The 56,485-nt window shown below is 63.8% G+C and carries 50 protein-coding genes (2 of these 50 running past the window's edge); 14 read left to right on the top strand and 36 right to left on the bottom strand.

Annotation, left to right across the window (positions count from 1 at the left end):
* On the bottom strand, window positions 1-3,995 hold the 5' portion of the coding sequence (locus NKH93_RS15895; RefSeq protein WP_352919503.1) for an AsmA family protein. The gene continues 127 nt to the left of window position 1, outside the view; 3,995 of the gene's 4,122 nt are visible here — the first part of the coding sequence; the start codon lies at window positions 3,993-3,995; its stop codon lies off the left edge, out of view.
* A gap of 93 nt (window positions 3,996-4,088) precedes the next feature.
* Complete coding sequence (locus NKH93_RS15890) at window positions 4,089-5,504, bottom strand: FAD-binding oxidoreductase (RefSeq protein WP_352919506.1); 1,416 nt, start codon at window positions 5,502-5,504, stop codon at window positions 4,089-4,091.
* Between the two features lie 119 nt (window positions 5,505-5,623).
* Between NKH93_RS15890 and NKH93_RS15885 the strand changes: the two genes are divergently transcribed.
* Together NKH93_RS15885 and NKH93_RS15880 are read left to right on the top strand one after the other, a co-directional pair.
* Complete coding sequence (locus tag NKH93_RS15885; RefSeq protein ID WP_352820427.1) at window positions 5,624-6,109, top strand: thioesterase family protein; 486 nt, start codon at window positions 5,624-5,626, stop codon at window positions 6,107-6,109.
* 147 nt (window positions 6,110-6,256) lie between these two features.
* Complete coding sequence (locus NKH93_RS15880; protein WP_023676715.1) at window positions 6,257-6,454, top strand: hypothetical protein; 198 nt, start codon at window positions 6,257-6,259, stop codon at window positions 6,452-6,454.
* A 72-nt stretch (window positions 6,455-6,526) separates the two neighbouring features.
* Here the strand turns inward: NKH93_RS15880 and NKH93_RS15875 are convergent, their stop codons facing one another.
* The gene (locus NKH93_RS15875; RefSeq protein ID WP_352919608.1) at window positions 6,527-7,006 is read right to left on the bottom strand and encodes an Lrp/AsnC family transcriptional regulator; all 480 of its coding nucleotides are present in this window, start codon (window positions 7,004-7,006) and stop codon (window positions 6,527-6,529) included.
* A gap of 90 nt (window positions 7,007-7,096) precedes the next feature.
* Here NKH93_RS15875 and NKH93_RS15870 point away from each other — a divergent pair, with 90 nt between their 5' ends.
* Complete coding sequence (locus NKH93_RS15870) at window positions 7,097-7,999, top strand: EamA family transporter (RefSeq protein WP_352820425.1); 903 nt, start codon at window positions 7,097-7,099, stop codon at window positions 7,997-7,999.
* Here NKH93_RS15870 and NKH93_RS15865 read toward each other — a convergent pair whose 3' ends face one another.
* Window positions 8,000-8,899, bottom strand: a complete 900-nt coding sequence (locus NKH93_RS15865; protein WP_352820423.1) for a dienelactone hydrolase family protein — start codon at window positions 8,897-8,899, stop codon at window positions 8,000-8,002.
* A gap of 246 nt (window positions 8,900-9,145) precedes the next feature.
* Here NKH93_RS15865 and NKH93_RS15860 point away from each other — a divergent pair, with 246 nt between their 5' ends.
* A complete protein-coding gene (locus NKH93_RS15860) occupies window positions 9,146-9,316 on the top strand; it encodes a hypothetical protein (RefSeq protein WP_352471599.1) in 171 nt (56 codons plus the stop codon).
* 9 nt (window positions 9,317-9,325) lie between these two features.
* Window positions 9,326-9,757 carry a hypothetical protein gene (locus tag NKH93_RS15855; RefSeq protein ID WP_352471597.1) on the top strand — a complete coding sequence of 144 codons (432 nt, stop codon included), beginning with the start codon at window positions 9,326-9,328 and terminating at the stop codon, window positions 9,755-9,757.
* A 10-nt stretch (window positions 9,758-9,767) separates the two neighbouring features.
* On the opposite strand, the gene NKH93_RS15850 is transcribed toward NKH93_RS15855, so the two are convergent.
* Window positions 9,768-12,080, bottom strand: a complete 2,313-nt coding sequence (locus NKH93_RS15850) for a glucose/quinate/shikimate family membrane-bound PQQ-dependent dehydrogenase (protein WP_352767781.1) — start codon at window positions 12,078-12,080, stop codon at window positions 9,768-9,770.
* Between the two features lie 252 nt (window positions 12,081-12,332).
* Here NKH93_RS15850 and NKH93_RS15845 point away from each other — a divergent pair, with 252 nt between their 5' ends.
* The gene (locus NKH93_RS15845) at window positions 12,333-15,056 is read left to right on the top strand and encodes an ATP-dependent helicase (RefSeq protein ID WP_352919512.1); all 2,724 of its coding nucleotides are present in this window, start codon (window positions 12,333-12,335) and stop codon (window positions 15,054-15,056) included.
* A 12-nt stretch (window positions 15,057-15,068) separates the two neighbouring features.
* On the opposite strand, the gene NKH93_RS15840 is transcribed toward NKH93_RS15845, so the two are convergent.
* From NKH93_RS15840 to NKH93_RS15820, 5 genes are all read right to left on the bottom strand, one after another.
* Window positions 15,069-16,118: an ABC transporter permease gene (locus tag NKH93_RS15840; RefSeq protein WP_352450091.1), complete on the bottom strand. Its 1,050-nt coding sequence runs from the start codon at window positions 16,116-16,118 to the stop codon at window positions 15,069-15,071.
* Complete coding sequence (locus tag NKH93_RS15835; protein WP_352539545.1) at window positions 16,115-16,912, bottom strand: ATP-binding cassette domain-containing protein; 798 nt, start codon at window positions 16,910-16,912, stop codon at window positions 16,115-16,117. Before NKH93_RS15835 ends, NKH93_RS15840 begins: the two co-directional genes overlap by 4 nt.
* Window positions 16,913-16,998: 86 nt before the next feature.
* Window positions 16,999-18,012 (bottom strand): substrate-binding domain-containing protein, encoded by a 1,014-nt coding sequence (locus tag NKH93_RS15830; protein WP_352919516.1) that lies wholly within the window; start codon window positions 18,010-18,012, stop codon window positions 16,999-17,001.
* A 165-nt stretch (window positions 18,013-18,177) separates the two neighbouring features.
* Entirely contained in the window at window positions 18,178-19,083 is a 906-nt protein-coding gene (locus NKH93_RS15825; protein WP_352919610.1) for a sugar phosphate isomerase/epimerase family protein, read from the bottom strand.
* Entirely contained in the window at window positions 19,083-20,117 is a 1,035-nt protein-coding gene (locus NKH93_RS15820; protein WP_352919518.1) for a Gfo/Idh/MocA family protein, read from the bottom strand. The genes NKH93_RS15825 and NKH93_RS15820 overlap by 1 nt, the downstream gene beginning before the upstream one ends.
* A gap of 196 nt (window positions 20,118-20,313) precedes the next feature.
* Here NKH93_RS15820 and NKH93_RS15815 point away from each other — a divergent pair, with 196 nt between their 5' ends.
* Window positions 20,314-21,339, top strand: a complete 1,026-nt coding sequence (locus NKH93_RS15815) for a LacI family DNA-binding transcriptional regulator (RefSeq protein WP_352501039.1) — start codon at window positions 20,314-20,316, stop codon at window positions 21,337-21,339.
* Between the two features lie 10 nt (window positions 21,340-21,349).
* Here NKH93_RS15815 and NKH93_RS15810 read toward each other — a convergent pair whose 3' ends face one another.
* Genes NKH93_RS15810 through NKH93_RS15785 form a run of 6 tightly spaced genes read right to left on the bottom strand, consistent with a single transcriptional unit; the run spans window position 21,350 to window position 27,802 of the window.
* A complete protein-coding gene (locus tag NKH93_RS15810; protein WP_352970836.1) occupies window positions 21,350-22,267 on the bottom strand; it encodes a ribokinase in 918 nt (305 codons plus the stop codon).
* Window positions 22,264-23,139 (bottom strand): MurR/RpiR family transcriptional regulator, encoded by an 876-nt coding sequence (locus tag NKH93_RS15805; protein ID WP_352919526.1) that lies wholly within the window; start codon window positions 23,137-23,139, stop codon window positions 22,264-22,266. The genes NKH93_RS15810 and NKH93_RS15805 overlap by 4 nt, the downstream gene beginning before the upstream one ends.
* Complete coding sequence (locus tag NKH93_RS15800) at window positions 23,136-24,113, bottom strand: ABC transporter permease (RefSeq protein WP_352456543.1); 978 nt, start codon at window positions 24,111-24,113, stop codon at window positions 23,136-23,138. Before NKH93_RS15800 ends, NKH93_RS15805 begins: the two co-directional genes overlap by 4 nt.
* Before the next feature lie 16 nt (window positions 24,114-24,129).
* Window positions 24,130-25,656: a sugar ABC transporter ATP-binding protein gene (locus NKH93_RS15795; RefSeq protein WP_352970833.1), complete on the bottom strand. Its 1,527-nt coding sequence runs from the start codon at window positions 25,654-25,656 to the stop codon at window positions 24,130-24,132.
* Between the two features lie 56 nt (window positions 25,657-25,712).
* Complete coding sequence (locus NKH93_RS15790) at window positions 25,713-26,771, bottom strand: sugar ABC transporter substrate-binding protein (protein WP_352831192.1); 1,059 nt, start codon at window positions 26,769-26,771, stop codon at window positions 25,713-25,715.
* A gap of 41 nt (window positions 26,772-26,812) precedes the next feature.
* The gene (locus NKH93_RS15785; RefSeq protein WP_352919530.1) at window positions 26,813-27,802 is read right to left on the bottom strand and encodes a TIM barrel protein; all 990 of its coding nucleotides are present in this window, start codon (window positions 27,800-27,802) and stop codon (window positions 26,813-26,815) included.
* A 248-nt stretch (window positions 27,803-28,050) separates the two neighbouring features.
* Between NKH93_RS15785 and NKH93_RS15780 the strand changes: the two genes are divergently transcribed.
* Entirely contained in the window at window positions 28,051-29,529 is a 1,479-nt protein-coding gene (locus NKH93_RS15780) for an esterase-like activity of phytase family protein (RefSeq protein WP_352919533.1), read from the top strand.
* 146 nt (window positions 29,530-29,675) lie between these two features.
* On the opposite strand, the gene NKH93_RS15775 is transcribed toward NKH93_RS15780, so the two are convergent.
* The gene (locus NKH93_RS15775) at window positions 29,676-30,461 is read right to left on the bottom strand and encodes a L,D-transpeptidase (protein WP_352501044.1); all 786 of its coding nucleotides are present in this window, start codon (window positions 30,459-30,461) and stop codon (window positions 29,676-29,678) included.
* Between the two features lie 191 nt (window positions 30,462-30,652).
* Here NKH93_RS15775 and NKH93_RS15770 point away from each other — a divergent pair, with 191 nt between their 5' ends.
* Window positions 30,653-32,125, top strand: coding sequence for an MATE family efflux transporter (locus NKH93_RS15770; protein ID WP_352820397.1), 1,473 nt, complete (start codon window positions 30,653-30,655; stop codon window positions 32,123-32,125).
* 9 nt (window positions 32,126-32,134) lie between these two features.
* Here NKH93_RS15770 and NKH93_RS15765 read toward each other — a convergent pair whose 3' ends face one another.
* On the bottom strand, window positions 32,135-33,343 hold the full coding sequence (locus NKH93_RS15765; protein WP_352501046.1) for an MFS transporter: 1,209 nt from the start codon (window positions 33,341-33,343) through the stop codon (window positions 32,135-32,137).
* A 156-nt stretch (window positions 33,344-33,499) separates the two neighbouring features.
* Between NKH93_RS15765 and NKH93_RS15760 the strand changes: the two genes are divergently transcribed.
* Window positions 33,500-34,087, top strand: coding sequence for a TMEM175 family protein (locus NKH93_RS15760; protein WP_352919536.1), 588 nt, complete (start codon window positions 33,500-33,502; stop codon window positions 34,085-34,087).
* On the opposite strand, the gene NKH93_RS15755 is transcribed toward NKH93_RS15760, so the two are convergent.
* Entirely contained in the window at window positions 34,084-34,365 is a 282-nt protein-coding gene (locus NKH93_RS15755; RefSeq protein WP_023676741.1) for a hypothetical protein, read from the bottom strand. The two genes, NKH93_RS15760 and NKH93_RS15755, sit on opposite strands and share 4 nt — an antisense overlap.
* A 130-nt stretch (window positions 34,366-34,495) precedes the next feature.
* Here NKH93_RS15755 and NKH93_RS15750 point away from each other — a divergent pair, with 130 nt between their 5' ends.
* The gene (locus NKH93_RS15750; RefSeq protein ID WP_352815434.1) at window positions 34,496-35,368 is read left to right on the top strand and encodes an SDR family NAD(P)-dependent oxidoreductase; all 873 of its coding nucleotides are present in this window, start codon (window positions 34,496-34,498) and stop codon (window positions 35,366-35,368) included.
* Between the two features lie 69 nt (window positions 35,369-35,437).
* Here the strand turns inward: NKH93_RS15750 and NKH93_RS15745 are convergent, their stop codons facing one another.
* The 3 genes from NKH93_RS15745 to NKH93_RS15735 all read right to left on the bottom strand — a co-directional run bounded on the left by NKH93_RS15745 (window position 35,438) and on the right by NKH93_RS15735 (window position 37,266).
* Entirely contained in the window at window positions 35,438-35,869 is a 432-nt protein-coding gene (locus tag NKH93_RS15745) for a low affinity iron permease family protein (protein ID WP_031211766.1), read from the bottom strand.
* 170 nt (window positions 35,870-36,039) lie between these two features.
* Complete coding sequence (locus tag NKH93_RS15740; RefSeq protein ID WP_352471576.1) at window positions 36,040-36,681, bottom strand: DapH/DapD/GlmU-related protein; 642 nt, start codon at window positions 36,679-36,681, stop codon at window positions 36,040-36,042.
* A gap of 96 nt (window positions 36,682-36,777) precedes the next feature.
* The gene (locus NKH93_RS15735; RefSeq protein WP_352919540.1) at window positions 36,778-37,266 is read right to left on the bottom strand and encodes a CreA family protein; all 489 of its coding nucleotides are present in this window, start codon (window positions 37,264-37,266) and stop codon (window positions 36,778-36,780) included.
* A gap of 205 nt (window positions 37,267-37,471) precedes the next feature.
* On the opposite strand from NKH93_RS15735, the gene NKH93_RS15730 reads away from it, so the two are divergent.
* Window positions 37,472-38,050, top strand: a complete 579-nt coding sequence (locus NKH93_RS15730) for an SCO family protein (protein WP_352450110.1) — start codon at window positions 37,472-37,474, stop codon at window positions 38,048-38,050.
* A gap of 11 nt (window positions 38,051-38,061) precedes the next feature.
* On the top strand, window positions 38,062-38,934 hold the full coding sequence (locus tag NKH93_RS15725; RefSeq protein WP_352919543.1) for a 50S ribosomal protein L11 methyltransferase: 873 nt from the start codon (window positions 38,062-38,064) through the stop codon (window positions 38,932-38,934).
* A 39-nt stretch (window positions 38,935-38,973) separates the two neighbouring features.
* Here NKH93_RS15725 and NKH93_RS15720 read toward each other — a convergent pair whose 3' ends face one another.
* Window positions 38,974-39,153: a hypothetical protein gene (locus tag NKH93_RS15720; protein ID WP_352450114.1), complete on the bottom strand. Its 180-nt coding sequence runs from the start codon at window positions 39,151-39,153 to the stop codon at window positions 38,974-38,976.
* Between the two features lie 200 nt (window positions 39,154-39,353).
* Between NKH93_RS15720 and NKH93_RS15715 the strand changes: the two genes are divergently transcribed.
* Window positions 39,354-41,198 carry an aminopeptidase P family protein gene (locus NKH93_RS15715; protein WP_352919545.1) on the top strand — a complete coding sequence of 615 codons (1,845 nt, stop codon included), beginning with the start codon at window positions 39,354-39,356 and terminating at the stop codon, window positions 41,196-41,198.
* Here NKH93_RS15715 and NKH93_RS15710 read toward each other — a convergent pair.
* The 13 genes from NKH93_RS15710 to murB all read right to left on the bottom strand — a co-directional run.
* Window positions 41,188-42,078, bottom strand: coding sequence for a LysR family transcriptional regulator (locus NKH93_RS15710; protein WP_352450117.1), 891 nt, complete (start codon window positions 42,076-42,078; stop codon window positions 41,188-41,190). The two genes, NKH93_RS15715 and NKH93_RS15710, sit on opposite strands and share 11 nt — an antisense overlap.
* Before the next feature lie 316 nt (window positions 42,079-42,394).
* Window positions 42,395-42,691: an AzlD family protein gene (locus NKH93_RS15705; protein WP_023676751.1), complete on the bottom strand. Its 297-nt coding sequence runs from the start codon at window positions 42,689-42,691 to the stop codon at window positions 42,395-42,397.
* Window positions 42,688-43,416: an AzlC family ABC transporter permease gene (locus NKH93_RS15700; protein WP_352919549.1), complete on the bottom strand. Its 729-nt coding sequence runs from the start codon at window positions 43,414-43,416 to the stop codon at window positions 42,688-42,690. Before NKH93_RS15700 ends, NKH93_RS15705 begins: the two co-directional genes overlap by 4 nt.
* A 122-nt stretch (window positions 43,417-43,538) precedes the next feature.
* Window positions 43,539-44,231: a DUF2461 domain-containing protein gene (locus NKH93_RS15695; RefSeq protein ID WP_352815445.1), complete on the bottom strand. Its 693-nt coding sequence runs from the start codon at window positions 44,229-44,231 to the stop codon at window positions 43,539-43,541.
* The gene (gene ligA / locus NKH93_RS15690) at window positions 44,231-46,438 is read right to left on the bottom strand and encodes an NAD-dependent DNA ligase LigA (RefSeq protein WP_352919552.1); all 2,208 of its coding nucleotides are present in this window, start codon (window positions 46,436-46,438) and stop codon (window positions 44,231-44,233) included. The genes NKH93_RS15695 and ligA overlap by 1 nt, the downstream gene beginning before the upstream one ends.
* A gap of 242 nt (window positions 46,439-46,680) precedes the next feature.
* Window positions 46,681-48,354, bottom strand: a complete 1,674-nt coding sequence (gene recN / locus NKH93_RS15685) for a DNA repair protein RecN (RefSeq protein ID WP_352501056.1) — start codon at window positions 48,352-48,354, stop codon at window positions 46,681-46,683.
* Between the two features lie 13 nt (window positions 48,355-48,367).
* Entirely contained in the window at window positions 48,368-49,237 is an 870-nt protein-coding gene (locus NKH93_RS15680; RefSeq protein ID WP_352501057.1) for an outer membrane protein assembly factor BamD, read from the bottom strand.
* Between the two features lie 204 nt (window positions 49,238-49,441).
* On the bottom strand, window positions 49,442-50,389 hold the full coding sequence (gene lpxC, locus NKH93_RS15675) for a UDP-3-O-acyl-N-acetylglucosamine deacetylase (RefSeq protein ID WP_352471566.1): 948 nt from the start codon (window positions 50,387-50,389) through the stop codon (window positions 49,442-49,444).
* A 275-nt stretch (window positions 50,390-50,664) separates the two neighbouring features.
* Window positions 50,665-52,335, bottom strand: a complete 1,671-nt coding sequence (gene ftsZ / locus NKH93_RS15670; protein ID WP_254818983.1) for a cell division protein FtsZ — start codon at window positions 52,333-52,335, stop codon at window positions 50,665-50,667.
* Between the two features lie 68 nt (window positions 52,336-52,403).
* Entirely contained in the window at window positions 52,404-53,711 is a 1,308-nt protein-coding gene (ftsA, locus tag NKH93_RS15665) for a cell division protein FtsA (RefSeq protein ID WP_352471565.1), read from the bottom strand.
* Window positions 53,708-54,649, bottom strand: a complete 942-nt coding sequence (locus tag NKH93_RS15660) for a cell division protein FtsQ/DivIB (RefSeq protein ID WP_352501059.1) — start codon at window positions 54,647-54,649, stop codon at window positions 53,708-53,710. Before NKH93_RS15660 ends, ftsA begins: the two co-directional genes overlap by 4 nt.
* A complete protein-coding gene (locus NKH93_RS15655; protein WP_352471563.1) occupies window positions 54,637-55,563 on the bottom strand; it encodes a D-alanine--D-alanine ligase in 927 nt (308 codons plus the stop codon). Before NKH93_RS15655 ends, NKH93_RS15660 begins: the two co-directional genes overlap by 13 nt.
* 314 nt (window positions 55,564-55,877) lie before the next feature.
* Window positions 55,878-56,485, bottom strand: the 3' portion of a protein-coding gene (murB, locus tag NKH93_RS15650) for a UDP-N-acetylmuramate dehydrogenase (protein WP_352471562.1). The gene runs 358 nt beyond the window's last position; 608 of the gene's 966 nt are visible here — the last part of the coding sequence; its start codon lies off the right edge, out of view; it ends in the stop codon at window positions 55,878-55,880.

The following is a 56,485-nucleotide window of genomic DNA, read 5'->3' as shown; positions in this document are numbered from 1 at the left end:
GCGGCCTTGCGTTCGGCGTCGAGCCTTGCCTTCTCTTCCGAGGCGATCCGCAACGCCTCTTCCGCCCTCTGGCGTTGCTGTTCTTCGGCCTGCGCTGCTTCCTCGGCAGCCTGTTGCGCCGCCTTGGCTTTGGCTTCGGCATCCGCTGCGGCCTTTGCAGCCGCCTCGGCTTTCGCCCTGGCCTCGGCTTCGGCTTTCGCCGCTGCATCCGCCTTTGCCTTGGCTTCAGCCTGCGCCCTGGCCTCCGCTTCGGCTTGGGCCTGCGCCTCAGCTTCGGCCTTTGCCTTGGCGTCCGCTTCAGCTTTCGCTTTGGCCTCAGCCTGCGCCCTCGCCTCCGCATCCGCCTGTGCCTTGGCGTCCGCTTCAGCCTTCGCCTTGGCTTCAGCCTGCGCCCTCGCCTCGGCTTCGGCCTGGGCCTGAGCCTCGGCTTCGGCCTTTGCCTTGGCGTCGGCCTCGGCCTTCAGCCGCGCTGCTTCCTGTTGCCTGCGCAGTTCCTCCGCCGCTCTTTCACGCTCGGTTTGCAGCGCAGCGTAGTAGCGCACCTCACGCCGCAGCCTTTGTTTCTCGAGCAGTGCGGCTTGCATGGCTTCGACCCGCTGCTGCTCCTTTTCCAGCGCACGCTGGGTCAGGAACTGTGCCAGCGGCTCGCTGTCGAACTGCCGTTTGGTGGCGCCAAACGGCCCGTCGACGCTGAAATTCAAAATCGGTTCGGAGCCGACCAGCGCCTCATCGCCGGGCCGGTAGGCGATCTCGCCCTTGGCATCGACGGTGCTGGTGTTCAGATCGGCGGTGATGTCGGCGGACAGCGTCGCGCCCGGGCTTTCGAATTTGACCGGCGGCGCCCTCAGCGTGCCGCCGGCGATGGTGAAGGCAATATCGGTGTCCTGCGCCGGAAAACTGCCCGCCGCGGCGATCTGCGGCACAAAGCCGGCGGTCTTCGACGCGTCGATATCGCGCCCTATCGCGTCGGCCTTGGCAATGAATGCGCCAAAGGCATCGGGATTGAAGCCGGCAATAGTCATGCCCTTCAGCGTCGCCGTGCCGGAACCGGACAGCGCCGCAACCATCGCGTCGACCGATTTGCCGCTGGTCGAAAGCGCCGTCGAGAACTCGCCGCTTCCGCTGATGCCGGCCTCCGGCAGCACGGCTACCAGATCGGCGCCGGCGAGTTTCATCTGACTGGAGAAAAGCCCGGTGCCGTCATTGTTCTTGAGCTCGAACAGGCCAGTCAACGCGCCGCCGAGGAACTTTGCCTTGAGGTCGGAAACGCGGATGCCCTCCTGGTCGAGCTGCAGCGACAGCGCAGCGTCATAGGCGGTGGCAAGCGGGCCGGCGGCAAGCGACGCCGCCGTCAGATCGAGATCGGCGGTAAATGGCAGACTGGATTTCTGGCTGAACGGTGCTGTCGGCCAGGTCCTGTCATTGACAAGGAAGGCCTGGTCGCCGAACAGCATCACCGCCATCGGATCGAGGTCCAGCTCGTCCAGCGACAGCGCGCCGGCAAGATGCGGCAGCCCCTCTTTGATGTCGATATTTACGTCACCGGAGACCGCCGCTTCGTTGACGGCGCCGCTGAGGCCGCTCAGCACCAGGAGACCATTGCCGTAATCGGCATCGGCTGCAAGCGACGTCGACATGCCGGTGCCCATGCCGGGCAGGCCAACGCCGGTCGTCATCAGCCATGGCTCGATGTCGGCCGTTTCAAGGCTGACCTTGCCCTTGGCGGCCGCGCCTTGAGCCGTGTCGGCAATTGTCCCGTCGAAACCAGCTTTGAAGTCGTTGCCGGCCAGGCTGAATCGTGTCGCCAGGCCACCGCCAAGCGTGCCTTTGGCCGAGACCTCGGTGGTCGCCTCGCCGAGCATGCCGAGTGGCAGCGCCGGCAAACCGTAAAGCGCCAGCAGCGCCGTGGCGTCGGCATTCCTTGCGTTGAAGGTCAGCGTCACCGGCGCTTCGAGAGGCCGGTCGAGCGCCCCTTTGCCGGATAACGACGCCGAAAAGGCCGAGCCACCGGCCTTGCCCTGTGCGCTCATTGCCAGTCCGGTCGTACCATCGCCATTGTCTGCGGCACTCGTGACCGCATCGATACGCGCATCCTGGAACAGCTCGGGATAGGCAGCAGCACGCTCCGCCAGGCCCTTCAGCACTGCATTGCCGGGATAATGCTGGACGGCGACGTCGATCAGCGGCTTGAGGTCGACGGCGACCACCGAGGCGTCGAGCTTGCCGGTCGGGCTCGCCGGGAAATCCTTGATCCGGCCGGTGGCGCTGATCGAGGCGCCGGCAAGTCCGCCGACCGACAGTCGGTCGATCTCAAGCAGCCCCTCGCGCAATCTAAGCGCGGTGTCGACGCTATCGGCGGTCAACCCGCCGGCGCTGACCGGCCCGGCCTTGATCTGGAAATCGAGGTCGCGGTCGGAAAAGCGGTTGGCGCCCTTGTCGCTGACGAAGATCGAGGCGAAGGCGGCGAGCCCGTCGACATCGAGTTCGCCACCTTCCAGTTGCATCAGCACCGATGGCCTTGTGTCGTCGGGCTGGCTGGAATCGATGCGGCCGGAGAACTTCGCCTTGCCGAGGATGAGTTCGAGATCGCTGAAGGCCTGGTGCTTCTCGCTCAAATCCACCTTGGCCTTGAAGCCGGCGGCCGGCAAGCGGCGGATCGCCTCGTCGACGTCCTTCGACAGCCATGCGGCGAAGCCGGAGGGCTGCGCCACCGCCAGAAGCAGCGATCCGGTGAAACCGAAATGGTCCTCGACGCTGACCATGCCGTTGGCTTCCAGCTTGGCGCGGCCGGGCAGCGTGGCGGCCAGCGATTTTACCGCCCAGCCGCCCTCGGCTGGCTCGGCGGACAGGTGCACGTCGCGAACGGTGGTATCGCCTGCCACCACCGCCGGCAGTTTAACCTCGACCGTGCCCGGTATGGTCGGCTTCGGCAGGTCGAGCAGCGCCTGCTCCAGCGCCGCCACCCGCTCGGACAGCGTCAATCCGGCACCGGCCGCCGCCCCCACGGCCTCGTCGAACTGCACCTGCGCGCCATTGGCCTCGATCGAGAAATGCGGCTTCAGCCCAAGGTCGACCGCAGCCTTGCCGTCGGCAGTGTAGGGATTGTCGCGCGGCCCGGTCTCGAAGCGGAATTCGTCGACGCCGAGCTTCTGGTGGTCGAGCGAAAACTTGCCGTTCAGCCTGAAGCCCGGGTCCGGTTTGCCGGCGCTGACTTTCAGCGCCTCGCCGCCGGTGCCCAGCTGCCGCGCCGCAGTCTGGTCTGCGCCCGATATCTTGAACTGGCCCGAATAGACGGCGGCGCCCTCGACGAGGCCCACATTGCCGTCGGTCTCGATGACCAGCGGATAGGCGTCCGGATCGGCCTTGAGCCTGAGCCGCATTTGCCCGTCCGGTTCGGCCTTGCCGGTGGAAGCGGCGATCGTGGTCCGCAACCCGTCCAGCAACAGCGAGCCGTCCAGCCGCCAGGGGCCGGCCAGCGACTTGGCCGAGATCGTCGAGTTGATCTCGGAAATAAGATGGCTGCGCCCGCCGGCGGCGTGGCTGAGCGCGATCTGTCCTTCCGTCACCGTCAGCTTCTCGATGGAGATCTGGCCGGGATCGAAGGGCGAGGACGGCCGTATCGTCCAGTCGACCGTGCCGTCGGCGGCGATGTCAATCGTCGCCTTCGGCCGCACTAGGCGCATGTCGAAGATCAGCACCTCGCCGCGCAGGAATGGCGCGAGTTCTGCATCCATCGAAAAAGTTTCGACGGTCATCGCCGGCTGGCCGTTAGGGCCACCGGCAACGGCGACGTTGGAAAAGGTCACCGAGGGGAACGGCAACAGCCTTGCCGTCGCATCGCCTCGCACGGTCACCTTGCGGCCCAGGACGGCACTGGCCTCGCGCTCGAAATCGGCACGGTAACCTGTCCAGTCGACAAAGTACGGCACCACCAGCGCCGCACACAGCACCAGCACGAGAAGCCCACCGAAGATCACGAACAGGCGTGCGAGCATAAACTCCTGGATAGTTGATTGAAAGTCAGTGGCACTCTACCCGCATCAGCGTGTCGATAAAGAGGCAAATAGGGGCACGGCGGCGACCTGACGTCAGTCCTTTCCCGGCAGTATCTTCCCCGGGTTCATGATATTCAGCGGATCGAGCGCCTGCTTGATCGTGCGCATGATGTCGACGCCATGGCCGAGCTCATGCCGCAGGAAGCCGATCTTGCCTTGCCCTATGCCGTGCTCGCCAGTGCAGGTGCCGTCCATGGCGATGGCGCGCATATTGAGCCGCGCCACGAATTTTTCGGCCAGTGCGATCTCTTTCGGGTCATCCACGTCCATCAGCACCAGCACATGGAAATTGCCGTCGCCGGCATGGCCGACGATCGGGGCGATCAGGCCCATCTCGGCGATATCCGCCTCGGTCTCCGTGACGCATTCGGCAAAGCGCGAGATCGGCACGCAGACATCGGTCGACAGGCCCTTGGCGCCCGGCCGCAGCGTCAGCGACGACCAGTAGGCATCGTGCCGGGCTTTCCACAATTTTGTCCGCTCTTCGGCGACGCTGGTCCACAGGAACGGACCGCCGCCATTTTCCTCGGCGATCATGCCGAAGGTCTCGGCCTGTTCGGCGACGCCGGCATCGCTGCCGTGGAACTCGACGAACAGGCAGGGGCTCTCCGGATAGTCGACCTTCGAATAGGTCTTCATCGCCCGCATCTGCAGCGCGTTGACCAATTCTATGCGCGCCACCGGAATGCCCATCTGGATGGTCGCGATCACCGCGTTGCACGCCGCCTCGAGGCTGGGAAACGGGCAGACGCCGCCTGAAATCGCCTGTGGAATGCCCTGCAGCTTCAAGGTCAGCTGGGTGATGATGCCAAGCGTGCCTTCCGAACCGATCAGCAGCCGCGTCAGATCATAGCCGGCCGAGCTCTTCTTGGCGCGCTTGCCGGTCGTCACTGCTTCCCCGTCGGCCATCACCGCCGTCAACGACAGGATGTTTTCGCGCATCGTGCCGTAGCGCACCGCGTTGGTGCCCGACGCTCGTGTCGCCGCCATGCCGCCGAGCGAGGCGTTGGCGCCCGGGTCGATCGGAAAGAACAGGCCGGTGTCGCGCAGATGCCGGTTGAGGTCCTCGCGCGTCACGCCGGGCTCGACCGTGCAGTCGAGGTCCTGCGGATTGACCGCAATGATGCGGTTCATGCGTGACGTATCGAGCGAGATGCCGCCGCCCGGCGCATTGGTGTGGCCTTCCAGCGAGGAACCGACGCCAAAGGCGATCACCGGCACGCGATGCGCCGCGCATGCGCGCACGATCTCCTGCACCTCCTCCGTCGTCTCGGCAAAGGCGACGCCGTCCGGCGCCTGCGTCGGAATATAGGTCGTGGTGTGCGCGTGCTGGGCCCGGATCGCCTGGCCGGTCTGGAATCGCTCGCCGAGCCGCTGCTTGAGGATGCCGAGTACGGCGGCAATGCCTTCTTCGTTGCGCTCGACCGGATTGAGGTCGCTTAGAGCCATCGATTCCTCCGCGAATGGACCAGCGTCCACCCTTGTTCTGCATCTACGGATGCGTAGTCTCACGAACCACGCTCTGTCCAGTCCACGCTCATCCCGGCATGACGAGAAGGAAGTTTCCGATGCCCATCCCCGCCCCTTTCGTCTCCCGCGCCATGGACATCGAGGAGGCCTGGATCGACTACAACGGCCATCTCAACATGGCCTACTACAACGTGCTTTTCGATCGTTGCTCCGACGAAGCCTTCGAGATGATGGGGATGGGGCCGGATTACGTGAAAGAACGACGGCTGACCATCTACACGGCGGAAGTCCATGTCTGCTACGTCCAGGAGTTGCATCTCGACCACAAGGTCACCGTTTCGTTCCAGCTGCTGGACCATGACGAGAAGCGGCTGAGGGCCTATCAGGAAATCCGTCATGTCGACGGTTGGCTCGCCGCCACTTCAGAAACATTGTCGCTGCACGTCGACATGGCTGGCCCGAAGGTAGCGCCCTTCCCCGCCGACGTCCTGGCCAGGGTGGAAGCGATGCGCGCCGCCCATGCCGCCCTGCCGATGCCGGAGCGCGCCGGCCGCTCGATCGGGATTCGTCGTAAGCAGGCTTGAACCACGGTCCAACCGCCGTTAACCTTACCGAGGTTTTAACGTGAACAAGCCGAATTGAGACGTTGAACGACTCAGCGCGGCGTTGGAAAACCGTCCGCATCGAATTGCGATACGGGCGGCGGAGCAGCAGCGGTTCGGGGAACGTGCATGAAAACCGATATCAAGGTCGAGGCGGACAGGCTGGCGGCTGATCCACGCATCACCGACTATGATTTCTGGCGCTCGCTGAAGAACCTCAATAACGAGATCTTCCACATCGCCAACAACAACGAGCCGATCCCCTTCGCCATGATCCGCTGGCGCGCCATCCTGAAGCAGGCGCGGATGAAACGCGGCCACGCCTGAACGGTGGGGGAAAAAACAGACCGGCCGTCCGGTTTGCATTTCTGATGATGTGCTGACGAACGATCCCAAGTGTCAAGGCTGGCGCTTCACCGCACCCAGCGGCGATCGCGGCACCACCGGCGACGACTGGATGATCGCCGTATTGGTCATCGCGAACGGAATGATCCGGTCGATCACCCGCTCGAGCTCGGCCACCGAGGCGACATGCGCCAGCGCGATGAAACAGTCTTCACCGGTGACCCGGTCGCATTGGGCGATCTCCGGTAGGTCGCGGATGATTTCGGCCACGACAGCGAGCTGGCCCGGCACCGGCCTGATGCGCAGCCACGCCGACAATTTCATGCCGAGCGCGGCCGGATTGATGCGCACCGTATAGGCCTCGATCACGCCGCTCTCCTGCAGCCGCTTGATGCGCTCGGCCACGCTCGGCGCCGACAGGCCGACCGACCGCGCCAGTTCGGCGGTGCTGGTGCGCGCGTCCTTTTCCAGCAGGCGCAGGATTTTCAGATCCGCCGGATCCAGATCGATATTTTCATTTCGAAGGCGTTTCAGCGGAATACTCCTTGCTTTCGGAAAGGAAATGGCCGCAATGCCCGGCCATCATCCATATCAATGGCAAAAATCGCCTGCGATACTGATCCCATGCAAGATCGGACGCAAGCCCCAGCGGCAAGTCCGGCACTCGCCGGCCCCGCCTTTACCTTGGCAAACGCGGTCCCGCCGCATCTCTGGTTCGGCGTCAGCGCCGTGTTCCACTATCTCGGACCGGCCTTCGCGGTGCTGCTGTTCCCGCATGTCGGCGTGCTCGGCATGGCTTGGCTGCGCATCGCCACCGCGGCACTCGTCTTTGCCCCATTGACCCGGCCATGGGCGGTCTTCGCCCGCGCCGATCGCTCGACGCGGTTGTTGCTTGTGGCTTTCGGCGTCTGCCTTGGGGTGATGAATTGCTCGTTTTACCTGGCGCTCGACCGGCTGCCGATCTCGCTGGTGGCGGCGATCGAATTCGTCGGCACCATCGGCGTTGCGCTTGTTGGCCTCAAAAGCCCGCGCAATCTCGCCGCCCTCGCAATCGCTGTCGCCGGCACCCTGTTGCTGATCGACGTCAAATGGTCGAGCGATCCCGTCGGCCTGTTCTGGGCCTTCCTCAACGGCACGCTGTTCGTTGGCTACATCGTGCTCGGCCACCGCGTCGCGCGCGGCGGCGCCGGCGACGGCATCGCCGGGCTGGGTGCCGCCATGGCGGTCGCCCTTCTCGTCGTTCTGCCGATCGGTTTCGCCGATGCTCTGCCGGCTTTCTCGGCGCCGCCGCTGCTGCTTGCGGCGGTCGGCGTCGGCATCTGCTCGTCGGTCATTCCCTATATTTGCGACCAGCTTGCCATGTCGCGGCTGCCGCGCTCCAGCTTCGCGCTGATGCTGTCATTGCTGCCGGTCACCGCAACGTTGATCGGCGTCATCGTGCTGCGGCAGGTGCCGAGCCTCACCGACTGCCTTGGCATCGCCCTGGTGGTGGCCGGCGTGGCGTTCCATAAGCCGGCGCCGGACTGATCAGGCCAGTTTCTCCTTGAGGAAGGCGATCGTCCTGCCCCAGGCGAGGTCAGCCGCCTTCTTGTCATAGCGGGCCGCCGACGTGTCGTTGTTGAAGGCATGGTTGGCGCCTTCATAGACATAGACCGAGTATTCGACATGGGCCGCGTCGAGTGCCTTCTTGAAGGCATCGATGCCGGCATTGGTGCGGGTGTCGAGCCCGGCATAATGCAGCATGAGCGCGGCCTTGATCTTCGGCACGTCCTCGGCCTGTGGCTGCATGCCGTAATAGGCGACGGCGGCGGCGAGGTCCGGCGCGTTGACGGCCAGCATGTTCACCGTGCCGCCGCCCCAGCAGAAGCCGACGGCGCCGACCTTGCCGTTGCCGTCCTTGTAGCCTTTGAGGTAGGCGACGGTTGCCACGGCATTGGCGGCGACCTGTGCTGGATCGAGCTGGGAAAACAGGTCACGTGCCCTGTTTTCATCGTCCGGTGTGCCGCCGAGCGGTGTCATGAAGTCCGGCGCAAGCGCCACGAACCCTTCCAGCGCAACGCGCCGCGCCACATCGCGAATATGCGGGTTGAGACCCCTGTTCTCGTGCACCACGATGACGGTGCCAAGCTTGCCGGTCTGGTCCGCCGGCCTGACCAGATAGCCCTTCATCTCGCCGGCGCTGCCGGGATAGCTGATGTCCTCGCCTTTCACACGCGGATCGTCTTCCGCCACGATTGCCGCCTGGGCCGAGTTCGCCGCCAGCAGCGGCGCGATCGCGGCAGCTGCCGCACCCGATCCGGCAAGCCTGGTCAACTGCTCCATGAAGCGCCGCCGGTCGAGCGTCAGATGGGTGTATTCGTCATAGGCATCGATCATCGCCTGGGTAATGACAGGCTCGGCGGCAGTGGGTCCGGCAGGTGTTGTCATGGCTTGCTCCTCGCCCCCCGCGGCAACATAGAGCCGAAGCTTGCCTGGTCCAGTCACGGCTGAGTGAGGCTGCCGTAAGTCCCTGCACGACGCCGTGATGCCGCGCGCCGCACTGTCGTTAAATTTTGGTCCTTTGTGGCAATGCTAAATGCACGCACCACGATGTAAAAAGAAGTTACCGGGCTATGCCTCACTCGGGCCATTTGGCGAACGAGAATGGCCATTTGGCGGGAAAAGAATGCCTGATTGACGACGAAGGAATATGCCATGACCTTTCCCTCCCCGCTTCTGGCAAGTGGGTTCGCCCTCGCCGCTATGGCTTTGCTGGCGCTGCGGTTCACTGCCTTCACCGCATTCAAACGATCGTTGATCAAGATCCGCGCCAACCGGCACCCGCCCGCAAACACCAAAGCCTGAGGAAAGGTCATGGACGTTCAGGACATCATCAACACCGTCTCCCAGAAATCCGGTCTCAACCAGGCTTTGACGGAAAAGATCGCCGGCACGATTTTCTCGGTGCTCGAACACGAGGCGGAAGGCAGGACCCTGTCCAGCTTCTTCGCCAAAATCCCGGGAGCCGACGCCCTGGCCAAGCAATATGATGTCATGGCTCCCGGCGCAGCTTCCGGTGGTGGCCTCCTGTCCTCGCTGGAGGGCGCGCTCGGTGGCGCTCTCGGCGAAAAGACCGGCGCGCTGATCAACGGCGTCGCCATACTCAAGGCATCAGGCCTCACGCTCGCTCAGATCAGCCAGGCCGGCACGATGCTGGTCCAGCAGGCCGAGACAGCCGCCGGCCCGCAGCTGACCAGTGAGGTACTTGCATCGGTACCCGACCTGAAAGGGCATCTCGGGCTCTGAAGGAACTTCTCTATTTCGGCAGCGTATAGGCCATCACATAGTCGCCCGGCTTGGTACCGACCGAGCCGTGGCCGCCGGCAACGATGACGACCAACTGGCGTCCGTCGGCTACCGTGTAGGTCATCGGTGTCGACTGCCCGCCGGCCGGCAGCCGCGCCTGCCAGAGCTGTTTGCCGGTCGTCAGGTCATAGGCGCGCACATAGTCGTCGACCGCCGCACCGAGGAAGGCGACGCCGCCGGCAGTGATCATCGGCCCGCCAATGCCGGGCACGCCGACCTTGAACGGCAGCGGCAGCGGCGTCATGTCGTAGACGGTGCCGTTGCGATGCTTGTAGACGATCTTGCCGGTCCGAAGGTCGGCACCCGCCACATAGCCCCAGGGCGGCGCCTGGCAGGGAATGCCGAGCGGCGACAGGAACGGCTTCAATATCACTGCGTAAGGCGCACCGTCATTGCGGTTCAGGCCTTGTTCGCTGCCCTTGGTGTCACCGGGCGGCGGCACGTCGGCGCGCGGCACCAGCTTGGAGATGAACGCCAGGTATGTCGGCATGCCGAACATCACCTGCCGGACCGGATCGACTGCCACGCCGCCCCAGTTGAAGGTGCCGAAATTGCCGGGATAGATCAGTGAGCCTTGCAGCGACGGCGGCGTGTAGCGGCCCTCATAGCGCAACTTCCGGAGCTCGATCCGGCAGGCCAGCTGGTCGAACATGGTAATGCCCCACATGTCGGCACCGGTCAGCGGTTTCGGACTGAAGCTGAGATCCGAGACCGGCTGCGTCGGCGAGGTATGGTCGCCCTCGATCGCGCCGCCCGGTGCCGGCACTTCCTTGACCGGAACGATCGGCTCGCCGCTGCGCCGGTCGAGCACATAGAGGTCGCCCTGCTTGGTCGGCCCGACCAGCGCCGGCACCACGCCACTTTCCGTGGTGATGTCGACCAGCGTCGGCTGCGCCGGCACGTCCATGTCCCAGAGATCGTGGTGCACGGTCTGCCGCACCCAGCGCAATTGTCCGCTGTTGAGATCGAGCGCGGTGATCGACGAGGAGAATTTCTCGTCATTGGCGCTGCGCCCGGCGCCGAGCTGGTCCGGCGTCTTGTTGCCGAGCGGCACATAAAGCAGGCCGAGCTTCTCGTCGGCGCTTGCCGTCGACCACATGTTGGGCGAGTTGTTGGTGTAGGTCTGGTCCGGCGGCAGCGGCGTCGTCTGGTCCGGATTGCCGGAATCCCAATTCCACAACAGCGCGCCGGTGTCGGCATCGTAGGCACGGATGACCCCGGACGGCTCCTGCGTCGAATAATTGTCGTTGACCGCGCCGCCGACGATGATCTTGTTGGCGACGATCAGCGGCGCCGAGGTCGAATAATAATAGCCCGGCTTCGGATATGGCATGTTGGCGAGCAGGTTCAGCGTGCCGCCTTCGGCGAAAGTCGGGCAGACCTGGCCATTCGCCGCATCGAGCGCGATCAGCCGGGCGTCGGATGTCGGCAGGTAGATGCGTGTGGCACAGGGCTGGCCGGCGGCGACCTTGGCATCGGCATAATAGGACACGCCGCGGCAGGTCTGGTGCTGGCGGTCCTTGTTGAGCTTGACCTGCGGATCGAACCGCCATTTCTCCTTGCCGCTCGCGGCATCGATGGCGATGGCGAAATTATGCGGCGTGCAGATGTAGAGCGTGTCGGCGATTTTTAGCGGCGTCACCTGATAGGTCGTCTCGCCGATGTCGTCGGGCCCTTTCACGTCGCCGGTGCGGTAGGTCCAGGCCGGCTGCAGATTGGCAACGTTTTCAGCGGTGATCTGGTCGAGCGGCGAATAGCGCTGGCCATATTGCGTGCGACCGTAATAGTGCCATTCGCCAGCCGGCACGTTGCCGCCAAGATCGGCCGTCGGCGTCACCTTGTCGGTGTTGAGTTCACCCGCAATATCCTTTGGATCGGTCGTCATCGAATAGCCGGCGACGGCAAGCGATGCCAGCACGGCGAGGATAAGCGGCGCGCGTCCGTCGGGACCGGTAAGCCCGCGCCGCGCCCATGGCGTCAACAGCCATAGCGCGACAAGCACGATGATGCCGCCGCGCGGGCCGAGCTCCCACCAGTCGAAGCCAATCTCCCAGACCGCCCAGGCGAGCGTGCCGAGCACGATCGCCGCGTAGAGCCACAGCGCCGTGGATCTGCGCCTGTAGAGCAGCCAGGCCGCGACAAGGAAAGCTAGACCGACGATGACGTAGTACCAGCTGCCGCCCAGCGTCACGAGCCAGATGCCGCCGCCGCCAACCGCCAAGCCGATGAGGAAAAGGATCAGGGAGGTAATGACCACAGCCAAGACGGTGCTCCTTCGACTGGTGCGCTCCGCGACGCGTCCATGGGCAACCCGGCATTGCGCTCCTGCCCCCACGCAACTTTCTCCGGCCCGCTTCCCCTGTCAAGCAAGCTCGGCGTTTTACGGTGCCGACCCTCAGCAAGCCCGGCGTTTTGGTTAGCGGACCCATTCAGATTGTGAGTCTACCGACTGGACAGAGAACAAAACGGAGACACTTCTGGCCTTTCGCTGCCGAATCACTACATTCGGGGGGAGATGTCCGGCTTTTCGGAAGACATGCCCTTTTTTGACGAACCGAACGCGCGGCCCGCGGCCCCGTCGGGCATTGCCGCGCGCGCCATGGCTGCCCGCAGCAACCAGAACAACGCGCCCGATTATCTCAACGGCCTCAACCCCGAGCAGCGGCTGGCGGTGGAAACCACCGAAGGCCCGGTGCTGGTGCTGGCCGGCGCCGGCACCGGCAAAACGCGCGTCCTGACCACCCGCATCGCCCACATCCTTGCCACCGGCAAGGCTTTCCCCTCGCAGATCCTCGCCGTCACCTTCACCAACAAGGCGGCGCGCGAGATGAAGCAGCGCATCGGCCTGTTGATCGGTGAAGGCAATGTCGAGGGCATGCCGTGGCTCGGCACCTTCCACTCGATTGGAGTGAAGCTGCTGCGCAGACATGCCGAGCTGGCCGGGCTCAAATCCGACTTCACCATTCTCGACACGGATGATGTCGTGCGCCTGATCAAGCAGCTTATCCAGGCCGAAGGGCTGGACGACAAGCGCTGGCCGGCCAAGCAGTTCGCCCAGATGATCGACGGCTGGAAGAACAAGGGCCTTGGCCCCGCCGACATCCCCGAGGGCGATGCCCGTGCCTTCGCCAACGGCAAGGGCCGCGAGCTCTACAAGGCCTATCAGGAGCGGCTGAAAACGCTGAACGCTTGCGACTTCGGCGATCTCCTGTGCCATCCGATCCGCATCTTCCGCGCCAATCCGGACGTGCTGAAGGAATACCACAAGCGCTTCCGCTACATCCTCGTCGACGAATATCAGGACACCAACACCGCCCAGTACATGTGGCTGCGGCTGCTGGCACAGCGGCCGCAATCCTCCCCCCTTGAGGGGGAGGTGCCCGCGAAGCGGGCGGAGGGGGTTGCCGCAGAAGGCACCGCTAGAGCGTCGAGCACTGCCGCCGGTAGGTCAAGCACTGCCGCACGGACCCCACCCGACCGGGCTTCGCCCGGCCACCCTCCCCTCAAGGGGGAGGGAAGCCCGCGCCTGTCCACCGTAAATATCTGCTGCGTCGGCGACGACGACCAGTCGATCTATGGCTGGCGCGGCGCCGAGGTCGACAACATCCTGCGCTTCGACAAGGATTTTCCCGGCGCCACCATCATCCGGCTGGAGCGCAACTATCGCTCGACCGCGCACATCCTCGGCACCGCCTCCCACCTCATCGCCCACAATGAGGGCCGCTTCGGCAAGACGCTGTTCACCGAAAAGATCGCCGAGGACGACGAGAAGGTGCATGTCCACGCCGCCTGGGATTCCGAAGAGGAGGCCCGCGCCGTCGGCGAGACCATCGAGGCTTATCAGCGCCAGAAGCACAATCTCAACGACATGGCGATCCTCGTCCGCGCGTCCTTCCAGATGCGCGAATTCGAGGACCGCTTCGTCACGCTCGGCCTCAACTACCGCGTCATCGGCGGCCCGCGCTTCTACGAGCGCCTCGAAATCCGCGATGCGTTGGCCTTCTTCCGCGTCGTTGCGCAAGGCGCCGACGACCTCGCCTTCGAGCGCATCGTCAACGTGCCGAAGCGCGGCTTGGGCGAGGCCACCATCCGCCAGATCCACGACACCGCACGCTCGCTGCGCATCCCGATGCTGGAGGCGGCGGCAAAACTCGCCGAGAGCGACGAGCTGAAGCCGAAGCCACGCGCCGCACTTCGTGAGGTCGCGGCCAATTTCGAGCGCTGGCAGAAGGCGCTGGAAACCACCCCGCACACCGAGCTCGCCGAGACCATTCTGGAGGAGAGCGGCTACACCGACATGTGGAAGAACGACCGCTCGGTCGAAGCGCCCGGTCGGCTCGAGAACTTAAAAGAACTGATCCGCTCCATGGAGGAGTATGAATCGCTGCGCTCCTTCCTTGAACATGTCGCCTTGGTGATGGACGCCGAGCAGAACGCCGAACTCGATGCCGTCAACATCATGACGCTGCATTCGGCCAAGGGCCTCGAATTCGAAACCGTGTTCCTGCCCGGCTGGGAGGAAGGCCTGTTCCCGCACCAGCGTTCCCTCGACGAGGGCGGCCGCTCAGGGCTGGAGGAGGAACGCCGCCTCGCCTATGTCGGGCTGACCCGCGCCAAGAAGAACCTGCACATCTGGTTCGTCTCCAACCGCCGCATCCACGGCCTCTGGCAATCGACCATCTCGTCACGCTTCATCGACGAGCTGCCGGAAGCCCATGTCGAAGTTTCCGAGAGCGGCAACTCCTACGGCGGCTACGGCAATGCCTATGGCGGCGGCTCGTTCGCCTCCGGTCGTGGCGGCCAAGGTGCAGGCAGGCAGAACCCTTATGGGGCATCGCGCTTCGACAACATTGGCGGCAATAACGGTGCTGAAAAATCCGGCGCTTTCTCCAGCACCTATGCGACACCGGGCTGGCAGCGCGCTCAGGCCAACCGCACCGAGGCGACCGACCGCAATTGGGGCACCCGCTCCGGCCACCAGGTCGAGCGCATCGGCTATGGCGAAACCGACTCCGGCTACGGCGCCGGCCGCACCTCGGTCAAGGGCCGCACCATCGACGGCGAGCTGGTCGCCAAATCCGTCGCCGACACGCCGTCCCCCTTCAGCGTCGGCGACCGCGTCTTCCACCAGAAATTCGGCAACGGCAACATCTCCGCCATCGAAGGCAACAAGCTGACCATCGACTTCGACAAGGCGGGCCAGAAACGCGTGCTGGATGGATTTGTCACCGGGGTGTGAGGCCGCCGGGCGCTAGCGATACCGCGCCTGGTTCCACTTATGGCCGAGCAGCGACAGGATGATGATCAGGCCGTTGAAGAACTGGACATAGAAGCCGCTCAGGCCTGCCGCGACGACGCCGGTCTGGATGAACGAGACCGTGACCGCGCCGATCGCGCCGCCGACAACCGTGCCGATGCCGCCCCAGGTCGGGGTGCCGCCGACGAACACCGATGCCAGCACCGGCAGCAGGTATCCGTCGCCCGCCGTCGGCCACCAGGTGAAGTTGATCATCACCGAAAAGGTGCCGGCGATCGCCGCGCCGATACCGACGAAGACGAACACCTTCACCCTGACGCGCTTGACGTCGATACCCATCTGCTGGGCGCTGTCTGGATTGTCGCCGACCACCTTGACCTGCGCGCCGAAGCGATGGCGGTTGTAAAGCAGCGCCGACAGCACGACGAAGCCGATGGCCCAGAAGATCTGCACCGGAATGCCATAAAGCTGGCTGGAGAAGATCTTGTAGGCCCAGCTGTCGGCAAGACCGGTCAGTGCCGTCGACCTGCCCTCGTTGATGATCTGGATCAGGCCGCGCAGCAGGAAATTCATGCCGAGCGTGGCGATCAGCGACGACAGCCCGCCATAGACGACCAGCGAGCCGACCAGGAAGCCGAGCAGCATGCCGGTGACGATTGCGGCGGCGATGCCGAGGAACGGGTCGTAGCCGGCCTGCACGACCAGCGCAAACACCCAGGAGGCAAAGCCCATCGTCGCCGGAAACGACAGGTCGATCTCGCCGCAGGTGACGACGAAGACCAGCGGCACCACCACGAACAGCGCCACCGGCAGCGTGGTGAGTACGGAGCTGTAGAGATACCAGGTGGTGAAGACGATCGGGTTGGCGATCATGAACACCGCCATCATGACGATGAACACGGCAAGCGTGCCGAGCGCGGCGCGGTTGTCGAGGATGAACCCGCGCAGCCAATTGTCGGACGGGTGTCTCCACTCTTTCCCGGCGGCCTCATTATGCGTGCCGCCGAGGGGGCTCTGCAGATCGGGTTCCATGGTCTTGCTCATCGTGCCGCCCTCCCCGCATCGCCCGCGTCGTGCAACCCCGGCAATCCGCTGGGGTGGGCGACGTCTTCCATGAAATTGATCAGGTCTTCGGCCGATTTGACCTCGCTGCGGTCGGCGCTGAGCGCGACCTTGCCGCGATCCAGCACCACGAAGCGATCGGCGATATCGAAGACGTGGTGGATGTTGTGGCCGATGAACAGGATCGAGCGACCGCTCGCCCGCACCTGGCGCACGAAGTGGAAGACCTTGGCGGTCTCGGTCAGCGATAGCGCGGTCGTCGGTTCGTCGAGGACAATCAGCTCCGCCTTCTTATAGATGGCCCGCGCGATCGCCACGCCCTGGCGTTCGCCGCCCGAGAGCTGGCCGACGATCGACTGTGGCGTGAACACTTTCGAGGTGAAGCCGATCTCGCGCATCAGCCGGCTCGCCTCCGCGATCTCCTTGTTGACCTTCAGCCAGCCAAGCCAGCCGGTGAGTTCGCGGCCCATGAAGATATTGCGTACGATCGTCTGCTGCACGGCGAGCGCCCGGTCCTGGAACACCGTTTCGATACCGGCGTCGCGCGAGCGCGCAGGGCTCCATCCGGTCACCGGCTTGCCGCGGACGAGAATCTCGCCGCTGGTCGGTTTGACCACGCCGGACAGGATCTTGATCAGCGTCGACTTGCCGGCGCCATTGTCGCCGATCAGGCCGACCACCTCGCCGCGATCGACGCTGAGATTGACCCCGCCCAGCGCATAGACCTGGCCGTAGGACTTGGTGATGTCGCGCAGTTCGATGATGCGTTCGGCCATGGCGATCCTCGCTTGATTGTCGCGTGCCGGCCTTTTCGCCGGCGGTCCCGCCGGCCGGGCTCGATCCCGGCCGACGGCTTGGGAGGTCAGCGCAGCGCCTGCTTGGCGAGCTCGGCGACGATCTCGTAATTCTGCGGCGTGACGAAGCCGGCGCCGGTATCGACATTCATCGGTGCGAGACCCAGCACAACCTGCTGGCAGAGGCTGAGGATCGGCAGATAGCCCTGCAGGAACGGCTGCTGGTCGGCCGTCAGCTGCACCCAGCCGCCCTTGAAGCCCTCGACGATCTGCGGGCTGGTGTCGAAGCCGAAGTTGAAGATATCGCCCGGCTTCCTGCCCGCCGCCTGCATGTAAGTCGGGACGTTGCCCAGCATCTGTCCGCCGGGATAGCCAACCGCCTTGACGTCGGGATTGTTGAGCAGTGCCGCGGTGATCACCGGAAGGGCCAGATTTGGGTCAGAAGCCCATTCGCCGCTTGGCGGCGAGGAGAGCTGTATGACCTCGACGCCCGCTTCCTTGAGGGCAGCGACAGTGCCGCGTTCTCGCGCGCCGCGGCTCTCGTTCTCGAACGGGCCGATCATGATCGCCTTGTCGCCGGCCTTGAGCCCGGCCAGCTTGACCGCCTCGGCGCCAAGCGCGCGGCCCTGCTGCTCCTGCTGGGCACCGACATAGCCGCCGCCGAACGCCGCCGTGACCGTCGGCACCGGCACGTTCTGGTACATCATCTTGATGCCGTCCTTGTGCGCCTGTTCGGCCAGCGGCATGATCGCGGCGTCGCCGGGGTGGCCCATCATGGCGATGCCTTGGGGCTTGACCGCGACAGCCTCGCGCAATTGCTGCACCATCTTCTCGACATCCCACTGGGAAAAGATGTAGTCGACCTTCGGCCCGAGATCGGCCGCCGCCTGCTTGGCGCCATTATAGACGATGGTGCCGAAGGCATCGCCCTCGGCGCCGCCGACGAAGAAACGGATATGGACATCCTTACACCACTGGGCATCGAGCGCCTGCGCCGGCAGGATCGAGAGTGCGGCGGCGAGCGCCATCGCGGCCGCCGCGACGGTCGAGCGCAGAACTGTCCTTCTCATCGTAATGCTCATGCACTTATCCTCCCTTTGTTCCCTCGCTAGCCGAGGGGTTTTGACGATCGCTTCGGCATTGCGCCGCAATCTTTCGCTGGCCGGCACCTCCCGCCGGCTTGTCCTGTTTTTATGCATGTCGTTATCGCAAAACCGCTGGGCACTTTTGCGCGACATGCATTAGCCTCACACCGGGTTCGGCAGGTAGCTCGCGCCTCCCCGGCATTGTTGGAGATAATCCAGCGCACGCGCCTGGCCGGTGATCTCGAGATCGCCGCGATAGACCGGGTCGTGCCAGCCCTCGATGTCGATGGCACCCTTGTAGCCGGCCAGCCGCAGCTCACTGATCACCCGCGCCCAGTCGCTGTCGCCGAAACCCGGCGTGCGCATCTGAACGAACGGCAGGCGGCCGAACACGCCATGTTCGCGGATCACGTCCCAGCGCACCGTCGCGTCCTTGCCATGGACGTGGAAGATGCGCGGCGCCCATTTGCGGATCTGCGGGATCGGGTCGATCAGATAGACCAACTGGTGACAGGGCTCCCACTCCAGGCCGAGATTGTCGTTTGGCAATTCGTTGAACATCAGCTCCCAGGCGTCCGGATTATGGGCGATGTTCCAGTCGCCGCTGGCCCAATTGCCGTCCATGGCGCAGTTCTCGAAGGCGATGCGCACGCCCTTGTCGGCGGCCCGCTTTGCCAGCTTCCCCCAGACCTCGCGGAAGCGCGGCAGGCTGTCGGGCAGCGGCTTGCCGCGGATGCGGCCAGTAAAGCCGCTGACCACATTGGTGCCGAACAGATGCGCGTTGTCGATGATCGTTTCCCACGCCTGGAGCACGCCGCGATCGACTTCACCGCTCTCCAGCGGATTGCCGAACACCCCGATTGACGAGACGACGACATCGGCATCGCCGATCGCCTCGCGGATCTCGCCCGCCAACCGCGGAATGTTCTTGCCGCCCAGCGTCTGCCAGAAGAACGGCTGGATGCTCTCGAAGCCGAGCGGCAGGATCTGCCTGACATAGGCGGCCGGGTCGTCCAGATTGGCCCGCACCATGGTGCCGATCCTGATGTCGAGCAGCGGGTTTGGCATCATGATCCTTCCTGTGAGGCGATAGCGACCCGGCGCCCGGTTTCGGCGCTCTCGATTGCGGCGAAAACCATGGCCAGGCTCTTGATGTTGTCGGCGCCGCGCGTCTCCGGTTCGGTGCCGGTCTCGACGGCGCGGACGAAATCCTGGATGATGCCGAGATGGCCGCCGACGCGATCTGCCGGGTCGAGCGGCGGCACGGCTATCGGTTCGGTGCGGTCGAACAGGCCTTCACGGACCGGCCGCACGACTTCCGCCTTCAACCCGTCCGCGCCGTCCCAGACAATGCTGCCGCGCTCGGCGACGATCCGCCATGTGCTGTCCCAGCTGGTACGGAAGCCGGCCGCGCACCAGCTGCCGGCATAGGTGAACAGCTTGCCGCCGCCGAGGTCGAAGCTTGCGGTTGCCGACGACCCTTGCCGATACCAGGAATTGGTCGGCTCCCACTCCTGGCAATAGACGCCGGCCGGTTCGCCGGCCACCATGTAGCGGGCCGCATCGAATGTGTGGATCGCCATATCGAGCAGCAGCACATGGCGCATCTCTTCGCGAAAACCGCCGAAATGCGGCGCAACGAAGAAATCGGCGTGGATGCTGGTTGGCGCACCAATGGCGCCGGAATCGAGAAAGCGCCGGATGCGCCTGACATTGGCGACATAGCGGCGGTTCTGCACGACGGCATGGATGCGGCCGGCACTGCGGGCCGCCTCGACAATGGCACGCGCATTGTCCGGGCTGTCGGCCAGCGGCTTTTCGGTCAAAAGATGGCAATGGTGGGCAAAGGCGGAAAGCGCGACCTCGCGGCGGGCGGCGGGAACCACGACGTCGAATACCGCGTCGGGCCTGGTCTGGTCGAGCACGGCGTCGAGGTCGGTTCCGATGACGGCGCCGGAAAGCTCGTATTCGCGCGCCCTTGCCCGCGCCCTTTCAGCGTCGAGATCAACCAGGCCGACAATGGCGAGCCCGTCGATCTGCTTGGCCGCATCGAGCCAGGCCTTGCTCATCGCGCCGCAGCCGACCAGGACGACATTGATCATCCAGCACTCCTCCCTCTCGGCCCCTCCAGACCGATCGTCACGGCGTTCACGGCAGAGCCGCAAACGTTCTTCCGTAAACGTTTACGAGAACACACCCGATGGCGTAGAATGTCAATTGGCCGGCTGTGAAAAATCGTGGCGTCGGCTTGGCCCGGAGAGCAGCCGGTGCTAGCCAAGCAAGGGGGAGAACTGTCCTTTGGCGTCCAGCATTCACGACCTTGCGCGTCACCTGAATATTTCCATCGGCACGGTGTCGCGCGCGCTCAACGGCCGCGCCGACGTCAATGCCGACACACGCCAGCGCGTGCTCGATGCGGCCAAGAAGCTGAACTATTCACCGAACCAGTCCGGCCGCAGCCTGCGGCGCGGCGCCACCCATTCGATCGCCTTCATGCTGCAGCCGCATCCGGGCGACCAGGAATATGGCGAGCCGTTCTTCATTCCGTTCCTGACCGGGTTGCAGGCCAAGCTCGCCGAAAGCGGCCTTGACCTGATCGTAGTGATGGGCGCGCCGGGCGACTATCAGCAGGAGCGCCTGCGCCGTGTCGTCGAGACGCGGCGGGCCGATGCGGTGGTGCTGGCCTGGACGCGGCGCGAGGACGAGCGCATCGACTATCTGACCCAGGCCGGTTTCCCGTTCGCGACGCTCGGCCGCAGCCGCTCCGGCGGCGATGCCTATCCCTCGCTCGACCTCGATTTCGAAAAAGCCGGGGCTGACGCGGTCGATCGTCTCGTCGCGCGCGGTCATCGCCGCATCGCCGCCATCCGCCCGTCGCTCGACCTCAATTTCGGCTATCTGTTCCTCGCCGGCTATCGCAAGGCGTTGCGGCGGCACGGCATCGAATTCGACCCCGAGTTGATCGCCGACGGCTTCATCAACGAGGCCGGCGGCTACGCGGTGACGCCGAAGGTCATGCGCTCCAAGGACCCGCCGACGGCCATCATCTTCAACAATGATGCGATGGCGCTTGGCGGCTGCAAGGCTCTGGCCGAGGCGGGCATCAGGCCCGGCCACGACGTTGCGGTGATCGTCATCGTCGACACCCCGCTCTGCCGCTATTTTTCGCCGGCGCTGACCGGCTTCCGCCCGGCGCTTGAGCCGATGGGCGAGCGGTTGGCCGAAATGCTGCTGGCATCGATCCCGGCTTACGCCGGCGCCGAAGGCGCACGCATCATCCGTGAAGTCTGGCCACTGGAACTGATCGCGCGCGACAGCGATTGAATCGCGGCGGTCACTGAGCAGGCTCAGATTGATCAAGACCCCCGCGCTCGCGCTCCGGCGTTGCGACCAGCGAGGCAGCGGCGGCATTGGCGGCGGCAAGTGCCGCCTCGACGGGCTCTCCACGCGCAAGCCACGCCGCAAAGGCGCCGACGAATTCATCACCGGCACCGTGGGTGCTGACCACCTCCACCGGCATCCCCGGCAAGGCGAATGCCTGGCCGTTGCGGTCGCGATAGGCAACGCCCTCGCCGCCGGCCGTGACGATTGCAGCCGGATAGGAACCGACGAGTATGCCGGCCGCCTTCGCAGCACCCTCGAGCGTGTCGACGACCGGAACGCCGGCCAGGAACTCCGCCTCGATGGCGTTGACGATGACGATGTCGGTCAGCGCGATCAGTTCGGCTGTCAGCTTTCGCGCCGGCGCCGCATTGAGAACGACGCGGCCGCCATGCGCCTTCACCGCTCGCGCCGCGGCAATGTTGGCGGCTTCCGGTACCTCGTTTTGCAGCAGCAGAACCGCCGTTTGCGCGATCAACTCGGCCGCCTCAATAATGTCCTTTTCGCCGAGAGTGAGATTGCTGCCCGAGACGATCACCGCGCCATAGTCGCCGCTGTCGTCGAAAATCGCTACGCTCATGCCCGAGCCGGCGCCCGAAGCCACTCCCACGAAGCGCTGGTCGACGCCGTTGCGATCAAGATTGTCGAGAAGCGCGCGGCCGAAATCATCGTCGCCGACAGCTCCGATCATCGCCGCATGCACGCCGGCCCGCGCTGCCGACACCGCCTGGTTGCCGCCCTTGCCGCCGCATTTCGGATGCCAGGCATGGCCGGTGACCGTTTCGCCCTTGCGCGGGCGATCGGGGGCTTCGACCATGATATCGTAATGCAGGCTGCCGAATACGGTCACCAGCGGCGGGGAAGCCGTCATGTGCCCTTGTCTTTCCGTTTCGACGTCACCGCAGACATGGTGCGGCCGAGATTGCGCTCCGCCGCCTGGTAGTCGCGTTGCGCGACCGCGACGAACAGCGCGTCGAGAATGTTGAGCTGGGCAATGCGGGCCGCTGCGTTCTCACCCATCAACGGCGAGCCTTGCGCGGTCGAGCAAAGCACGATGTCGGCGACGGCTGCCAATGGCGAGTTGTCATAGTTGGTGATGGCCAGCGTACGCGCGCCGCTTTTGCGCGCAAGTTGGATGGCGTCGATGACGGCGCTCGTGTTGCCGGAATGCGAGAAGCCGACAGCAATGTCGTCGGCGCCGAGCAGCGAGGCCGACATCAGCATCATGTGCGAATCGTCGTAGACAGAGGTGCGGATGCCGATGCGCAGGAATTTGTGCGAGACGTCGCGTGCGATCTGCGCCGAACCGCCGACGCCGTAGAAATCGCGGTTCCTGGCGCGGTAAAGCAGATCGGCGGCACGGTCGAAATCGTCCATGTCGAGGATGGCGAGCGTCTCCTCCAGCGCCTGGATGGAGGTGCGGAACACCTTCTGCACGATCTCGGCCGAACTGTCGTCCACCGACAGCTCCTGATGCATCTCGGCGGTCGGCAGGCGACTGTATTCATAGACCGCCGTGCGAAAGTCGCGATAGCCGGAAAAACCCAGCTTCTTGGCGATCTTGACCACCATCGCCTCCGACACACCGGCCTCCTCGGCGATCTGCTTGAGCTGTATGGTCTCGTCGAAGCCGCGCCGTCCGAATACGGTTTCAACCACCTTCGCCTCGAGCGGCGTCAGATGCGGCATCATCATGCGAATGCGCGGTCCTACTGCTTTCAGGTCCAGCCCGGTCAAGGTCATCCACGTCCCCTCGTCACGCGATCGATAAGCATCGCGGCGAGGATTATAAGGCCAGTTGCCAGGAGCTGATAGAAGGACTGCACGTTCATCAGCGTCAGGCCGTTGCGCATGCTGCCAAGAATGACGGCACCCAGGATGGTGCCGACGACGCTGCCCTTGCCGCCCATCAGCGAGGCACCGCCAATCGCCGCCGCTGCTATGGCGTCGAGCTCCCAGAGATTGCCCAGAATGGGTTCGGCGGCACCCAGCCGGCCGATCAGGATCTGCGCTGCAAGCGCTGCCAGCAGGCCCGAGATCATATAGGCGGCGATCTTGGTGCGGGCGATCGGCACGCCGGCTATGTAGGCCGCTTCCTCATTGCCGCCGACGGCGAGCAGATATTCGCCAAACGGTGTCTTCTTGAGGATGATCCAGGCAATCAGCGCGACCACGGCCACGATGATGACCGCCAACGGCAATCCGAACAGCGAGCCGTTGAAGATGGCACGGAAGCCGGCAGGCAGGCCAAGCACCGGATTGCCGCCGGTATAGATCAGCGCCAGCGCCCGGTAGGTGCTGAGCGTTCCCAGCGTGACGATGAAGGGCTGCAGCCCGACATAGGCAACCAGCACGCCGTTGAGCAGTCCGCAGGCGAGGCCGATGGCGAAGCCGGCGGCGATGGCCAGCGGAAACGGCACACCGGCAACCAGCATCGAGGCCGAGATGACCGCCGAAAGGGCTGCCGTCGGCCCGACGGACAGGTCGATGCCGCCCGAGATGATGACCAGCGTCATGCCCAACGCCAGGCAGGCATTGATGCTCGATTGCTGCAGGATGTTGATCAGGTTACGCTCGGCAAAGAAGCCGGGGACCAGCGCCCCGAAGACGGCGAGGATCACCACCAGGCCGATCAGCGTGCCGGCGTCGCGCACGGAAAACCGGTGCAGGAAATCTGCCCTTGGGCGCGCTGCTGTGTGTTGAGTTATATCGGTCATCCGCTGGTCCTGTCTGTTATGCACCGGCCCGATGGCCTTGCGCCTTGCCGGCCTCAATCTCCGTTTGGGGTATGGCGTACGCGGCGATCGCCTGTTCGCTGAGACTTGCGCGGCCCAGTTCGGCGGCGACCGTGCCGTCGCGCATGACCAGCACGCGGTCGGCGAGCCGGATCACCTCGGGGAGTTCGGACGACACGACGATTACCGAATGGCCTTCGGCGGCGAGTTCCTCGATCAGGTGGTAGATCTCCGCCTTGGCGCCGACATCGATGCCGCGCGTCGGCTCGTCGAACAGAAGGATCCGCGTTCCCGCCGCCAGCCAGCGGCCGATGATCGCTTTCTGCTGGTTGCCGCCGCTGAACAGGCGGATCGGCCGGTCGAGCAGGAACGGCCTGAGATTGACCCGCTTCATCTTCTCGGCCGCGACCCGTTTCAGCCTTTTGTGATCGATGACGCCGCGCGGCGCGAACACGCCCATCGAGGCCAGCGCCATGTTGCTGGAGATCGACCGCAACGGCACGATGCCTTCGCGCTTGCGCTCCTCCGGCACCAGGCCGATGCCGGCCGCGATGGCGTCGCGCGGACTGGAAAGCTTTACCGCCTTGCCGTCGATCTCTATTGCGCCTGATGAGGCCCGGTCGGCGCCGGCCAGCAGCCGCAGCAGTTCGGTGCGGCCGGACCCGACCAGGCCGGCAATGCCCAACACCTCGCCGTGATGCAGGTCGAACGAAACGTCACGGACCTTGGTTGCCGAGGCGAGGCCACGCACGCTCAGCCTGATCTCGGGGGAAGCATGCGAGCGGTGTTGTTCCTGGGCAAGCTCGCGGCCGACCATCATCGAAACGACGGCCTTTTCCGACACCTTTGCGAGATCGACGGTTTCGACCACAACGCCATCGCGCATGATGGTTGCGCGCTGGCAGATGCCGAACGCCTCGTCCAGCTTGTGCGAGACATAGACGACCGCGACACCGTCGCGTGCCAGACCGGCAATGACTTCCGCCAGCCGTTCGAACTCGCTCGGCGTGAGGCTCGACGTCGGCTCGTCCATCGCCACGATCCTGGCGCGGTCGAGCAGCGCCCGCGCGATCTCGACGATCTGCCGCTGCGCCACCTTCAGGCTGCCAAGCGGGGCTGCCGGATCGATGGTCGGGTCGATGGCGGCCAACGCTTCCGCAGCGCGGCTCTCCTGCTCGCGCCGTGCGACGAAGACGCCGCCGCGCCTCAACGGATGGCCGAGGAACATGTTCTGGGCGACGCTGAGGCGTGGCACCTGCTGTAATTCCTGATGGATCATCGCCACGCCGGCGGCGCGCGCCGCGACCGGGCTGTTCAGCGTCACCGGTTTGCCGTCGATCAGCACGCTTCCCGCCGTCGGCCGGTAGACGCCTGACAATATGCGCAGCAGCGTCGATTTGCCGGCGCCGTTTTCACCGAGCAGGCCATGGATCTCGCCGGCGCCGACCGAAAACGACACTTCGCTCAGCGCCCGCACAGCCGGAAACTCTTTGGAAATGCCCTCGAATTGCAGCCGCGCTGACATTGCTTCGGTTCTCCAGGCAAGGTGCCGACCCAAGGCCGGCACCTGCCGGCCCTGCTCTACTGGCCCGCTGCCGCGTCCTCGAGCAGCGCCTTGCGCACGGCATCGCCGCCGCCGGAGTAACGGTCGGCATTGTCCTTGGTGATCAGCGCCTGCGGCGTGGCAACGACGCGCGGCAGCTTCTGCCCGGCCACCAGCCGCAGCGCCGATTCCAGCGCCACCTCGCCGGTCAGCACCGGGAACGAATCGACGGTGCCGGTCAGCTCGCCGGCGCGGATCGAGGCATAGGCGTCGGAGATGCCGTCGGTGCCGAAGACCGCAACCTTGTCCTGCAGCCCGGCAGCCTTGACCGCCTCGACGATGCCCAGCGCCATGCCGTCATTGTTGGCATAGAAGCCGATCAGGTCGGGGTGCTGCTGCAGGATGTTGGTGGCCGCGTCGTAGGAGGTCTGGCGATCCCAGTTACCGGGGACGCTGGCGACGACGTCGAACTTGCCGGCCTCGGTGATCGTTGTCTTGAAACCGTCGGTGCGCTGGACGGCGGCGTAGACGCCGGCCTGGCCTTCGACGATGGCGACCTTGCCGCCGTCCGGCCGGTTCTTGATGAACCATTTGGCGACGCGCACGCCGTTGTCGCGCTGGACATTGCCGACATAGTGCTCAGCCTGCGGGATGACCGCGTCGTTAACGTTGACCACCGGCACATTGGCTGCCTTGGCCTGTTCCATGATCGGCTGCAGGTTGGAGTCGGTCTGCGGCGAAACGAGCAGCACGTTGTAGCCTTGCGTGACCAGGCCTTCGGCGATGGTGAGCTGGCCGAGCTGGTCGCCCTCGCTCTGCGCCGCCTGGTAGACCACGGGCACGCCGGTGCGGTCGCCGAACGACTTGTAGCCCTCTCCCAGCGAGCGCCAGTATTCGTTGGTCAGCGTCTTGGAGACCGCACCCGCCTTGGTGCCCTCGGGCAGCTTGGGGAAGGCCCCGAACTTGGCCTCGAGCTGCGACCAGTCGATGCGATCCTTCTCGGTGTCGGAATTGAGCGGCGCGAGGTCCGCGGAAAAAGCCGAGCCGATGGACAGCGCCATCAGGGCAGCGGCAGCGGTGGCAAGTAGAAATTTCATGATCTTCCTCCCTTGTTGAAAAACGGTCTATGCCGCCGGCCTCAGCTGTCCGGCCCGAGCATGGCTTCCTGGATGATGGCCTGCGAGGCGACCGCGTCCTGACGGTCGACGGCAGTGGACAGGCGATTGTCCTTTTCCAGCCGATCGACGAAGCGCAGCATGCGCTTGACAGTCGCGATGTTGACTTCGCATTCGTGGACCGGGTCGAGCCCGGTCATGTCGGGGAACGTGTCGAAGTAGATGGCGCCGGCATAGCCGTCTCGACGGATCTGCCTGAGCAGCTCGATCGTCTGCAGCGTATGCACGGCCCCGACCATCAGGCCGTCGTCGCGCTTGGCGTAGCCGTCGTTGAGATGCACGCCGAGCAGCTTGCTGTGTCGCGCCACGAGTGCTGCGGCAAAGGCCGGCTGCTCGTCGGCATAGAGCACATGGGCGAAATCGAGCGTCACGCCGAGATTTGGCAGGCCGATCTCGCGGATCGCCAGCAATGTAGTCGCCGCATCTGGCATCAGGCTGTAGGAGCGCGGCTCGTTGGGTTTGTATTCAAGGCTGATTTGGCAGCCCGGATCATGCGCCGCAACTTCACGAATGCCATCGATTTCGTGTTGCCAGAGCGCTGCGTAGTCCACCTGGAAGGCATAGTCGAAGCCATCCTGCCCGAGCCACAAGGTCATCAGGCTGGCGCCCGCCTCGCGGGTGGCGTCGATGCCGGCCTTGGTCAGGTCGATGGCTTCGCGGCGAATGGCAGGATCCGGGTTGGTGAAGGCGCCGAGCTTGAAAGCCGGATTGGAATAGTAGCGCATGGCGAAACCATTGATGGAAAGCCCGATATCGCCGAGTTTGCGCGCTATTTCCGCAGGCTTTTCATCGACATGGTCGGGGAAGTTGAGGTCGAGATCGGTCAACTCCGCAACCTTCGCCGCACGTGCCGCCATTTGCAGCATGGACGGTTTGCCGACAAGATCGGGCCACTCGGACTGTGGCCGCGAGGCAAAGGAATTGAGGCGGGTGGCGAAACGATAGGCAGTCATCGGGGACCTTCCATTGTCATAACTTTACATTAGAACGATTATTTGTAAAGTTGCTAATTGCTCGCTCGGCGACGACGAATTCGCCATACCCAGGCCAGTTGCGACCATGGGGGACAAGCAAGCGCGGCACTGTCACGCAAGTATCATGTTCGCGTCCTAGATCGCTTCTCCGAAGGCTTTCGCGGCATCCTCGATGCCACGCGGCGCTTTTTCATATCCCGGCAGCTTTGTCTCAAAAGAGGATATCCATGAAAAACCTGCACCGAACCGCGTCCCTCGCCGTCGCGCTGGCGATGTTCACCGCCTTGACCCCGGCCTTGGCTGAAAACGCCGCGACCGTCGGCGGCGTCGGCTTCGTCAACAAGGGCCTGGTCGGTGTCGGCCGCATCCCGGCCAGCCAGAAGGACAAGTTCGGCGAGACGTTTGGCTCGGGCTCGGGTATGTCGATCGACGCTGCCGGCTGGACGCATGGCGCCGATGGCTATAAGGGCTCGCTGTGGCTGCTGCCGGATCGCGGCTACAATGTCGTCGGCACCACCGATTACCGTCCGCGCCTCAACACGATCGCCCTCGAGTTCGCGCCGATCGCGCCGGGTGCGGCACCGGCCACCGGCCAGGAACAATCGGGCCTCACGGCGACGCTTGCCGACACCATGCTTTTGACCGACGACAAGGGCGCCGACGCAACCGGCCTCGATCCGCTCAACGGCGTGCGTGCCGCGACCGACGACATGCCGATCCTGCCCGAAGCCAACGGCAAGCTCGCGCTCGATAACGAAGCGATCGCACGGCTGCCCGACGGCACGATGTTCATCTCGGACGAATACGGTCCGAACATCTACCGCTTCTCCGCCGATGGGCGTCTGATGTCGGCAACGCAGCCGCCGGCGGCGCTTGTCCCGATGCGTCACGAGACGCCAAACTTTGCTTCCAACAATCCGGGACTTGGCGCGGCAGACCCGGATCCGAAGGATCCCGAAACCGGCCGTCAGAACAACCAGGGCCTCGAAGGCATGGCGCTGACGCCGGACGGGAAGTTCCTGATTGCCGTGCTGCAGTCGGCCCCAAGGCAGGATGGCGGCGATTCCGCCTCGACGCGTCAGAACACGCGCGCGCTGGTCTACGATGCCTCGGATCCCGGCCAGCTCAAGCTCGCGCATGAATATGTCGTGCCGCTGCCGGTGTTCACCGATGCCAAGGGCAAAACCAAGATCGCCGCGCAGAGCGAAATCGTGGCGCTGTCGGACAAGACCTTCCTGATGCTGGCGCGCGACAGCGGCAATGGCCAGGGGCTGAAGGGCGACACCTCGCTCCACCGCGAGATCAGCGTCGTCGATGTGTCTGCGGCAACCGATGTCGCCGGCACAGAATTCGACAAGGACAAGCCGCTGGCGCCCAAGGGTGAGCTCGATCCATCGGTGACGCCGGCCAAGCTGACGCCGCTCATCGACATCAACGACAAGACCGAGCTCGGCCGCTTCGGGCTGCACAATGGCGCGCCCAACGACCGCAACAACCTTTCGGAGAAATGGGAGGCGATGTCGGTGGTGAGCGTCCTCGATCCAAAGCTGCCCGACGACTATTTCCTGTTCGTCGCCAATGACAATGATTTCCTCACGCAGGACGGCTTCCAGGTCGGCGCGGCCTACAAGGCCGAGGATGGCGCCGATGTCGACACCATGTTCCTGGTCTATCAGGTCACGCTCCCAGGCCTCGCCAAGAAGTAGCGGCACCCATACAGGCGGACGCGCCGAACGCGTCCGCCTGAGCTGGCGCGATTGAGCGGTTGTACCTTCAGTTGCGGCTCGCCCGCGCAAGGACGGTGTCCTGGTGCGTTGCAAAAACCTGCGACTGACGATCCAGTCGAAGGCACTTACCTCAACATCTCCGCGTCCTTTGGCACGCCGGCATCGATCGGCTCGGCCGTCCTGTTCGACACGGCGGCGATCTTCCCGGCGGCCGACAGGTTCGGGCGCACGAAGACCGGCGCGACGCCGTCGACGCGGCTGTAGAGGTCGATAATGTCCTGATTCATGAAGCGCACACAGCCGGAGGAAGCGTTCTTCCCAATGGAATCCCACTCCGGCGTGCCGTGCAGCCTATACATCGTGTCCTTGCCGTCACGGAAGAGATACAGCGCGCGGGCACCAAGCGGGCTCTGCGGGCCGGGCGGCATGCCGTCCTTGTATTTCGCCAGTTCCGGCCGGCGTTGGATCATTTCCGGCGGCGGCGTCCAGACCGGCCACTTCTTCCTCGCCTGTACCACGGCGCTGCCGGTCCATCCGAAACCGGCCTTGCCGAGGCTGACGCCATAGCGAATTGCCTTGCCGCCGTCGCGCACCAGATAGAGGAAGTGCTCGGAAGTATCGACGACGATCGTGCCGGGTTTTTCTCCAGTCGGGTCGGCCACGATTTGCCGCACGAATTTCGGATCGACCTTGGCTACCGGGATTGCCGGCAGCTGATAGCCCTCGTCCATGCGCGCGGCATACATGCTTGCGGCATCGCCGAAAGCCGGATCGCTTGGTGCCGCGGGCACCGGCGCCGCCACGTCCGTCGTAGTGCACGACGAAAGAGCCACGGAGGCCGCGCCCAGAGCGGATGCACCAAGAAAGGCGCGCCGGTTCAGGCGCTCAAAAAACAACGGAATATCGGACATGAGCCCCCCGGCCTACCCATGAGATCCAGGAAAATGCGGCCCCACGCGTGCGGGATCAATATACGATTCCGGAAGGTTGAGAAATGCTTAGATCAAGGCACGCCAGGCGGAATTTACAGCGCCGCATCGACCTCTCCCGTTAAATCGGCAATCATTGCGGACTCAGACAAGCCTTCGCCGAGTTGCCTGCCATGGACGACAACATGCCCCCGCGCCGGCAGACCGGCGACCTCACCAGTGGGCCTATCCCGCGCACCCTGTTGCTGTTTGCCCTGCCGGTGCTCGGCTCCAATGTGCTGCAGTCGCTCAACGGCTCGATAAATGCCGTGTGGGTCGGCCGTTTCCTCGGTGAAGCGGCGCTGACCGCCACGTCCAATGCCAACCTCGTGCTGTTTCTCATCCTCGGCACCGTCTTCGGCATCGGCATGGCGGCGACCATCCTGGTCGCACAATCCGTCGGCGCTCGTGACCTGCCCGAAGCCCGGCGCATCGTCGGAACCAGCGCCACCTTCTTCTTCCTCGTCTCGGTGGTGTTCGCGGTCTGCGGCTGGATCTGGGTCGATGCGATCCTCGATGCGCTCGGCACGCCGGCCGACGCGTTGCCGCTGGCGCGCTCCTATCTGCGCATCATCTTCCTCGCCGTGCCGATGATGAACCTGCTGTCCTTCGTCATGACGGTGCTGCGCGGCGCCGGCGATTCGCGCACGCCTTTCCTGTTCATGGCGCTGGCCGTCATGCTCGACGTCGTTTTGAACCCGTTGCTCATCCTCGGCATCGGCCCGTTCCCCGAACTCGGCATCGCCGGCTCGGCCACCTCGACGCTGATCGGCCAGACGGTAAGCGTGGTTGCCATCCTGATTGTGCTCTATGCGCGCAAGCACCCGCTGCGGCTGGCCGGCCCTAATCTCGCTCTGCTGCGGCCGGACCCGGCGCTGCTGCGCATCGTCGTCTTCAAGGGCGTGCCGATGGGCCTGCAGATGATCGTCGTTTCGGCCGCGGCGCTGACGGTGATGGGCATGGTCAACTCGTACGGCTCGCAGGTTGCAGCTGCCTACGGCATAGCCGCACAGCTCTGGACCTATATCCAGATGCCGGCGCTCGCCATCGGCGCCGCGGTGTCGTCCATGGCGGCGCAAAATGTCGGCGCCAGGCGCTGGGACCGGATTGGACGCATCGCCACCTCCGGCGTCGGCTTCAACCTTGTGCTCACCGGGATGCTCGTCGCGCTGCTGTTCGTATTCGATCGCGCGGTGCTCAGCCTCTTCCTTGGCAGCGACAGTGCAGCAATCGACATCGCCACTCACATCAACAAGATCGCGTCGTGGTCCTTCATCCTGTTCGGCATCACCATCGTGCTCTTCGCCACCGTGCGTGCCACCGGCGCGGTGATGCCGCCGCTGATCATCCTGGTGATCTCGGTGCTGCTGGTGCGCACCAGCTTCGCCTATTTCTTCCGAAGCGTGATCGGCGAGGAAGCTCTGTGGTGGAGCTTTCCGGCTGGCTCTATAACCTCGCTCGTGCTGGCCGCGGCCTATTATCGCTTCGGCCGCTGGCGCAGCCTGCACATGATCGAGAGCCGGCCGGCTGCCGGCGAACCGCCGGATACCGGCCTCGGCGTACCGCGCCAGCGCGCGCACCTTTCGCCCGAGACACCGAACGGCTGAAAGGTCGGCTCAGCGCGCGTATTTCGCGCCAAACCCGAGAGCGACCAGGGAAAAGACGACAATCATGCCGGCAAAGGCCACGCTTGCCGCGGTCGCACCTGCCACCGTCGACAGAACGCCGATGCCGATGACCGGCAGCGCGTTGCCGCAAAAACAGCAGATGAAGAAGGCCGAGACGACTTCGGCGCGCCGGTCCGCCGGCGCGATCTCGTTCACCACTTGCAAGCCGCCGCGATAGCCGAGCGCTGCCGCCACGCCGCACAAGGCGGTGCCGGCAATCATTATGGTCATCGAGGCGAAGACCTGCGCCGCAACAATCATCGCGACGGTTGGGATCATCAGCGCAAGCGCCGCGAACATCGCGGCTCGGCTCGAAAGACGTGCCGTCGCTACAATGGTGGCGGCCGTCACGATCGCCAATTCAAAGAACAGAGCGCCGGCTTCGGCATGGTTGGTTACCTGCAGTTGCTGCGCCAAAATGCTCGGTGCGAGTGCTGCATAAAAGCCGACCAGCGCCATTGCGCCAAAGCCGGTCACCGCCGGCGCAACGAAACTTGCGCGGATGTCATCGGGTACGGAAAGCCGCGGCCGCATCGAAACGTCAGCCAGTTTCCCCGGCCGCGAAACGGTTTCCCGCGTGCGCCAGACGAGCAGGGTTACAGTCGCGAGCATCGCCAGGTAGACGACGAATGTCAGCCTGAGCGGCCAAGGCGCGTATTCGGCGAGCAACCCGGCCCCCAGCGCACCGAGGCCGAGGCCGAGAAAATTGGTGCTGGTGGCAATCGTCGCCGCCTGTGACTTGTCGTCGGTCGGGAGCAATTCGGCGAGCCAGGCGGTGCCGGTGCCCGCGCCGACGCCGATTCCCAGTCCGCTCAGAATTCGGGCGATGTCGAGCCAGGCGACATTTTCGGCGAACAGGAAAACCACCGCGCTGACCACGGCCACCGCCATCCCGGCCAATGCCATTGGACGGCGCCCGATGACATCGGACACACGCCCCAACATCAGCAGCGCCGCCAGATTGCCGATGACATAGACGGCGTAGACCAGCGTCAAAGTGATCTGTGAGAAGCCGAAGACCTGCTTGTAGATGATGTAAAGCGGCGTCAGCGCCGTGCTGCCGGCGAAAAGAGCCGCGATCATAGCGGCCACGGTGGCCGCTGCAGCGCGGCCGCCGAGTTCGTAATCGCGCGTCATGACTTGAGCGTGAGCGGTCATTTTTTCGACCTTTTGCTGTTCGGGATCTGACATCCTAACGCCTTTTTCGCGTCAGCCGTTCCCCCTCCCCGGCTTGCTCCTGACAAGTTTGGCAGCTTTGCCGATGGCGCTGAGCGAGATCCTCTTTTAACTTCAGCGGATTGTCAGGGGAGATTCATGGGCAAGGGACGAGTCGAGGCATTCACCGATGGCGTGGTCGCCATCATCATCACCATCATGGTGCTGGAATTGAAGGTGCCGCATGGCGAGGATTTTTCCGCGCTGGCACCACTCTGGCCGATCTTCCTCAGCTATGTGCTGTCCTTCATCAATGTCGGCATCTACTGGAACAATTTGCACAACATGTTCCATACCGTGCAGCGGGTCGACGGCCGCGTGCTGTGGGCGAACCTCAACCTGCTGTTCTGGCTATCGCTGATGCCGGCGACGACAGCCTTCATGGGTGAGAACCATTTCGCGCCGGTGCCGGTTGCTGTCTATGGCGTCGACCTAGCGCTCTGCGCCATCGGCTTCAACATCCTCACCATGGCCCTGCATCGACTGCACGGCAACGAGACTCTCTTCGCCAGGGCGTTGGGCAATGACCTCAAGGGAAAGATCTCGCTGGTCCTCTATCTTTCCGCCATCGCGCTGACCTTCGTCAATCACTGGATCGGTGTCTCGATCTATGTCCTGGTGGCGATGATCTGGTTCGTGCCGGACAGACGCTTCGAGCGGCTGATCGAGAAAATAGGCCCCGTCTAGCCTCGCATTGCTTTCAGCTTTTCCGCTACCGAAGCGGCAAGGTCGGCGTAGCGCTCCTCCAGCCGCTCGGCCGCCTTGATCACTGAAAAATCATGGCCGAATTTTTCCAGCGCCATACGCAGCTTTTCGACGAATTCGGCCTGTTTTTCGAGCGCCGAAAACAGCGTCATAACTTGCGCTTCGCTGATGTCGGGATTGGCGAGCATCTGCGGTACCTCGCGGCTCATCTGGTCGCCGGTGGCGGTCTGTTCTTTCAGGATCTCGATCCAGTCGGTCAATCGTCAGGTCTCCTTTTTCGATATCAGCATGCGCAGCGCCCGCCGATGCGGTCAACCCGAAGATGCCGGGATCGGCTTGCGCGAGCCTTTTTCCGCGCTAAGTTCGCCGCGGCCAGAACAGGAGAAAATCATGACCACCGACGCCGAGATCCAGACCGCCCTGCCTGCACTTGCCTCCGGCAATGTCGCCGTCATTACCGGCGCGGCCAGCGGCATCGGCCTTGCCGCCGCCAAACGGCTGGCGGCGATGGGCATGAAGATCGTGCTGGCCGATATCGGCGGCGAACGCCTTGATGAGGCTGCCCGCGCCGTCGCTGCTATCGGCGGGCAGAGCGCCGTACTTGCCGTCGCCACCGATGTCTCGAAGGCCGAAGACCTCGACCGGCTGGCCGAACGGACATCCGGCACTTTCGGCGACGTGTCGCTGCTGATGAACAATGCCGGCGTCGGCAATAACCCCGGCAAGCCCTGGGAGAACCGTGACGCCTGGAAGCGGCTGCTGGACATCAATTTCTGGGGTGTCGTCCATGGCGTAGAGGCGTTCGCGCCACGCATGCTGGCGGCGGGAAAGCCCGGCCTGATCGTCAACACCGGCTCCAAGCAAGGTATCACCACGCCGCCCGGCAACCTCGCCTACAACGTCTCCAAGGCTGGCGTGAAGACCTATACCGAGGGCCTTGCACACGCGCTGCGCAACGAGCCCGGCGCCAATGTCGCGGCGCATTTGCTCATTCCCGGGTTCACTTTTACCGGCCTGACCGAAGGTGCGACCGAAAAGCCGGCCGGCGCCTGGACCGGCGAGCAGGTCATCGACTTCATGCTGGCCTCGCTGCTGCGTGGCGATTTCTACATCCTGTGTCCCGATAACGAGGCGACCCGGCCCATGGACGAAAAGCGCATGGCCTGGGCAATTGGCGATATCATTGAGAACCGTCCTGCTCTGTCGCGCTGGCATCCGGACTACAAGGATGCTTTCGCGGCATTCATGACACGCAGCGCATGATCCCGAACCGAAGATCACCAGAGCAAAGAATCGGATCCGATCTTCGCAGGTATGCGCCGGACCTTTATATCACGCCGCTGCGTGCTTCTTCGTGTTCCGCTTCTTCGCCATGGCTTTCTCGGCTGCCAACTCGGCAAGCTTCTGATCATGCCGCTTCGCTGCCTGTTCGCATTTCTTGCGGATCTCTTCGACCTCGGTCTCAGTCAGGTGTTCGATACCGATGAAGGTGTTCTGGGCTGTGCTGACCCGGATCAATTCGTCGAGCTTCGCCTGGATCGCGGCGCCATCGCGGTTCTGGGTGTTCTGGATGAGAAACACCATCAGGAAGGTGACGACCGTCGTGCCGGTGTTGATGACGAGCTGCCAGGTGTCCGAAAAGCCGAACATCGGCCCGCTTGCCGCCCAGACGACGATGATCAGGAAACAGACGGCAAACGTCGGCGGCAGGCCGGCAAAATGGGCGACGTTGTTGGCGATCCTGGTGAAAAGCTTCTCAATCATTCAAACTCCCTCAACAGCCGGGCGACGAACCCGGACGGAAGCCGAGTTCATTGTGTCTGCAGAAACAGTTGGCAGCCGCTCCTGGTTCCCTCGTGGCGGAAGATCGCGGGTACATTGTTGGAGGAGCAGATCGCGCAGGCCGTCGGACCGCTTGCAGATACGCCCCGAAGTCAGGGGGCGCCGTTTTCCCAGCGGTCGAGGAAAGCCTCGATGGGCAAGGCCTGCATGTCGGGGACTGCCCTGGCCAGTTTCTCGACCGGCCAGTCCCACCAGGCAAGACGTTCGATCCGGGCCGCAGTTCCCGCGCTGAAGCGCTGCCGCAATGGCGTGGCCGGAACGCCGGCGACGATTGCATAGGCCGGCACGTCGCGCGTCACCACCGAGTTGGCACCGACGATCGCGCCATTGCCGATCGCCACGCCCGGCATGATCACGGCGCCATGGCCGATCCAGACATCGTGGCCGATGCTGACGGCTCTCGCCCGCCGCCGGTCGCGGAATGCCTGATCGACACCCAGCCAGCGGAAGTACTCGTTGGGCCGATAGCTGATTTTGTGCTGCGTCAGCCGCTCGACCGGGTGCTCCAGCGCATTGATGCGGCTGTTGGCGGCGATCGAGCAGAATTTGCCGATCGTCGTATAGATCGCCTCGGCGTGGCGCTCGAAGTAGGAAAAGTCGCCGACCATCACCTCGCGCAGGATGACGCGCTCGCCGATCGACGCATAACGTCCAAGCTTGCACGCCTTCAGCTCCGCCGTCGGATGGATGCGCGGCTCGGGATCTTTTAGGACAAGGTGTTCAGGACGGTCCATGCGGGCGCTTTACGCCCGCGCGCATAGTCTCGCAAGCCGAGTGCAGCGCCGCGCATCAGTTTGGACGCGCCAAGGACCCTGTAGCACCTTAAGTCTCTATTTCGGCTTGCCGCTGGTCCACACCACGTTCTGGCCGTAGAGCGGCACGGTGGTGACCGACATTTTTGCCGAGCCATCCTGCACCTGGCGCGAATGCGACAGGTAGATCAGCGTCTCGTTGGCCTTGTCGTAGATGCGGTTCACCACCTGCTTTTTCCAGATCAGGCTGATGCCTTGCTTGAACACCTCCTCGCCGGCCTCGCTCATGTCGATGTCGCCAATGGTGATCGGCCCGGTCTGGCGGCAGGAGATCGAGGAATCGGACGGGTCCTCGAACCAGTTGCCTTTCTGCAGGCGGTCGATCACGCCACGGTCGAAATAGGAGACGTGGCAGGTCACGCCCTCGACCTTCGGATCCTTGATCGCCTCGACGATGATATCGTTGCCGAGCCAATCGACGCCGACCTTGCCGACTTCCTCGGCGGCGGCCGCGCCGGCGCCAATGACAAGGCATGCGGCTAACGCGCCGCCAATCCGTTTTCGCAAAGAGGCCTCCTGCGGTTCAAATTTTGCCGACCTCAGGTGGGACGAACGGCAGTGCTTTGCAAGCAGATCGCCTCCCACAGGATTGCCGGTTGCGGCAACGCGACATCTTTGCGTCGGCGCGACCGAACCGCTAAGAGTGTTCGCCAAGCCAGGGCCTTCACGGCGCCAACCCGGCGCCCGATGGAATAACGACGGACTTTCACTGATGATGCGTTCAATTCTGGTCGGTATTCTCGTCCTGATGGCCGCCGGAATCGGCTGGCTCACCTTCGACTGGTACCGCGGACATTATGGCGGCGAGCCGTTCGGAGCACCGTTCACGCTGGTCGACCAGAAGGGCGCGCCGGTCACCGAAGCCGCGTTTCGCGGCCACCCCAGCGTCGTCTTCTTCGGCTTCACGCATTGTCCGGAAGTCTGCCCGACCACGCTTTTCGAGTTGGCCGGCTGGCTGAAGACGATGGGCGACGACGGCAAGAACCTGCGTGCCTATTTCGTTACGGTCGATCCGGAGCGCGATACGCCGGAAATCATGAACACCTATGTCAGCAATTTCTCCGATCGCATCCTCGGCATATCAGGCGATCCGGATAAGGTCCACGCCATGGCCAAGTCCTTCGGCATCTACTGGAAGAAAGTCGACACGAACGACGGTGACTACACGATGGACCACACCGCTTCGGTGCTGCTGCTCAATGCCAAGGGCGATTTCGCCGGCACTATTGCCTATGGCGAAAGCCCGGACGCCGCCATCGCCAAGCTCAAACGGCTGGCGGCGGAAGGTTGACACATCCGGTAATGACGCAGACGCGTTTGTATTTCACCGCGGGCAAGATCGAGGCTGATCGCATCTTCGCGGCGCTCGGTGCGGCGTTCGACGATGAGGGCCTGCCGATTGCGGTGCTCGAGGTCGACGAGGACCGCGACATCCACGAAGTATCGCTCTATGCCGGCGACGACGTCGATGCGGTCGAGGCGCGGCTCAGGGATGTACTTGCCGGACTGTCGCTGTCGAAACCGATAGCGCGCGAAACGCTGCCCGACATCGACTGGGTGGCGCGCTCGCTGGAGGGATTGAAGCCGGTGCGGGCCGGGCGCTTCTTCGTCCATGGCGCGCATGACCGCAGGAAGCGCCACAGCGGCGAAATCGCCATAGAGATCGAGGCCGGCCTTGCTTTCGGCACCGGTCATCACGGCACCACCGCCGGCTGCCTCGAAATGCTGGAGCAGGTCGTACGGCGCGAGCATCCACGCAACGCGCTCGACCTTGGCACCGGCAGCGCGGTGCTCGCGATCGCAGCGGCCAGGCTCGCGCATATACCGGTGCTGGCGACCGACATCGACCCGGTCGCCGTCAAGGTGGCCGCCGCCAATGCGCGGCTGAACCACGTCAAGGGGCTCGTCGAAACAGTGATGGCGCCCGGATTCCACCACCCGATCTTTGCCGCGCGCGCGCCCTTCGACTTGATCGTCGCCAACATATTGGCGCGGCCGCTGATGCGCCTGGCGCCGCAAATGGCGGAGCATATCGCGCTCGGTGGCTCGATTGTTTTGTCGGGCATCCTCGAGCGCCAGCGCGATGCGGTAATCGCGGCCTATGTCGGCCAGAAATTCCGGCACGTCCGCACCTTGCACCGCGAGGGCTGGGTGACGATTCACCTCAAGCGCTGAGGCGCGACGCCTTCAACGCAAGCCGGAATCCGCTCGGACTTAGCGCGAGTTCGCCGCTTTCTTTAGCTGTTCGCGATCGTAGCCGTGAGCTTTCAGCGTTTCGTCGTCAAAGCCAAGCAGAACGCCGCTTACATACCGGCTCGCTTCGCGCTGGCGAGCTTCGATCAGCGCTTTCACAGCGTTTTTGAAAAATCCGCGTCTAGGTGAAATCGTGGACATGACGGTCTCCTTTGCAGGGCAACAGGACTTTTCCTCCACATTAAGAAGGTAAGCTCCGCTGACGCTTTTTGAAATCGTCGATTCTGCATGGCGTCCATGCGCAAAGAGACACGCAGCAACCGGGAATGATCGGTCCGAAAATCGATTCCGATTTTCGAAGTCATGCGCTACGGTCGCACCAGCATTCGAGGAGAGCCGACATGTTCCAGACCTTCGATTCCGCCGGCGATCCGGCCGTTGGCAAGCCGCGCGTGGCATTGTTGCGCCAATGGTTGGCGGCGAACGGGCTGGATGGCTTCATCGTGCCCCGTGCCGACGAGCACCAGGGCGAATATGTCGCCGACCGCTCGGCGCGGCTGAAATGGCTGACCGGCTTCAGCGGCTCGGCCGGCGTCGCCATTGTGCTTGGCGAGCGCGCCGTCATGTTTGTCGACGGGCGCTACACGCTGCAGGTGCGCCAGGAGGTCGATCTCGACATCTTTTCGATCGAGAGCCTTGTCGACAACCCGCCGGCCCACTGGATCAAGGACAATCTCGGCAAGGGCGTGCGGTTGGGCTTCGATCCGTGGCTCCATACGATCAGTGACGTCAAGGCGCTGAAGGCCTCGGCCGAGAAATCCGGCGCGATACTGGTGCCGCTCGAACAAAATCCGATCGACGCGATCTGGCAGGACCAGCCCGGGCCGCCACTGGCGCCGGTCGAGATCCACCCGATCGGCTTTGCCGGCGAACTGGCCAAGGACAAGCTGGTGCGGCTGGCGGCGGCCATCGAGAAGGACGGCGCCACCCATGCCGTACTGACCGACCCCTCCTCCATTGCCTGGGCCTTCGACATTCGTGGCGGCGACGTACCGCACACACCGCTGGCGCTCGGCTTTGCCGTGCTCGCCGCCGACGGCTCGCATCTGCTTTTCATGGACCAGCGCAAGTTTTCGCGCACCGTCGCGGCCTACCTGACGCAGCTCGCCGAATTGCACGAACCAGGTGAATTCGAATCGGCAATCGTCACCCGGGCCAAGGGCGGCGCAAAAATCGCGCTGGACCCGGTTCTCGCGGCGGACAAGCTCAGAATGCTGGTCGAGGATAATGGCGGCACCGTCATTGCCACGGCCGATCCGGCCCGCATTCCACGCGCAACAAAGAACAAAGCTGAGATCGCCGGCGCACGCGCCGCACATCGCCGCGACGGCGCCGCGGTCGCCAAGCTGCTGTGCTGGCTCGACCGCCAGAAGCCCGGCACGCTCGACGAAATCGCCGTTGTCACCAGGCTTGAGGAGACGCGCCGTCAGACCGGCGAAGAAACGCAGATGCCGCTGCGCGACGTATCGTTCGATACCATCTCCGGCGCTGGTCCTAACGGCGCTATCATGCACTACCGCGTCTCCCGCGCCACCAATCGCAAGCTGGGCGATGGCGAGCTGTTCCTGCTCGATTCCGGCGGGCAGTACCAGGACGGCACCACCGACATTACCCGCACGGTTCCGATTGGCGCGCCAACCGAGGAGATGCGCGAGCGCTTCACGCTGGTGCTGAAAGGCATGATCGGCATCTCCATGCTGCGCTTCCCCCAGGGCACGCGCGGCTCCGAAATCGATGCAGTGGCGCGCCTGGCGCTATGGAGACACGGCTGCGATTTCGCCCATGGCACCGGGCACGGTGTCGGCTCCTATCTTGCCGTGCATGAGGGCCCGCAGCGTATCGCCAAGACCGGTACCGAGAAGCTGCTGGCCGGCATGATCGTCTCCAACGAGCCCGGCTATTACAAGGAAGGTTCCTACGGCATCCGCATCGAGAACTTGATTCTGGTGACACCGGCCGAGGCAATCGAGGGCGGCGACATCGCCATGCACGGCTTCGAGACACTGACGCTGGCGCCGATCGATAAGCGGCTGGTCCGATCGGACCTTTTAACCCGCGACGAGTTGCATTGGCTTGACGAATACCATGCGCGCGTACTGGCCGAGATCGGACCGATGCTCGACGGCGAAACGCTGGCCTGGCTGGAAAAGGCAACCGCGCCGCTGCCGCACGACTTCAAGCAATAGCCGCGGCGGCAACGCCGGTTGACAGGCTTTGCTCCGCAAGCAGTCCCTGCAAAGCGGTGACGTTGGGAGAACCGGCTCCCTTGCGCCAGAACAACACTGTGACGGCATTGTCTTCGTCAGCGGGCAGTTCGTGCAGCTTTAGCCAGCGGCTTTCCGGAAAACCCGAAAGCACGCTTTTCGGCATCAGCGCTATGCCCATGCCAGCCACCACGCAACCAAGGATGGCATGGTATGAGCCAAGCTCGATGGTTTTCTCGGCCATGAACCCTCTGCGCGCATACCATTGTTCCAGCCGCTTGCGGTGCGGACAGCCGTGCTCGAAGGCTATCATGGTTTTGGGCATGTCCAGGTGGTCTTCGACCGAAACGCGCGATGCCGCCGAGACAATGACCAGCTGCTCGTGGAATGCGGGCAGCTTTTCGAACGGAACGTCAGCGATCGGCTCGGCGGCGAAGGCTGCATCGAGTTCGCCGGCAAGCATGGCGGTCGCGAGAACCTGCGGATTGCCGGTGCGCAACTGGATTTCCACTTCGGGATGCCGTGCATGGTATTCGGCGAGCAGACTTGGAAGCCGTGCCGCGGCGGTGCTCTCCATGGCACCTAGGCGAAGAGTGCCGCGCGGGCGTGGATCGAGCATCGCCGTTCGCGCCTCCTCCGCAAGCGCCAGCAGCCGATCCGCATAGCCGACCAATCTGTGACCGGCCGGCGATACGTGCAGGCGCTTGCCCTCCCGGATAAACAGCTGCACGCCGAGATCCTCCTCGAGCTGCCGGATGCGTGTGGTCACGTTCGACTGCACGCGAAACAGTTTTTCCGCCGCCCTGGTGATTCCGCCCTCGCGCACCACCGTGCGGAAGATGCGCAGATCGGCCAAATCCATACATCTCTCCTGGAGAACATAACGATCTTAATTATTCATTTTAACTGATTATGCCTTTCCCGTAAATCGCCGGTGTAGCTGCCGATCAACACGGCAAACCAGGGGAGATGGAAATGTCGCGTGAGCCCTTCGGCATCCAGCCGATCGATCTAAGCGCATTGACGCCGAAGCAGCGCGAAGCGCTCTATAGCGACGCCGTGCGTGGCGCCCACCAGGAGAGAGCGGAGGCGATCCGGCTGAGCCTGTCGCGGGTCGGCGCGGCAATAGTCGCTGCGGTAAAGCGCATGTGTGCTCTCGCCGCCAAGGCAAAAGTCGATCAGCCGACGAGCTGCCGCGCGAGGATCAGCACGGCAGCACCCGCCAGGAACATCGCCATAAGGCCGCCGCGCAGTGAGACAAGGCCGGCGACGATCAAGGCTGCCCATTCCGCCGGCCCGGCGCTGAGCGCCGCCGGCGCCACCAGCGTGGTCAGCACCGCCGCCGGAACGGCGCTGAGCCCGGCTTCGACGCGCGGGTGGATTTGATCGAAACGCGAGATCACCAGATGACCGCCGATGCGGGTCAGATAGGTCGCGATCGAAGCGGCGATGATGATCCACAAGGTCGTGCTCATGGCCGTGCCTCCACGCCGCTGTGGCGGGGCGGCAGGATGACGGCGAGCAGCACGCCGGCCAGCGCACCTATGGAGACATGCCAGGGCGAGCCGACCGTTTTGTATGCAATGATGGAGGCGGCAGCGCTGGCGACGACCACCGGCAGCCACAGCGGCCGCTTGCGGAAGCTCATGACCAGGCCGAGAAAATATATCGGCAGCAGGAAATCGATGCCCAACGCATGGGTGTCGGGAATAAGCTTGCCGAACATCGCGCCGAGCGCGCTTTCGATGATCCAGAACACATAGACCGGCAGCCCAAGCCCCATATACCAGGTGAACCCGACGGTCTCGCCGGCCTCCGCCTTGCGCTCGGCCACCGCGAACTGCGGATCGGTCAGCACAAAATAGCCTATCGCCTGCTGCACCAGCGGCCAATGCGCAATGCGCCGGCCGATGCCAGCCGAATAGAGCACATGGCGAAAATTCACGGCGAAGATCGACAGCACGATCAGCCACGGCGCGACATGCTGGCCGAACAGCTCGATGCCGACCATCTGGCTGGCGCCGCCGAACACCGTTGCGCTCATCAGGAACGCTTCGAGCACGGAAAACCCGTTGTCGACTGCGAGCGCTCCGAACAGCAACGCAAACGGCGCCGACGCCACCACGACGGGCATGCTGAGCCGCACGCCGTCCCAGAAATCGCTTTTCGCACTGTTTTCGGAGATTGCTTCCGCCGACATCGACCGCTCCTCGGGAACGGCCGTATGTAGGGAGGGCGGTCCGGCTTGTCACACCAATTCGCTTGAGGCAAACGATCAGCGGAAATGACAGCTGAAGCGTCGCGGCAAGCACGCTTCCGTGCCTAGCGCGGCGAAGCCTTGCCTTCGATCGCCCTGCCCCAGTCGAGCAGCGGTTTTGCCCGCATGGCGAAGTCGACAAGGTCGTCGACCAATCCAGCTCCGTAGATATCCGCCGGCTCGATTGCGTGCCGGACGGCAAAATGCCGGTTGCGGATCGCGGCAGCGAGATCGGGCTCGGCGATATGCTCGAAGCCGCGCGGCGTGCGCTTCATGCAGCCGTCCGGGTCGAGCTCGAGACCATTCTTCTTCAGCGCCGCGACGAGGCTGCGGAATTCAGCGGGCCGCTTCGCGATCGCGTTGCGCAGCGCCAGCAATAGCTCCGGTCCGGGCTGCCACCAGGCAATGGCGGCAAAGCATCGCTCGAGCCCGATATGGACGTAAAACACGCCCTGTTCCATCTTGGTGCCGTCGGGCGAAAGGATCGCCGACAGATGCTGGTTGTAAGGCCGTTTGTCTTTGGCAAAACGCACGTCGCGATTAATCCGGAACAGCGATTTCTTGCGGTCGCCGCGCAGGCCGAACCCCAATGCTGTGAAGCGCTCGGAGAGCGTCTCGACCAGATCGCCGAAGGGATCGCGCAGGTCGCGCTCGAAAAGATCGCGGTTTTCCAAAAACCACTCCCGGCTCTGATGAAAATCCAGCGCCTTGAGGAAGGGAATGGCCTTTTGCCCAAAACCATTGAACGCAGCAGCCATCACGCGCCCTTGCCGATCCGCTGCAACCAGGTGTCCTCGTCGATCACCTCGATGCCGAATTTGGTCGCGTCCTTCAGCTTGGAACCGGCGCCCGGGCCTGCCACCAGGAGATCGGTCTTCGCGGAAACCGAGCCGGCGACCTTCGCGCCGAGACGTTCGGCCATCGCCTTGGCCTCCGGGCGCGTCATCTTTTCCAGCGTGCCTGTAAACACGATTGTCTTGCCGGCGACCGCACTATCGGCTGAGACGTTCACAATGTACGGCTTCGGGTGGATCTGTGTGAGCAGCGCTTCAAGCACGGCGTCGTTGCGTTCATTGCCGAAGAAATCGCGAAGCGCGCCTATCACGGTATCGCCGATGCCGTTGATTGAAGGAAAAACGGTGTGTGGATCGGCTGCTGCTGCTGTCTCCTTGCCAATGCGGATCAACTCCTCGATCGTCGAGAAGGTTCGGGCGAGCACAGCGGCCGTCGTTTCGCCGATATGGCGGATGCCCAGCGCAAAGATGAAGCGATCGAGTTCGGGTTCGCGGCGGGCGTCGATGGCAGCGAAGAGCTTGTCGAGGCCGTCATAGTTGCGTTCCTCGACGCTGCGTACATTCTTGCGCGTTTTGCCCGATGCGGCCTCACGCTGCCTGGCCTGCTCCTCCCGTCGCTCCGCCAGCGCCTTGGTGACGGCGGGACGGCGGTCCCGGAGGGTGAAGATATCGGCGGCAGTCTTGACCAACCCGGCATTGAAGAACAGGTCTATGTTTTCAGCGCCCAGGCCTTCGATATCCATGGCGCCGCGCGACACAAAGTGGCGTAATCCTTCCACGGCCTGCGCGGGGCAGATCAGCTCGCCGGTGCACCGTCGGCGGGAATCCTCCTTGCCGGTCTTCTCGTTGATCTCGCGCGTTGCGGGTGAGCCGCAGATCGGACATTTGTGCGGGAATTCGTAGGGCACGGCATCTGGCGGACGCTTGTCGACGACGACGCTGACGATCTGCGGAATGACGTCCCCCGCCCGCTGGATGACCACCGTGTCGCCGATACGGATGTCGTTGCCGTCGCGGATCGGCTGGCCGTTGCTGTCCAGACCCTTGATGTAGTCTTCGTTGTGAAGCGTGACATTTTCGACCACGACGCCGCCGACCGTGACGGGCGCAAGCCGGGCAACGGGCGCCAGCGTACCGGTACGGCCGACCTGAATGTCGATCCTGAGCACGGTCGTCATCGCCTGTTCGGCCGGAAATTTATGAGCGATCGCCCAGCGTGGTTCGCCGGTGACGAAGCCCCATCTGCGCTGCAACTCCAATTGGTCGACCTTGTAGACGACGCCGTCGATGTCGTAGCCGAGCGATGAGCGCTGGGCCTCGATAAGGTGATAATGCGCGATCAGTTCGTCGACCGACTTTGCCCGGACCATCAGCGGACTGACCTTGAACCCCCACTCCGCGAATTTTTGCACGGAATCGTATTGGGTCGGAGCTGGATCCTTTGAAGTATAGCCCCAGGCGTAGGCAAAGAATTTGAGGTTGCGGCTGGCGGTAACGGACGGGTCCTTCTGGCGCAGCGATCCGGCCGCCGTGTTACGCGGATTGACGTAATCCTGGCCGCCTATCGCCGCCGAACGCTGCTTCAGCGCCTCGAATTCCGCGTAGGTCATATAGACCTCACCGCGTATTTCGATGACCTCGGGCCAGTCCGGTCCCTTCAAGGTCTTGGGAATATCGGCGATGGTCTTGAGATTGGCGGTGATGTCCTCGCCGACGACGCCGTCGCCGCGCGTTGCCCCCTGCACGAACACACCGCCTTCATACCGCAGGGAAGCCGATAGCCCGTCGATCTTCGGCTCAGCCGTGAAGGCGATGTTCAGCTCCTTGTCGCGATCAAAGAATCGCCGGCCCCGTTCTATGAAGTCCGCGACGTCCTGGTCGGTATAGGCCTTGGCGAGGCTGAGCATCGGCACCGCGTGGCGCACCTTTGCAAAACCTTCCGCCGGCGGCGCGCCGACCCTGCGTGAGGGCGAATCCTCGCGCACAAGATGCGGGAACTGCTGCTCGATGGCGAGGTTGCGCCGGGTCAGCGCGTCATATTCCGCATCCGTGATTATCGGCGCGTCCTCGCCATGGTAGCGCCGGTCGTGCTCGGCGATCTCCTGCGCCAACCGCTTCAACTCGCTTGCCGCCTCGCTTTCGCTGAGCGAATCGACTGGTTTTTCGTCCATGCACTGCTCCCTCCACGGTGGCGCGACACAATAGAACAGGATTTTCTCATGAGGGAGAGACCAGACACAGAAAATCATTCCTGAACAGCAGGATGGCGCCATACCCTGACTCAGGTCACGAGCGCCGGAAACGAACTCGCCTGGAGCAATTCCAGGAAAAGTGTGAAACGGTTTTCCGTCCGGAACTGCGCAGAAACAAAGAGGTAGAGCGGTTCGGCGTTTCGGTGAAACGATGAACAGCTCTACGCTGCCGCGGTGTTCTCCCGCAGCAGCCGCTCGGCCGCCGCACGCGCCTCGTCGGTGATGGTGGCGCCGGCGAGCATGCGTGCGATCTCTTCCTGCCGTGCCGCCCGGTCCATCTCGGCGATGCCGGTCGAGACCCGGTCGGCACCGCCCGATTTGGAGATCAGGAAATGCGTCGCCGCGCGCGCTGCCACTTGCGGTGCATGCGTGACCGAAAGCACCTGCACGCGTTTTGCCAGCCGCGCCAGCCGCTGGCCGATGGCGTCGGCAACCGCGCCGCCGACGCCGGTGTCGATTTCATCAAAGACCAAGGTCGGCGCCGACCCGCGATCAGCCAGCGCGACCTTCAACGCCAGCAGGAAGCGCGAAAGCTCGCCGCCGGAAGCGACCTTCATCATTGGTCCTGGCCTGGTGCCGGGATTGGTCCGCACCCAGAACTCGACCTGGTCGATGCCTTCTTCCATGCGGCTCTCGGCATCGCTTGCGATCTCGACGATGAACTCGGCGCGTTCGAGCTTCAGCGCCGGCAGTTCGGCCATCACCGCCTTGCTCAGCCCGACAGCCGCCGCATGGCGAAGCGACGACAGCTGGGCCGCCGTAGTGTCATAGGCCTGGCGCGCCGCCGCAGCCTGTTTCTCCAGCGCCTGCAGGCGCTCCTCGCCGGCGTCGAGATCGGCAAGGTCGGCAGCCATGGTGTCACGCAATTGCGCCAGGTCATCGACGGCGACGCTGTGCTTGCGCGAGGCGGCACGCAGCGAAAACAGCCGCTCCTCAGCCTTCTCCAGCCGCTGCGGATCATATTCGGTGGCGCGAAGTGCTGCTTCGACGCCCGACTGCGCCGCGTCGAGCGACAGCATCGCCTCGTCGAGCGACTTGACGACATCCTCGAGCAGCCCGGGCGCTTCGGTGACCTTGCGCTGCAGCCGCCTGAGCAGGCTGGCCAGTTGCGGCAAGGGCGAGGACGGACCCGAGAGCACATCCTGCGCATCGTGGATTTCCGAGGCGATCTTTTCGGCACGCATCATCAAGGCGCGCAATTCGGCCAGCTCGGTCTCTTCGCCAGGTTGCGGATCGAGCCTGGTCAATTCGGCGACCGCTGCACGCAGATAATCGGCCTCACGGGCAGCTGCCTCGACTTTGGCCCGGTGCCGTGAAAATTCCTGCTCGCAGGTACGCCAATGCCGCCACGCCTCGCCGGTTGCCCGAGCAGCGCCGAGATGGCCGCCGAAACTGTCGAGCAACTCGCGATGGGCGCCGGGATCGACCAAAGCGCGCTCGTCATGCTGGCCGTGGATCTCGACCAGCGCACGGCCGATGTCGCGCATCAGCGTCACGCTGGACGGCTGCTCGTTGACGAACACGCGCGTGCGGCCGTCAGCCGTCTGGACGCGGCGCAGGATGATTTCGCCGTCGTCCTCGATGGCATTCTCGGCAAGCAACATGCGAGCCGCGTGGTTGCGCGGCACGTCGAACACGGCGATGATCTGGCCTTGTGCCGCGCCATGCCGCACCAGCGAAGCGTCGCCGCGGGCGCCAAGCGCCAGCGACAAGGCGTCGAGCAGGATGGATTTTCCGGCGCCGGTTTCGCCTGTAAGGACCGAAAGGCCGGACGAGAAGTCGATGTCCAGCTTCTCGATCAGAACGATATCGCGGATCGACAGTCTGGAGAGCATGGTGACGCGCCGCTCAGGCGCCGGTGATCAGCTTCCCGGCCTTGGAGATCCACGATCCGGCATTCTCGCGCGGCTCGAGCCCACCACTCTGCAGGAGCTTGTAGGAGTCCTTGTACCACTGGCTGTCGGGATAGTTGGTGCCGAGCACGGCCGCAGCGGTCTGCGCTTCCGACGTCAGCCCCATCGCATAGTAGCTCTCGGTCAGACGCGCCAGCGCCTCCTCGACATGACGTGTGTTGGAATAGTTCTCCACGACGTTGCGGAACCGTTTGACGGCCGCGATGTATTCGCGGCGCTCGAGATAGTAGCGGCCGATCTGCATCTCCTTGCCGGCGAGCTGATCGTTGGCGAAGCGGATCTTCTCCTTGGCATCATCAACATATTCGGAAGTCGGCCAGCGCGTTACCAGATCCTGCATCGTCTGCGCGGTAAGACGCGCTTCCTTCTGGTCTTGGGTGACGTCCTTGATCTGGCGGTAGTAGCTCAGCCCGATAATATACTGGGCATAGGCTGCATCGTCGGTCGACGGGTAGAGGGTCAGGTAGCGCTTGGCCGAACCGATCGCCTCATCGTAATTGCCCTGACGGTAGTCGGCAAAGGCACCCATCACCATCGATTTGCGGGCGAATTCGGAATATGGATGCTGGCGGTCGACGGCATCGAACTTGCGGCTTGCCTCCTGCAGTCGCCCGGCATTCAGATTGGCGAGACCCTGATTGTAGAGCACGTCGGCCGGCTCGGTCTGATCGACATAGGTCGACAGATCGACGTCCTTCTCGGACGACATGCAGGCCGACAGAAACAGCGATGGAACGACCACCGAAAGCGCCAGGAAAACAGCCCGCCGCGGCGCCTTCGATTGACCAACTCGCTTGAAAAACATGTTTGGATTCCGCCCTTTCGGCGTCATTTCAGTCGACGGCAGCAGCCATAAACCATAATTGCCTTGCCCGGCAACGCTATCCCCGGCCAATCGCACATTTTTGTGGCGCTTTGGCGCTACCTGGAAAGCTGTGTAATTTGGCAGGCCGGTGATGCATCCATGCAACACAGCTTGACCGCAACGGGAGCCGCAAGACCTTAAGAATCAGATCATCCAGGGCGCATAGAGGGGTGCGTTGACGGCGCTCATCTCCGCGGTACGCCCGCGCTCGCGGCGCGTCGTCTCAACGATCTCGAAAGCCGAACGGTCGGACAAGAGACGGCGCAGCGCAGCTGCGTTCAGCCTGTGGCCGCCACGATAGGAGCGGAAGCAGCCGATGAACCGGGCACCGGCGAGCGCCAGGTCGCCCATCGCATCCATCGTCTTGTGGCGCGCGAACTCGTTGGGATAGCGCAGGCCTCCCATATTGATCACGCGGTTGTCGTCGCCGATCACCAGGGAGTTTTCCAACGAGGAGCCGAGCGCATAGCCGGCCGCCCACAGCCGCTCGACGTCCTTCATGAAACCGAAAGTGCGGGCCCGCGCGACGTCACGCCGGAAAATGTCGGCGTTCATGTCGGATGCAAAAAGCTGGCGCCCGATCGCCGGGCTTTCGAAATCGATCTCGATCTCGAAGCGCGTGCCGTCATAGGGTCGGAACTCCGCCCAGCAGGCGCCGTTCTCGATGCGAACCGGCTTGACCACCCTGATGTAGCGACGCTTGACCGGCAGCGTTTCGACGCCTGCCTGGTCAATGGCCTCGATGAACATCACTGCGCTACCGTCGAGGATAGGCACCTCATGGCCGTCGATTTCGATGACGAGATTGTCGATCCCAAGCCCGAAAAGCGTCGCCATCAGATGCTCGACCGTGGCAATGTGCTCGCCCTGCGGATCGCCGAGCATGGTGCAGAGGTCGGTGGCACCGACCTCGGAAACGAGCGCGCGAAATTCGTGGCTTCCGCTTGCATTCGAAAGCTGGAAGACGACACCCGTATCGGCGTCCGCCGGCAGGAAATGGACGGTGACCGGATTGCCACTGTGAACGCCGATGCCGGTCAGCGTCGCACGCGATTTAAGTGTCGTCTGATAGTCGTGCAAAACAATCCCCATAGCCCATGCTGCCTAGGTCCGCTTCTGCCCTGAGGGCGCGGTTCTTGATTGATCGGCAGGCAGGGCCACTTCCCCGAGACTCCCAGCAAACCGACTTTGGTCGGTGGCGAAGATAATGGTCCCGCGGGGAGACTCCAAATCACGGTTTCTTACTCTTTGTAACTGCGGTCCAGCGCGGGATTGCCCCATAAGTCCTTGTTTTACAATCACTTTAAGGTTAACAGGCGAACAGTTTCCTGCTCGCCTGTTAATAACTGTTACGAACCGTTAACAGATCAATTGGCCTGTCGGCGCAGGAAGGCGGGAATCTCCAACTGATCGTCTTCCTGGACAGCCCGGCTCTGCGGCGTCAGTCGGCCCTGCTCGTCCAGCTGGCCGCGGCGCGGCGCGTAAAGCTGCGGATCCTGGCTGGCAAGGCGGCGCACTTCCGCCGGCGCCTGGCGCAGTTTCGGTTCGCGCGGCTGCGCCGGCTGCAGCCTTGCAGGCTCCTCTTCGCGGCGGGTCAAGCCGTTGGTCAGGCGCTTGAGCAAGCCCATCGGGCCGCTGTTTTCGTGGTCGGCCGGGCGCGCCTTGGCCTCCACTTCGGCCTTCACCTGCGGCGGGAAATCCTCGACCCGCGGCATGCGCTGGGGTGCCGCGGCAACCGGCTGCGGCATTTCACGATGCGGAGCGGGCTGCATCGCTTGCTGAACCGCTGGCTGCATCATTGGCTGCGGTTGAGCGGGAGGCGCCTGGAAAATCTTGCTCTGCGGACGGAAGTCTTCCGCATGCGCGACCGGTGCCGGGCGGGCCTGCGCCATCGCTGCCGCATTCGCTTCGGCGAGCTGAATGGCCTCGGCGACCGGGTCGGCAGCACGTGGTTCATAGATTGGTTGCTGGACAGGCGCCGGGCGCATTTCCGTGACCTGGGCCGCCGGGCGGCTGACCGGCTTCGGCGGAGCCGCGCGGATGGCGATCGGCGCGGCAGCGATTTCGGCCGCCGATTTGTCGATGCCGGTGGCGACCACCGACACGCGGATGACGCCTTCGAGTTCCTCGTCGAAGGTGGCGCCCAGAATGATGTTGGCGTCCTGGTCGACCTCTTCGCGAATGCGGGTTGCCGCCTCATCGACTTCGAACAGGGTCAGGTCACGGCCGCCGGTGATCGAGATCAGCAGGCCCTTGGCGCCCTTCATCGAGGTCTCGTCGAGCAGCGGGTTGGCGATGGCGGCTTCCGCCGCGGCCATTGCGCGGCCCTCGCCCGAAGCCTCGCCGGTTCCCATCATCGCCTTGCCCATTTCGCGCATGACCGAGCGGACGTCGGCGAAGTCGAGATTGATCAGGCCTTCCTTGACCATCAGGTCGGTAATGCAGGCAACGCCCGAATAGAGCACCTGGTCGGCCATCGCGAAGGCATCGGCGAAGGTGGTCTTGTCATTGGCCAGCCGGAACAGGTTCTGGTTGGGAATGACGATCAGGGTATCGACGCATTTCTGCAGTTCCTCGATACCCATGTCGGCCGTCTTCATGCGGCGCTGGCCTTCGAAGTGGAACGGCTTGGTGACGACGCCGACGGTGAGGATACCCTTTTCGCGGGCAGCGCGGGCAACGACGGGAGCCGCCCCGGTGCCGGTGCCGCCGCCCATGCCGGCAGTGACGAAGCACATATGCGTGTTGGAGAGATGATCGATGATCTCGTCGATGCATTCCTCCGCCGCCGCGCGCCCGACTTCAGGCTGCGATCCGGCGCCGAGACCTTCGGTGACATGCGCGCCGAGCTGGATCAGCCGCTCGGCCTTCGACATCGTCAGTGCCTGCGCGTCGGTGTTGGCCACCACGAACTCGACGCCGCGCAAGCCGGCGGTGATCATGTTGTTGACGGCATTGCCGCCGCCGCCGCCGACACCGAACACGGTGATGCGCGGCTTGAGCTCGGTGATGTCCGGCTTCTGCAGATTGATGGTCATTGTCTCCGTCCTTTGCCTTTCCCGCCGCTTCGCCGCCGCGGCCGCCTATGGGGCTGTCCCCGTCAAAATTAAAAACTGTCTCTCAACCACTGACTCATTCGATGCAGTTTTCCGCCTGTTCCGGTCATCCGAAGACCGGAAATTCCCTTCGCCGGCCGGCTCTCGAAGCTCGCCATCTGTGGATAGATCAGAAGTCCGACCGGGGTCGAGAAAGCCGGCCCCTTGGCCGCCTCGGGCAAGCCTGCCACGCCAAGCGGGCGTCCGATGCGCACATTGCGGCCGAGAATGCGGCGTGCTGCTTCTGGCAGGCCGGCAAGCTGGCTGGCACCGCCGGTCAGCACCACACGCTTGCCGACGGCGTTGCCGTAGCCGGATTTGTTCAGCCGGTCGCGCAACAATTCCAGCGTCTCGTCGATGCGGGCGCGGATGATGCGCGTCATCACCGAGCGCGGTATCTGCAACGGCACCTCGCCGTCCTCGCCGATCGGATGGATGGAAACCAGGTCGCGGTCGTCGGCACTGCCAGGCAGCGCCGAGCCATGCATCACTTTCAGCCTTTCGGCGGCATCGAGCGAGGTCGACAGGCCCTTGGCCATATCCAGCGTGACGTGGTTGCCGCCGATCGCGATGGCATCGCCATGGACGAACTTGCCTTCCGAAAACACCGAGATCGTCGTCGTGCCGCCGCCCATGTCGATGCAGGCTGCGCCCATTTCGAGCTCGTCGTCGACCAGCGCAGCAAGCCCGCTGGCATAGGGCGTCGCCACCATGCGTTCAACCGACAGATGCGAGCGGTTGATGCAGAGCTCCAGATTGCGCAAGGGCGCTGCGTCGCCTGTCAGCACGTGCATGTCGACGCCAAGCTGGTCGCCAACCATGCCGCGCGGATCGCGAACACCGCGCTCGGCATCCAGCGAAAAGGCTACGGGAAGCGAATGGATCACCTCGCGCTCGGCCCGCAACGCCTGCTTGGCGCCGGCGGCAAGCACGCGCTTGATGTCAGCCTCGTCGGCCTCATGGCCGCCGAGATTGATGGTGGCCGAAAAAGCCTCGCTCTTCAGCCGGCCGGCAGTCATGTTGACGATCAGCGAATCGACCGTCAGTCCCGCCATGCGTTCGGCGGCGTCGACGGCAAGACGGATGGCGTGCTCGGCACGGTCGAGATCGATGACGACGCCGGATTTCACGCCTTGCGATTTCTGGTGGCCGATGCCGATCACCTGGACGCGATGCGAGCGTCCGCGCAGCAGCTTGCCATCCTCGCGCGGCTTGAGTTTGGCCACCACGCAGCAGACCTTGCTGGACCCGACATCCAGCACCGTCAGGATGCCGGACCGGCGCGACGAGGCATCGCTATTGCCGCCAAGCCAGCTCATATCTTCGTCTCCGGCTTGGGCTTCAGCATCTTGGGCTTTTCGTCGAGCGCGGCTTGGCGCTGTGTCGCCGCTTCCGGCGTCAACTGGACGACCAGACGATCGGAAAGGCGCATGTCGACGGCGGCGATGTCGCGCGTCAAAAGCCCGTTCTCGTGATCCATCCTGACCAGGTCGGCAATCGCCTGATCCTCACCGTCTTCGGGAAGCTTGATCGTGATGCCGTTTTCAAGCTTGAGATCCCAGCGCCGTTCGCCGATGCGGATGTAGCCCTTGATCCGCGCGGCGAGCTCCGGATAATTCTTGATCTTGGCCAGGAAATCCGGCGCTGTGGCCGGCGCGCCGGTGCCGATGATCAGCGGGAGCAATATCTGCTTGCCGCCGGAGAACGGCGCAATGACGGTGCCGGATTTCTCGATGACCGAAAGCGCGCTGCCTTGCTGCCACAACGCGAACGGCTCGCGCTCCTCGACGCGCACTTCCAGCGTATGCGGGTAGACCTTGCGCACTGCCGCGGCTTCGACCCAGGGTAGCGTGGTGATGCGTTCGCGCGCCGCTTCGGCATCGAAGCCGATCAGCGAGGTCCAGCCGTCGAGTTCCAGCCTGTCGAGAATATCGATCTCGGACGTTTCGCGGTTGCCGACGACCTTGACCTGGTCGACGGCAAAGCCGGTGCGGGCGGTGACACTCTGGACGATGGCGTCGGAATATCCGCCGAGATAGGCGCCATAGGCACTGCTCGAAACAAGCAGTGCCGCCGACAGCATGGCAGCGCAATAGGGCGGCGCTTCGAAGTCGCCTTCGCCGAGGCGCGCCAGCACACGCACCGGCCGGCGGAGCAGGCGCGGCAGCACGAAATGGTCGAACGACAACGGCATGCCGAACAGCGCCGGCCCGGCCGCGCCCTTCCCCTTGCCCTGTCCCCACTTCAACGCAGACACGAAGCGTCCTCCACCATCCAACTCAACAAATCGCCGAACGAGTGTCCCGCTTGCGCGGCGATTTCCGGCACCAAAGACGTCGGCGTCATGCCCGGCTGGGTGTTGACCTCGAGCCAGACAATTTCGCCGTTTTCGGAGTGACGATCGTCATAACGGAAGTCCGACCGGGAAACGCCCCGACAGCCGATAGCTTGGTGAGCCTTGAGCGTCAGTGTCTGTATTTTTTGGTAAATATTCGGTGAAAGTTTTGCCGGGCATTCGTGTTTTGATCCGCCCGCGACGTATTTTGAATCATAGTCGTAGAAGGAATGGCCGGTCGGGATGATCTCGCAGACACCGAGCGCCACATCGCCCATCACCGCGCAGGTCAATTCCCGCCCGTGCACATAACGCTCGACCATCACCGTATCGCCATATCTCCACTCGGACGAGCCGATGATCTGCGGCGGATGCGACTGGCCTTCATGGACGATGACGACACCGAAGCTCGACCCTTCGTTGACCGGCTTGACGACATAGGGCGGCTTCATCGGGTGCTTGTTCTGGATGGCGAAGCGATTGGCCACCTTCGATTCCGCCACCGGAATGCCTCCCGCCTTGGCGACCTTCTTGGCCTGTTCCTTGTTCATCGCGAGCGCCGAGGCAAGCACGCCGGAATGGGTGTACGGAATGGCGAGGTACTCGAGGATGCCCTGGATGGTGCCGTCCTCGCCGAAGGGGCCGTGCAGTGCGTTGAAGACGACGTCGGGCTTGAGCGCGCTGAGCACCGAGCCGATATCGCGCGAGACGTCGACGCGGGTGACCTGGTAGCCCTCTCCCTCGAGCGCATCGGCGCAGGCCTTACCCGACGACAGGGACACGGGCCGCTCGGACGAGAATCCCCCCAGAAGGACGGCCACATGCTTGCTTGTCATTCCCCGTCATTTCCTCTCACAGCAGGCCTGCACCATCGTGCATGCCCCGAAAAGCATCGCGCGCACTCAAATGCGCCCGAGCAACTTCGCTCCCGTGTTTCCGCAACATTGAGTCCGAGTCTCCCGGCAGGTTGCCCCCCAGACGGAAACGCGAGTAACGCGTCGAAACGACTCAAATCAGGAAACGCTTCAGGGCAGAGAATCAGAGAGTTGATTCGCTGGCAAGTGCTTACGATTCCGATGGATTCACTTTCCGCAAAAACGGCAGCAAAATGTGAATTCATGAGTCCAAAAGGCAACGGCGGTCAGCTTGCCTAAAGCAACTGTCCGAGAAATTCCTGGACGGCATGGCCCGGCCGAAAATTACCGATGCGCTTGATCTCCCACTGCAGCCGGATGCCTGATCTTTCGAGCACGCGCGCACGCACCGTCTCACCGAGATATTCAAGCTCGTAGCCCGTGGCGGTTCCGGTGTTGATCATGAAGTTGCAATGCATCGGCGACATCTGCGCCCCGCCGACCATCAGGCCGCGGCAGCCGGCCTTGTCGATCTCCTTCCAGGCCGAGGTGCCCTCAGGATTCTTGAAGGTAGAGCCACCGGTCTTTTCGCGGATCGGCTGCACGGTCTCGCGATGGTTCTGGACAGCATCCATCGCGGCCTTGATCGCCGCCTTGTCCTCGGGAATGCCTTCGAGCAGCGCCGACGTGAAGATCAGCCCGGACGGCGCCGCTGAATGGCGATAGGCATAGCCCATATCGGCATTGCTCAGCGTATGAACATTGCCCTTGCGGTCGAGTGCCCGCACCTCGACCACGCGCTCGCGCGTCTCAACGCCATTGGCGCCGGCGTTCATCCTCAGCGCTCCGCCAATGGCGCCGGGAATGCCGTGGTAGAAATGAAAGCCACCGATGCCGGCCTCGT

It is taken from the genome of Mesorhizobium sp. M0954 (assembly GCF_040319155.1).
In the GTDB taxonomy this organism is placed as follows: Bacteria; Pseudomonadota; Alphaproteobacteria; order Rhizobiales; family Rhizobiaceae; genus Mesorhizobium.
Note: the sequence above shows the minus strand (reverse complement) of the source record. Positions and strands in the feature narration are given on the sequence as shown.

What these genes read in the sequence shown, in the direction of transcription:
- ftsA (WP_352471565.1), bottom strand. Translation starts at nt 53,711, where the DNA reads ATGAGCTGGCTTGGCGGCAATAGCGATGCCTCGTCGCGCCGGTCCGGC.
- NKH93_RS15730 (WP_352450110.1), top strand. Translation starts at nt 37,472, where the DNA reads ATGATGCGTTCAATTCTGGTCGGTATTCTCGTCCTGATGGCCGCCGGA.
- NKH93_RS15795 (WP_352970833.1), bottom strand. Translation starts at nt 25,656, where the DNA reads ATGTCAGCGCGGCTGCAATTCGAGGGCATTTCCAAAGAGTTTCCGGCT.
- NKH93_RS15790 (WP_352831192.1), bottom strand. Translation starts at nt 26,771, where the DNA reads ATGAAATTTCTACTTGCCACCGCTGCCGCTGCCCTGATGGCGCTGTCC.
- NKH93_RS15785 (WP_352919530.1), bottom strand. Translation starts at nt 27,802, where the DNA reads ATGACTGCCTATCGTTTCGCCACCCGCCTCAATTCCTTTGCCTCGCGG.
- NKH93_RS15775 (WP_352501044.1), bottom strand. Translation starts at nt 30,461, where the DNA reads ATGTCCGATATTCCGTTGTTTTTTGAGCGCCTGAACCGGCGCGCCTTT.
- NKH93_RS15770 (WP_352820397.1), top strand. Translation starts at nt 30,653, where the DNA reads ATGGACGACAACATGCCCCCGCGCCGGCAGACCGGCGACCTCACCAGT.
- NKH93_RS15820 (WP_352919518.1), bottom strand. Translation starts at nt 20,117, where the DNA reads ATGATCAATGTCGTCCTGGTCGGCTGCGGCGCGATGAGCAAGGCCTGG.
- NKH93_RS15680 (WP_352501057.1), bottom strand. Translation starts at nt 49,237, where the DNA reads ATGTTTTTCAAGCGAGTTGGTCAATCGAAGGCGCCGCGGCGGGCTGTT.
- NKH93_RS15740 (WP_352471576.1), bottom strand. Translation starts at nt 36,681, where the DNA reads ATGGACCGTCCTGAACACCTTGTCCTAAAAGATCCCGAGCCGCGCATC.
- NKH93_RS15700 (WP_352919549.1), bottom strand. Translation starts at nt 43,416, where the DNA reads ATGTCGGCGGAAGCAATCTCCGAAAACAGTGCGAAAAGCGATTTCTGG.
- NKH93_RS15810 (WP_352970836.1), bottom strand. Translation starts at nt 22,267, where the DNA reads ATGACGGCTTCCCCGCCGCTGGTGACCGTATTCGGCAGCCTGCATTAC.
- NKH93_RS15890 (WP_352919506.1), bottom strand. Translation starts at nt 5,504, where the DNA reads ATGGCTCTAAGCGACCTCAATCCGGTCGAGCGCAACGAAGAAGGCATT.
- NKH93_RS15760 (WP_352919536.1), top strand. Translation starts at nt 33,500, where the DNA reads ATGGGCAAGGGACGAGTCGAGGCATTCACCGATGGCGTGGTCGCCATC.
- NKH93_RS15695 (WP_352815445.1), bottom strand. Translation starts at nt 44,231, where the DNA reads ATGGCTGCTGCGTTCAATGGTTTTGGGCAAAAGGCCATTCCCTTCCTC.
- NKH93_RS15745 (WP_031211766.1), bottom strand. Translation starts at nt 35,869, where the DNA reads ATGATTGAGAAGCTTTTCACCAGGATCGCCAACAACGTCGCCCATTTT.
- NKH93_RS15845 (WP_352919512.1), top strand. Translation starts at nt 12,333, where the DNA reads ATGTCCGGCTTTTCGGAAGACATGCCCTTTTTTGACGAACCGAACGCG.
- NKH93_RS15780 (WP_352919533.1), top strand. Translation starts at nt 28,051, where the DNA reads ATGAAAAACCTGCACCGAACCGCGTCCCTCGCCGTCGCGCTGGCGATG.
- ftsZ (WP_254818983.1), bottom strand. Translation starts at nt 52,335, where the DNA reads ATGACCATCAATCTGCAGAAGCCGGACATCACCGAGCTCAAGCCGCGC.
- recN (WP_352501056.1), bottom strand. Translation starts at nt 48,354, where the DNA reads ATGCTCTCCAGACTGTCGATCCGCGATATCGTTCTGATCGAGAAGCTG.
- NKH93_RS15855 (WP_352471597.1), top strand. Translation starts at nt 9,326, where the DNA reads ATGGACGTTCAGGACATCATCAACACCGTCTCCCAGAAATCCGGTCTC.
- NKH93_RS15805 (WP_352919526.1), bottom strand. Translation starts at nt 23,139, where the DNA reads ATGACCTTGACCGGGCTGGACCTGAAAGCAGTAGGACCGCGCATTCGC.
- NKH93_RS15715 (WP_352919545.1), top strand. Translation starts at nt 39,354, where the DNA reads ATGTTCCAGACCTTCGATTCCGCCGGCGATCCGGCCGTTGGCAAGCCG.
- NKH93_RS15870 (WP_352820425.1), top strand. Translation starts at nt 7,097, where the DNA reads ATGCAAGATCGGACGCAAGCCCCAGCGGCAAGTCCGGCACTCGCCGGC.
- NKH93_RS15835 (WP_352539545.1), bottom strand. Translation starts at nt 16,912, where the DNA reads ATGGCCGAACGCATCATCGAACTGCGCGACATCACCAAGTCCTACGGC.
- NKH93_RS15720 (WP_352450114.1), bottom strand. Translation starts at nt 39,153, where the DNA reads ATGTCCACGATTTCACCTAGACGCGGATTTTTCAAAAACGCTGTGAAA.
- NKH93_RS15655 (WP_352471563.1), bottom strand. Translation starts at nt 55,563, where the DNA reads ATGACAAGCAAGCATGTGGCCGTCCTTCTGGGGGGATTCTCGTCCGAG.
- NKH93_RS15865 (WP_352820423.1), bottom strand. Translation starts at nt 8,899, where the DNA reads ATGACAACACCTGCCGGACCCACTGCCGCCGAGCCTGTCATTACCCAG.
- NKH93_RS15800 (WP_352456543.1), bottom strand. Translation starts at nt 24,113, where the DNA reads ATGACCGATATAACTCAACACACAGCAGCGCGCCCAAGGGCAGATTTC.
- NKH93_RS15825 (WP_352919610.1), bottom strand. Translation starts at nt 19,083, where the DNA reads ATGCCAAACCCGCTGCTCGACATCAGGATCGGCACCATGGTGCGGGCC.
- NKH93_RS15765 (WP_352501046.1), bottom strand. Translation starts at nt 33,343, where the DNA reads ATGACCGCTCACGCTCAAGTCATGACGCGCGATTACGAACTCGGCGGC.
- NKH93_RS15750 (WP_352815434.1), top strand. Translation starts at nt 34,496, where the DNA reads ATGACCACCGACGCCGAGATCCAGACCGCCCTGCCTGCACTTGCCTCC.
- NKH93_RS15725 (WP_352919543.1), top strand. Translation starts at nt 38,062, where the DNA reads ATGACGCAGACGCGTTTGTATTTCACCGCGGGCAAGATCGAGGCTGAT.
- NKH93_RS15710 (WP_352450117.1), bottom strand. Translation starts at nt 42,078, where the DNA reads ATGGATTTGGCCGATCTGCGCATCTTCCGCACGGTGGTGCGCGAGGGC.
- lpxC (WP_352471566.1), bottom strand. Translation starts at nt 50,389, where the DNA reads ATGGGGATTGTTTTGCACGACTATCAGACGACACTTAAATCGCGTGCG.
- NKH93_RS15840 (WP_352450091.1), bottom strand. Translation starts at nt 16,118, where the DNA reads ATGAGCAAGACCATGGAACCCGATCTGCAGAGCCCCCTCGGCGGCACG.
- ligA (WP_352919552.1), bottom strand. Translation starts at nt 46,438, where the DNA reads ATGGACGAAAAACCAGTCGATTCGCTCAGCGAAAGCGAGGCGGCAAGC.
- NKH93_RS15885 (WP_352820427.1), top strand. Translation starts at nt 5,624, where the DNA reads ATGCCCATCCCCGCCCCTTTCGTCTCCCGCGCCATGGACATCGAGGAG.
- NKH93_RS15880 (WP_023676715.1), top strand. Translation starts at nt 6,257, where the DNA reads ATGAAAACCGATATCAAGGTCGAGGCGGACAGGCTGGCGGCTGATCCA.
- NKH93_RS15705 (WP_023676751.1), bottom strand. Translation starts at nt 42,691, where the DNA reads ATGAGCACGACCTTGTGGATCATCATCGCCGCTTCGATCGCGACCTAT.
- NKH93_RS15830 (WP_352919516.1), bottom strand. Translation starts at nt 18,012, where the DNA reads ATGAGCATTACGATGAGAAGGACAGTTCTGCGCTCGACCGTCGCGGCG.